Annotated in this window: 47 protein-coding genes and 1 tRNA gene (2 of these 48 only partly in view); 17 read left to right on the top strand and 31 right to left on the bottom strand. The window is 69.7% G+C overall.

Annotated features, from left to right (window positions below; genetic code table 11):
* From ACZ5C2_RS17165 to ACZ5C2_RS17185, 5 genes are all read right to left on the bottom strand, one after another.
* Positions 1-363, bottom strand: the 5' portion of a protein-coding gene (locus ACZ5C2_RS17165) for a PadR family transcriptional regulator (protein ID WP_468791189.1). Its footprint begins 279 nt before the window's first position; 363 of the gene's 642 nt are visible here — the first part of the coding sequence; its start codon is at positions 361-363; the stop codon falls past the left edge of the window.
* An 81-nt stretch (positions 364-444) separates the two neighbouring features.
* A complete protein-coding gene (locus ACZ5C2_RS17170; RefSeq protein WP_468791191.1) occupies positions 445-696 on the bottom strand; it encodes a type II toxin-antitoxin system RelE family toxin in 252 nt (83 codons plus the stop codon).
* The gene (locus ACZ5C2_RS17175) at positions 693-956 is read right to left on the bottom strand and encodes a type II toxin-antitoxin system prevent-host-death family antitoxin (RefSeq protein ID WP_468791193.1); all 264 of its coding nucleotides are present in this window, start codon (positions 954-956) and stop codon (positions 693-695) included. The genes ACZ5C2_RS17170 and ACZ5C2_RS17175 overlap by 4 nt, the downstream gene beginning before the upstream one ends.
* 69 nt (positions 957-1,025) lie before the next feature.
* Positions 1,026-2,486 (bottom strand): aldehyde dehydrogenase family protein, encoded by a 1,461-nt coding sequence (locus ACZ5C2_RS17180; protein ID WP_468791195.1) that lies wholly within the window; start codon positions 2,484-2,486, stop codon positions 1,026-1,028.
* Positions 2,487-2,586: 100 nt separating this feature from the next.
* Complete coding sequence (locus ACZ5C2_RS17185; protein WP_468791531.1) at positions 2,587-3,411, bottom strand: helix-turn-helix domain-containing protein; 825 nt, start codon at positions 3,409-3,411, stop codon at positions 2,587-2,589.
* Between the two features lie 398 nt (positions 3,412-3,809).
* On the opposite strand from ACZ5C2_RS17185, the gene ACZ5C2_RS17190 reads away from it, so the two are divergent.
* On the top strand, positions 3,810-4,301 hold the full coding sequence (locus tag ACZ5C2_RS17190) for an ATP-binding protein (protein ID WP_468791197.1): 492 nt from the start codon (positions 3,810-3,812) through the stop codon (positions 4,299-4,301).
* 155 nt (positions 4,302-4,456) lie between these two features.
* Here ACZ5C2_RS17190 and ACZ5C2_RS17195 read toward each other — a convergent pair whose 3' ends face one another.
* Positions 4,457-4,750, bottom strand: a complete 294-nt coding sequence (locus ACZ5C2_RS17195; protein ID WP_468791199.1) for a DUF397 domain-containing protein — start codon at positions 4,748-4,750, stop codon at positions 4,457-4,459.
* A 465-nt stretch (positions 4,751-5,215) separates the two neighbouring features.
* Between ACZ5C2_RS17195 and ACZ5C2_RS17200 the strand changes: the two genes are divergently transcribed.
* Positions 5,216-5,680, top strand: coding sequence for a hypothetical protein (locus ACZ5C2_RS17200; protein WP_468791534.1), 465 nt, complete (start codon positions 5,216-5,218; stop codon positions 5,678-5,680).
* 16 nt (positions 5,681-5,696) lie between these two features.
* Here the strand turns inward: ACZ5C2_RS17200 and ACZ5C2_RS17205 are convergent, their stop codons facing one another.
* Positions 5,697-6,824, bottom strand: coding sequence for a DUF2786 domain-containing protein (locus tag ACZ5C2_RS17205; protein WP_468791201.1), 1,128 nt, complete (start codon positions 6,822-6,824; stop codon positions 5,697-5,699).
* Between the two features lie 87 nt (positions 6,825-6,911).
* Between ACZ5C2_RS17205 and ACZ5C2_RS17210 the strand changes: the two genes are divergently transcribed.
* Positions 6,912-7,661, top strand: coding sequence for a Clp protease N-terminal domain-containing protein (locus ACZ5C2_RS17210; protein ID WP_468791205.1), 750 nt, complete (start codon positions 6,912-6,914; stop codon positions 7,659-7,661).
* 213 nt (positions 7,662-7,874) lie between these two features.
* Positions 7,875-9,566, top strand: coding sequence for a bifunctional 3'-5' exonuclease/DNA polymerase (locus ACZ5C2_RS17215; protein ID WP_468791207.1), 1,692 nt, complete (start codon positions 7,875-7,877; stop codon positions 9,564-9,566).
* Positions 9,567-9,825: 259 nt separating this feature from the next.
* On the opposite strand, the gene ACZ5C2_RS17220 is transcribed toward ACZ5C2_RS17215, so the two are convergent.
* Positions 9,826-10,719 (bottom strand): glycosyltransferase family 2 protein, encoded by an 894-nt coding sequence (locus tag ACZ5C2_RS17220; protein ID WP_468791537.1) that lies wholly within the window; start codon positions 10,717-10,719, stop codon positions 9,826-9,828.
* A gap of 454 nt (positions 10,720-11,173) precedes the next feature.
* Here ACZ5C2_RS17220 and ACZ5C2_RS17225 point away from each other — a divergent pair, with 454 nt between their 5' ends.
* From ACZ5C2_RS17225 to ACZ5C2_RS17235, 3 genes are read left to right on the top strand one after another with little or no spacing between them, the layout of a single operon-like run.
* Positions 11,174-12,232, top strand: coding sequence for an iron ABC transporter substrate-binding protein (locus tag ACZ5C2_RS17225; protein WP_468791209.1), 1,059 nt, complete (start codon positions 11,174-11,176; stop codon positions 12,230-12,232).
* Positions 12,233-12,251: 19 nt separating this feature from the next.
* Positions 12,252-13,850, top strand: a complete 1,599-nt coding sequence (locus ACZ5C2_RS17230; protein WP_468791211.1) for an ABC transporter permease — start codon at positions 12,252-12,254, stop codon at positions 13,848-13,850.
* The gene (locus ACZ5C2_RS17235; protein WP_468791213.1) at positions 13,847-14,875 is read left to right on the top strand and encodes an ABC transporter ATP-binding protein; all 1,029 of its coding nucleotides are present in this window, start codon (positions 13,847-13,849) and stop codon (positions 14,873-14,875) included. Before ACZ5C2_RS17230 ends, ACZ5C2_RS17235 begins: the two co-directional genes overlap by 4 nt.
* A 614-nt stretch (positions 14,876-15,489) precedes the next feature.
* On the opposite strand, the gene ACZ5C2_RS17240 is transcribed toward ACZ5C2_RS17235, so the two are convergent.
* Complete coding sequence (locus tag ACZ5C2_RS17240; RefSeq protein WP_468791215.1) at positions 15,490-16,929, bottom strand: glycosyltransferase family 39 protein; 1,440 nt, start codon at positions 16,927-16,929, stop codon at positions 15,490-15,492.
* Positions 16,930-17,371: 442 nt separating this feature from the next.
* On the opposite strand from ACZ5C2_RS17240, the gene ACZ5C2_RS17245 reads away from it, so the two are divergent.
* The 4 genes from ACZ5C2_RS17245 to gltX all read left to right on the top strand — a co-directional run bounded on the left by ACZ5C2_RS17245 (position 17,372) and on the right by gltX (position 22,327).
* Positions 17,372-17,665 carry a lactococcin 972 family bacteriocin gene (locus ACZ5C2_RS17245; protein WP_468791217.1) on the top strand — a complete coding sequence of 98 codons (294 nt, stop codon included), beginning with the start codon at positions 17,372-17,374 and terminating at the stop codon, positions 17,663-17,665.
* Between the two features lie 147 nt (positions 17,666-17,812).
* Positions 17,813-19,915 carry a hypothetical protein gene (locus ACZ5C2_RS17250; protein WP_468791219.1) on the top strand — a complete coding sequence of 701 codons (2,103 nt, stop codon included), beginning with the start codon at positions 17,813-17,815 and terminating at the stop codon, positions 19,913-19,915.
* Positions 19,916-19,958: 43 nt separating this feature from the next.
* Positions 19,959-20,651, top strand: a complete 693-nt coding sequence (locus tag ACZ5C2_RS17255; protein ID WP_468791221.1) for an ABC transporter ATP-binding protein — start codon at positions 19,959-19,961, stop codon at positions 20,649-20,651.
* Positions 20,652-20,950: 299 nt separating this feature from the next.
* Positions 20,951-22,327: a glutamate--tRNA ligase gene (gltX, locus tag ACZ5C2_RS17260; protein WP_468791540.1), complete on the top strand. Its 1,377-nt coding sequence runs from the start codon at positions 20,951-20,953 to the stop codon at positions 22,325-22,327.
* Positions 22,328-22,334: 7 nt separating this feature from the next.
* Here gltX and ACZ5C2_RS17265 read toward each other — a convergent pair whose 3' ends face one another.
* Genes ACZ5C2_RS17265 through ACZ5C2_RS17305 form a run of 9 tightly spaced genes read right to left on the bottom strand, consistent with a single transcriptional unit; the run spans position 22,335 to position 31,570 of the window.
* On the bottom strand, positions 22,335-23,321 hold the full coding sequence (locus tag ACZ5C2_RS17265) for a glycosyltransferase (RefSeq protein WP_468791223.1): 987 nt from the start codon (positions 23,319-23,321) through the stop codon (positions 22,335-22,337).
* Positions 23,318-23,932 (bottom strand): HD domain-containing protein, encoded by a 615-nt coding sequence (locus tag ACZ5C2_RS17270; RefSeq protein ID WP_468791225.1) that lies wholly within the window; start codon positions 23,930-23,932, stop codon positions 23,318-23,320. The genes ACZ5C2_RS17265 and ACZ5C2_RS17270 overlap by 4 nt, the downstream gene beginning before the upstream one ends.
* 5 nt (positions 23,933-23,937) lie before the next feature.
* Positions 23,938-25,653: a carbamoyltransferase C-terminal domain-containing protein gene (locus ACZ5C2_RS17275; RefSeq protein WP_468791227.1), complete on the bottom strand. Its 1,716-nt coding sequence runs from the start codon at positions 25,651-25,653 to the stop codon at positions 23,938-23,940.
* Between the two features lie 23 nt (positions 25,654-25,676).
* Positions 25,677-26,474 carry a radical SAM protein gene (locus ACZ5C2_RS17280; protein ID WP_468791229.1) on the bottom strand — a complete coding sequence of 266 codons (798 nt, stop codon included), beginning with the start codon at positions 26,472-26,474 and terminating at the stop codon, positions 25,677-25,679.
* A 15-nt stretch (positions 26,475-26,489) separates the two neighbouring features.
* Positions 26,490-27,599: a hypothetical protein gene (locus ACZ5C2_RS17285; protein WP_468791231.1), complete on the bottom strand. Its 1,110-nt coding sequence runs from the start codon at positions 27,597-27,599 to the stop codon at positions 26,490-26,492.
* A 5-nt stretch (positions 27,600-27,604) separates the two neighbouring features.
* Entirely contained in the window at positions 27,605-28,714 is a 1,110-nt protein-coding gene (locus ACZ5C2_RS17290; RefSeq protein ID WP_468791233.1) for a radical SAM protein, read from the bottom strand.
* A 3-nt stretch (positions 28,715-28,717) separates the two neighbouring features.
* Entirely contained in the window at positions 28,718-29,716 is a 999-nt protein-coding gene (locus ACZ5C2_RS17295; protein ID WP_450327744.1) for a D-2-hydroxyacid dehydrogenase, read from the bottom strand.
* Positions 29,713-31,023: a glycosyltransferase family 4 protein gene (locus ACZ5C2_RS17300; RefSeq protein ID WP_468791235.1), complete on the bottom strand. Its 1,311-nt coding sequence runs from the start codon at positions 31,021-31,023 to the stop codon at positions 29,713-29,715. Before ACZ5C2_RS17300 ends, ACZ5C2_RS17295 begins: the two co-directional genes overlap by 4 nt.
* A 43-nt stretch (positions 31,024-31,066) precedes the next feature.
* Positions 31,067-31,570 (bottom strand): ATP-binding protein, encoded by a 504-nt coding sequence (locus ACZ5C2_RS17305; RefSeq protein ID WP_468791237.1) that lies wholly within the window; start codon positions 31,568-31,570, stop codon positions 31,067-31,069.
* A 225-nt stretch (positions 31,571-31,795) separates the two neighbouring features.
* On the opposite strand from ACZ5C2_RS17305, the gene ACZ5C2_RS17310 reads away from it, so the two are divergent.
* From ACZ5C2_RS17310 to ACZ5C2_RS17325, 4 genes are all read left to right on the top strand, one after another.
* Positions 31,796-33,241 carry a carph-isopro domain-containing protein gene (locus ACZ5C2_RS17310; protein ID WP_468791239.1) on the top strand — a complete coding sequence of 482 codons (1,446 nt, stop codon included), beginning with the start codon at positions 31,796-31,798 and terminating at the stop codon, positions 33,239-33,241.
* A gap of 10 nt (positions 33,242-33,251) precedes the next feature.
* Complete coding sequence (locus ACZ5C2_RS17315) at positions 33,252-34,205, top strand: FAD-dependent oxidoreductase (protein WP_468791241.1); 954 nt, start codon at positions 33,252-33,254, stop codon at positions 34,203-34,205.
* Between the two features lie 303 nt (positions 34,206-34,508).
* Positions 34,509-35,837 (top strand): outer membrane protein assembly factor BamB family protein, encoded by a 1,329-nt coding sequence (locus ACZ5C2_RS17320; RefSeq protein ID WP_468791543.1) that lies wholly within the window; start codon positions 34,509-34,511, stop codon positions 35,835-35,837.
* Positions 35,838-36,009: 172 nt separating this feature from the next.
* The gene (locus ACZ5C2_RS17325) at positions 36,010-36,759 is read left to right on the top strand and encodes a hypothetical protein (RefSeq protein ID WP_468791243.1); all 750 of its coding nucleotides are present in this window, start codon (positions 36,010-36,012) and stop codon (positions 36,757-36,759) included.
* A gap of 293 nt (positions 36,760-37,052) precedes the next feature.
* Here the strand turns inward: ACZ5C2_RS17325 and ACZ5C2_RS17330 are convergent, their stop codons facing one another.
* The 5 genes from ACZ5C2_RS17330 to ACZ5C2_RS17350 form a co-directional block, all read right to left on the bottom strand.
* A complete protein-coding gene (locus tag ACZ5C2_RS17330; protein ID WP_468791245.1) occupies positions 37,053-38,765 on the bottom strand; it encodes a relaxase/mobilization nuclease domain-containing protein in 1,713 nt (570 codons plus the stop codon).
* Positions 38,762-39,322, bottom strand: coding sequence for a MobC family plasmid mobilization relaxosome protein (locus ACZ5C2_RS17335; protein WP_468791247.1), 561 nt, complete (start codon positions 39,320-39,322; stop codon positions 38,762-38,764). Before ACZ5C2_RS17335 ends, ACZ5C2_RS17330 begins: the two co-directional genes overlap by 4 nt.
* A 323-nt stretch (positions 39,323-39,645) precedes the next feature.
* Positions 39,646-40,497 carry a DUF2637 domain-containing protein gene (locus tag ACZ5C2_RS17340; protein ID WP_468791249.1) on the bottom strand — a complete coding sequence of 284 codons (852 nt, stop codon included), beginning with the start codon at positions 40,495-40,497 and terminating at the stop codon, positions 39,646-39,648.
* Between the two features lie 448 nt (positions 40,498-40,945).
* Entirely contained in the window at positions 40,946-42,247 is a 1,302-nt protein-coding gene (locus ACZ5C2_RS17345; RefSeq protein WP_386902765.1) for a DUF3631 domain-containing protein, read from the bottom strand.
* A gap of 233 nt (positions 42,248-42,480) precedes the next feature.
* Positions 42,481-42,711 carry a hypothetical protein gene (locus ACZ5C2_RS17350; protein ID WP_030404206.1) on the bottom strand — a complete coding sequence of 77 codons (231 nt, stop codon included), beginning with the start codon at positions 42,709-42,711 and terminating at the stop codon, positions 42,481-42,483.
* A 94-nt stretch (positions 42,712-42,805) separates the two neighbouring features.
* On the opposite strand from ACZ5C2_RS17350, the gene ACZ5C2_RS17355 reads away from it, so the two are divergent.
* Both ACZ5C2_RS17355 and ACZ5C2_RS17360 read left to right on the top strand, forming a co-directional pair.
* The gene (locus ACZ5C2_RS17355; protein ID WP_468791251.1) at positions 42,806-43,507 is read left to right on the top strand and encodes a helix-turn-helix domain-containing protein; all 702 of its coding nucleotides are present in this window, start codon (positions 42,806-42,808) and stop codon (positions 43,505-43,507) included.
* The gene (locus ACZ5C2_RS17360) at positions 43,504-45,156 is read left to right on the top strand and encodes a tyrosine-type recombinase/integrase (RefSeq protein ID WP_468791253.1); all 1,653 of its coding nucleotides are present in this window, start codon (positions 43,504-43,506) and stop codon (positions 45,154-45,156) included. Before ACZ5C2_RS17355 ends, ACZ5C2_RS17360 begins: the two co-directional genes overlap by 4 nt.
* A gap of 124 nt (positions 45,157-45,280) precedes the next feature.
* Here the strand turns inward: ACZ5C2_RS17360 and ACZ5C2_RS17365 are convergent.
* From ACZ5C2_RS17365 to ACZ5C2_RS17400, 8 genes are all read right to left on the bottom strand, one after another.
* A tRNA-Thr gene (locus ACZ5C2_RS17365) sits at positions 45,281-45,357 on the bottom strand.
* Positions 45,358-45,474: 117 nt separating this feature from the next.
* On the bottom strand, positions 45,475-47,064 hold the full coding sequence (locus ACZ5C2_RS17370) for an alpha/beta hydrolase (RefSeq protein ID WP_468791255.1): 1,590 nt from the start codon (positions 47,062-47,064) through the stop codon (positions 45,475-45,477).
* A gap of 103 nt (positions 47,065-47,167) precedes the next feature.
* Positions 47,168-48,373, bottom strand: a complete 1,206-nt coding sequence (locus ACZ5C2_RS17375) for a DNA polymerase III subunit delta' (RefSeq protein WP_468791257.1) — start codon at positions 48,371-48,373, stop codon at positions 47,168-47,170.
* Between the two features lie 114 nt (positions 48,374-48,487).
* Positions 48,488-51,712 carry a dTMP kinase gene (tmk, locus tag ACZ5C2_RS17380; RefSeq protein ID WP_468791259.1) on the bottom strand — a complete coding sequence of 1,075 codons (3,225 nt, stop codon included), beginning with the start codon at positions 51,710-51,712 and terminating at the stop codon, positions 48,488-48,490.
* Positions 51,713-51,848: 136 nt separating this feature from the next.
* The gene (gene topA, locus ACZ5C2_RS17385; RefSeq protein ID WP_468791261.1) at positions 51,849-54,698 is read right to left on the bottom strand and encodes a type I DNA topoisomerase; all 2,850 of its coding nucleotides are present in this window, start codon (positions 54,696-54,698) and stop codon (positions 51,849-51,851) included.
* A gap of 245 nt (positions 54,699-54,943) precedes the next feature.
* Entirely contained in the window at positions 54,944-55,141 is a 198-nt protein-coding gene (locus tag ACZ5C2_RS17390; protein WP_468791263.1) for a hypothetical protein, read from the bottom strand.
* 310 nt (positions 55,142-55,451) lie between these two features.
* Entirely contained in the window at positions 55,452-56,981 is a 1,530-nt protein-coding gene (locus ACZ5C2_RS17395) for a DUF7059 domain-containing protein (RefSeq protein ID WP_468791265.1), read from the bottom strand.
* Positions 56,982-57,050: 69 nt separating this feature from the next.
* Positions 57,051-57,413, bottom strand: the 3' portion of a protein-coding gene (locus ACZ5C2_RS17400) for a small secreted protein (RefSeq protein ID WP_468791267.1). 228 nt of this gene lie beyond the right edge of the window; 363 of the gene's 591 nt are visible here — the last part of the coding sequence; its start codon lies off the right edge, out of view; the stop codon is at positions 57,051-57,053.

Here is a 57,413-nt window from a genome sequence, read left to right on the forward strand (position 1 = left end):
CAGGAGGACGAGGGCCTCCTCGCGCTCCAGGTCGACGATGAGACCGAGCCCGGCCGAGAGCACGTCCGGCTTCTGGTCGTAGGAGGTGAGCGCCTTCCGCAGCAGCCGGAAGTACTCCTCGGTGCCCTGCCCGGTCACCTCGTACTCCGTGCGCGGCGGGCCGCCGGCCGTGGACGGGGCGATCTCGTGCGCGTGCAGCAGCCCTTGCTTGGCCATCTGCTTCAGCGCGTGGTAGATCGAACCGGGCTTGGCGTTGGACCACTCGTGCGCGCCCCAGTACTCCAGGTCGTTGCGCACCTGGTAGCCGTGGGCCCGCCCGTGCTGGCGCACCGCGCCCAGCACGAGGAGACGGATCACTGACATGCCGTCCAGAGTAGGCCGCGCGCACTCGCTCCCAGAAGTTGCCCCGCGTGCCGGCCCACCGGCCCCGAACTCCGGGCCGGCTCACGCGCCGGTGCGACCGACATGCTCGATGTGGAGCGTGCGGGTGTCATGGTCGACGCGATAGAGCACGCGCCAGGGACCGTGGTGAAGACGGCGGTGCCCGGTCCCCCAGGCTCTCGACCCCTCGGGGCGCTCCTTCTCGGCGAGTTGGTCAGTGACCCTCAGGAGCGCGTCCACGCTGCGGGGATCAGCCTTGAGGTGACCGACGGCGGCATTGAGCGCCGCCGGCTCCCATACGACCTGCCAGGTCACTCGCCCCTCCCCGCCGCGTCGAGCAGCGCGCGGCGGGCTTCATCGTGCGGTATGGGCGTCTCGGCCCGCCCCAGGGCGCGGTCGCGCTCCAGGCGGGCGAGCGCGAGGGCATCCTCCAGATCCTCCAACTCCGCGGGGGAGACGAGGACGGCTGCGGGAACGCCGCGGTCGGTCAACGTGATGTGCTCGTGCTGGGCAGCGCGGCGCGCGAGCTCACCGAGCTTGCCCCTCGCCTCCGCGATGGGATACGTAGCAGACATACTCCTAGTGTACAGCTGGATGCATGTCAGCTGGATGCGTGTCTGCTCGTTGCTCCCGGCCGAAGGCACTCAGAACGGAAAGCCGCTGCGCCCGTGCTGGACGGAGATCCACTTCATCGTGGTGAAGGCGTCCAGCATGGTGTCTCCGTTCAGGCGGCCGATGCCCGAGTGCTTCTCGCCCCCGAAGGGCACGATCGGCTCGTCGTGCACCGTGCCGTCGTTCACGTGGAACATGCCGGTGTCGATCTGCTTGGCGAAGTTCACGCCCCGCTCGATGTCACCGGTGTGCACGGCGCCGCTCAGCCCGTACGGGGTGTCGTTGACGAGGCGTACGGCCTCCTCCTCGCCGTCGAACGTTCCGAGGAAGGCGACAGGACCGAAGACTTCCCGCCGGAGCAGGGCCGAGTCCGCGGGCAGGCCGGACAGGACGGACGGCTCGACCAGGTTGTCGGTGCGGTTGCCGCGCACCAGAGCGGTGGCGCCCTCGGCGAGGGCCTGCTCGACGACGGCGGAGAGGGCGTCGGCCTGCTGGGAGTTGATCACCGGGCCGATGACGGTCTCCGGGTCGCGCGGGTCACCGGCCTTGAGGGACTTCACCTTGGCGACGAACTTCTCGGTGAACTCCTCGGCCACCGAGCGGTCGACCAGGACGCGGTTGGCGGCCATGCAGACCTGGCCCTGGTGGACGTACCGGCTGAACACGGCCGCGTCGACGGCGTAGTCGAGGTCCGCGTCGTCGAGGACCACCAGCGCGCTGTTGCCGCCGAGTTCGAGCACCGAACGCTTGAAGAGGGAGGCGCAGACGGTGGCCACATGGCGGCCGACCGCGTCCGAACCGGTGAAGGAGATGACCTTCGGGACCGGGTGCTCGAGGAAGGCGTCGCCGATCTCCGCGATGTCGGTGATGAGCACGTTCAGCAGACCGCCGGGCAGGCCGGCGTCCTCGAAGATCTTCGCGACCAGGGCGCCGCCGACGATCGGTGTGTTCTGGTGCGGCTTGAGCACCACGCCGTTGCCGAGCGCCAGCGCGGGGGCCACCGACTTCAGCGACAGCAGGAACGGGAAGTTGAAGGGGCTGATCACGCCCACGACACCGACGGGCACGCGGTAGACGCGGTTCTCCTTGCCGTCCACCGGCGAGGGAATGATCCGGCCCTCGGGACGCAGCGCCAGATGGACCGCCTCGCGCAGGAACTCCTTGGCGAGGTGCAGCTCGAAGGCAGCCTTCAGACGCGTACCGCCGAGCTCGGCGACGATCGCCTCGGCGATCTCCTCCTCGCGCTCCTCGACCAGCCTGAGCGCCTTCTCGAACACCGCGCGGCGGGCGTACGGGTTGGTCGCCGCCCACTCCTTCTGAGCGCGGGCGGCCGCCCGGTACGCCTGATCGACCTCGTCGACCGTCGCTATGGTGATCGACGCGAGCTTCTCGTCGTCGTACGGGTTGAAGTCGATGATGTCCCAGGAGCCTGTACCCGGGCGCCACTCACCGTCGATGTACTGCTGAGCCAGGTCGGTGAAGTACGACGACATGTGATCCCTCGATCCCTTGCTGCATCAGCAGAGTACTGATCAACTTCACGGTCTGATCACACGTCATCGTACGTGTGTCTCACGTCAGTTGGGGGCCGCCTCAGGAGAGTTGCAGCAGCCCCCGGAGCAGATCCCGGCTCTCCGACGCGCCCGGGCTGTCGTGCTGGAGCTCCTTGAGCGCCTTCTCGTACTGGGCCACGTCCTCGGCCTTGTCGAGATACAGGGCGCTGGTGAGCTGCTCCATGTACACGACGTCCGACAGATCGGACTCGGGAAAGCTGAGGATGGTGAAGGAGCCCGACTCACCGGAGTGGCCGCCGAGACTGAACGGCATGACCTGCAGCCGGACGTTGGGCCGCTCGGAGACGTCGATGAGGTGCTGGAGCTGGCCGCGCATCACCGCGCGGTCGCCGTACGGCCGGCGCAGAGCGGCCTCGTCGAGGACGACGTGGAACTCGGGGGCCCGCTCGGAGACCAGGTACTTCTGGCGCTCCAGGCGCAGGGCCACCCGGCGCTCGACGTCGGCGTCGCTCGCGCTCCTCATGCCGCGCCGCACCACCGCGCGGGCGTACTCCTCGGTCTGCAGCAGACCGTGCACGAACTGCACCTCGTACGCGCGCAGCAGCGAGGCCGCGCCCTCCAGGCCCACATAGGTGGGGAACCAGCTGGGCAGCACGTCCGAGTAACTGTGCCACCAGCCCGCGACGTTGGCCTCCCTGGCGAGGGCGATCAACGAGGTGCGCTCCTGCTCGTCCGTGATGCCGTACAGCGTCAGCAGGTCCTCGACGTCCCTGGTCTTGAAGCTCACCCGGCCCAACTCCATCCGGCTGATCTTCGATTCGGAGGCGCGGATCGAGTAGCCCGCCGCCTCGCGCGTGATCCCCCGCGCCTCACGCAGTCGCCTGAGTTGTGATCCGAGCAGCATGCGCCGCACCACCGATCCCGGCTCTCCCGCGCTCACGTTCGCCAGCCTCCCCTACGTCTTCAGGGCCCGCAGTCTGCCACTAAAACACTTCGAGCAGTACTCGCCCGGTTACGGAAACGGAATCCAGTCGAGGGATCCGATCGGGAAGCGGCACGGAACGGGCAGCGAGGGGGCGGGGAGACAACAAGGAGGAGGTAAGAGAACAGCCAGAGAGGGACACGGAGATGACGGAAAAATTGCCCAACAAACCTGTACGGGCGGGTTGAATTCGGTCAGCTGCACGTGCATCTGCCCTTGCATCTGCTGTACGCATCCGAAACCATGGTCCCCGCACCACCGCCGCTCGCTACGACCGCGAATTCCCGGGAGTGCCTCGCATGGGGACGAATGGATCGACCATGCTCGAGCCGTTACGGCAGGGCCTTCCGCCGCTGAACCTCGCGGCCGCCTCCGACGCCGCCTCCTGCGCTCTGCCCGCCCGTTACGAAGCGGTGCGCGAGGCACGGCAGTTCACCCGCAAGACACTCGACCAGTGGGACCTGAGCGACCGTTTCGACGACGTGTGCCTGGTGGTCTCCGAACTGGTCACCAACGCCCTGCGGCACGCGCTGCCGGCCGGCGCCCCGCGGCTGACGCCACAGGAACCGCCGGTACGGCTGCATCTGCTGCGGTGGCCCGGACGGCTGGTGTGCGCGGTGCGCGACCCCAGTGACGACAGCCCCGTCGCCTGCGACACCGACGACTTCTCCGCGGAATCCGGCCGCGGGCTGTTCCTGGTCGACTCCTTCAGCGACGGCTGGGGCTGGCACCCGATGGTGGGGGCGCTCCGCGGAAAGGTGGTCTGGGCGCTGTTCCGGCTCGTGCCCGCGGAAAAGGGCCCCGGCGCATGACGGGCCGCGGCGCACACGGGCGCCGCGGCCCTACGCGCGTCGCCGCCTCCTGAGCGCCTCCGGCCCCTTCCCGCACACCCAGGGGCACGGGCGTCCCAGCCCCTTGGCGCGGGTCTCCCGCCGCACGGCGGGGCGTGCTCCCGCCCCGTGGCGCGTCAGCCGGCGACCAGGTGGTCGAACTCGCCGTCCTTCACGCCCAGCAGCATGGCCTCGATCTCCGCGCGGGTGTAGACGAGTGCGGGACCGTCGGGGAAGCGGGAGTTGCGCACGGCCACCTCTCCGCCGGGCAGCCGGGCGAACTCGACACAGGAACCCTGCGAGTTGCTGTGCCGGCTCTTCTGCCAGGCCACACCGTCCAGCCCGGTGGCCGCCATGCCGTTGTACGCGCCGGGCACGCCGGACGCGCCGGCACCGTCGTACACGTCACCGTCGTACACGTCGTGGTCCACAGGTCGCTCCCCGCTGGTGCACTGGCTGGTGTGGCCATTTGATGCAGTGGTCAACTGACCGGGATCATAGCTTTGTTCAAGTGCAGATGCATGGGCAGATGCACGTGCACGGGGGGTGCTCCCGCGATTACAGTGCCGGCGGTCGCCTTGTGTCCGCTTTGACGGACGCTTTACCGAAACCCCGCTGTCTTAGAGACGCATGCGCGGGCTTTTGTGTTCCCTCGTGTGCCGTTCTGGTGAGGTGAGTGGGCAAGGGTGCGAGGTGTGTCACGGAGGGCTGGCCGGGCGGTGGGCAGTTCCTGTTAGCTGACTGCGGTCGTCCGGCCATCGGGGCCGGCAGCAGCTAGGGGGCTTGCAGTGACGTCCGACGCAACGGTGAGTTCGGTGGCGTACCCGCCCGCAACTCCGGCGCCCTGCGGGGGGCACGGGTCACGCTCCCTGCGCGCGCGGGTGGCGGCCGCGGCCGTGGGGCTGGCCGGTGCGCTCGCGCTGACGGCGTGCAGTGGGGACGCCTCCGACGACTCGGGCGGCTCGGCCGCCCCCACTCCGTCCGCCACGGCGACCGCGGACTCCGGTGGCGGCACGGGAGATTCCGGTGCGAGCGGCGCCCCGGCGGGCGAGCTGGAGGGCAGCTGGCTCACCACGGCCGGGGGCAAGGCCGTGGCCCTGGTGATCACCGGCGAGGACGCGGCGCTGTTCGCCACGGGTGGCTCCGTGTGCAGCGGCACCGCGCGGGCGGACGGCGGGAGCCCGTCGATCAGCCTGAAGTGCACCGACGGGACCGAAGACCGGGCCGAGGGCACGGTCGGGTCCGTCGACGGGGACTCCCTGGAGGTCACCTGGGAGGGCGGCCTCGGGACCGAGACGTACACCAAGGCCGAGGGCGGCAAGCTCCCGACGGGATTCCCGACGGCCGGTCTGGGCTCCTAGGGAGGGCGGCACCGCCTCAGGGAAGGCGCGGGCGCGGCCGGACCTGCGCGTCGTCCGCCGCGCGGGCGCCTTCCTCCCAGCCCGCCGCGTCACTCACGCCGCGCAGCCGCGTGGTGGTCGTCTCCGGGAACAGACGGTCCGTCCGGTCGGCGACCGCCGCCGCTCTGGAGGCCAGGACCGGAAGCAGGTCGTCGTTCACCGGGGCCTCGGCCGCGGTCGCGAGCCGGGTCCCCACGCGGTGGGCGTAGGCCGCCAGGAAGGACTGCCGGAAGGTCTTGGTCCGCTTCCGTCCGCCCGCCCGCTGCGCGGCCTCGGCCTGCGCCATCGCGGTGGTGGCCTGCACCAGGAGCGAGGTGTGGAGGAGCTCGACCGCCTCCAGGTCGGAGGCGAAGCCGACCACGGTGGAGAAGCCGAGTGGTTCGTTCCACACGGCCCGGCAGCGGTTCGCTCCGGCGACCGCGTCGAGCAGTACCGCCTTGGCCTGCTCGTACGGCGGCTCCACCCCGATCCGGCAGGCACCCGGCGTCCGGGCCGACGGCGCCCGCGCGGCGAGCAGCGCCTCGTCGACGCTGTGCCGCGCCATCAGCTCCTGCGCCTTCGCGCTGAGCGCCTCCGCCTCCTCCGGAAACCCCGTCGCCTCCGCCTTGGCCAGCAGCGCCCGGATGCGGCCGAGCATGCGGGACTCCGGCCGGCGGTCCCGGGGATCGGGGTCAGCCGCCGTGTCGTCGAGGGGCTCGAGGGTGGGCAGGCGCAGCAGCAGGCGGTACAGCTCCAGTACGGCCGTGGCGTACGAGAAGCGGTCACCGCGGGGAGCGGGGGCGTCGATCAGTTCGTCGAGCTGCGCCAGCTGGGTCTTCCAGCGCGACCCCCGGGGCCGGTCGTCGCGCGGGGCCTGGGCGCGGATCAGCACCGAGACGAGCCGGACGTGGGTGTCCTCCAGCTCGCGCCGCACGATCCGTACGACATCGGCGGGCTGCCAGCCACGCCGCCAGGCGGTCGCCACGAACTCCTCGCCCCTTCGTGCCAGTTCGGCGTCGGCGGCCGGATCGGCGGCGAGCAGGGACGCGCCGCTGTCGAGGGCGGTCTCGCCGGTGTCGTAGAGGGCGGCCCGGAAGGCCCGGTCGACGGTGCTGGACGTACTCACGGCCCGATCGTGCCATGCCCTGAGCACTCACCCGAAGGTGTCAACTACGGGTTGACACTCCCTGGGTGTCAACTTACGGTTGACAGCATGACGACGAACCCCACCATCAAGTCATCCGTGCGCCTCGACGACCTCATCGCGGCCATCAAGACGGTTCACGAGGAGCCTCTGGAGCAACTCCAGGACGCGGTGCTCGCCGGTGAGCACCTCGGCGACGTGGCCGACCATCTGATCGGCCACTTCGTCGACCAGGCCCGGCGTTCGGGCGCCTCCTGGACGGACATCGGCAGGAGCATGGGCGTCACCCGGCAGGCGGCCCAGAAGCGCTTCGTGCCGAAGGAGGGCAACGACCTCGACCCGAGCCAGGGCTTCAACCGCTACACGCCCCGCGCACGCAACACGGTCATGGCCGCACACAACGAGGCCCAGGCCGCGCACAACGCGGAGGGCCTCCCCGCGCACCTGGTCCTGGGTCTGCTGGCCGAGCCCCAGGGCCTCGCCGTGAAGGCGATCACCGAGCAGGGCGTCACCGTGGACACGGTCCGCGAGGCCGCCCGCGCGGCGCTCCCCCCGGCCGTCGAGGACGCCCCCGAGCTGGTGCCGTACGGCCCGGCGGCCAAGAAGGTCCTGGAACTCACCTTCCGCGAGGCTCTCCGCCTCGGCCACAACTACATCGGCACCGAGCACATCCTGCTCGCCCTGCTCGAGCACGAGAACGGCGAGGGCCTCCTCAACGGCCTCGGTGTCGGCAAGGAGGCCACCGAGCGATACGTCACCGAGATGCTGGCACAGTACGTCGAGACCCGGACGGAGAACGAAGACCCGCAGGAGGGCTGACCTGCCGGAAGGCTCACCTGCCGGAAGGCTCACCTGCCGGAAGGCTCACCTGCCGGAAGGCTCACCTGCCGGAAGGCTCACCTGCCGGAAGGCTCACCTGCCGGAGGGCTGACCCGCAGCGGGACCGCCCGGCAGCAGTGCCGGTCGCACCGGGGCCGGGCTGCGGAACCGGGTGTCGGCATCAATGTCAGACCCCCCTGCCACACTCACGGCATGACCGACCGGTGGGCACTCGCTCCGGCCGAGGAAGGCGGCGTGGACGTCGCCCCCCTCGGTCCGGACGGGCTGCCCGCCGGTCCGGTGCGGCGGGAGCCGGACCTCGCCGAGGCCGTGCGGAGCCGTCCCGGTGTCACGCGGTGGGTGTGGCGGTCCACCGCCGAGGTCTACCCGCGCCTGCTCGCCACGGGGGTGCGAGTCGAGCGCGCGTACGACATCGAGGCAGCCGAGACGCTCCTGCTCGGTCACGAAGGGCGGTACGGGGAACCCCGTTCGGCGGCGGCCGCGCTGGCCCGGCTGCGCGGCGGCCCCGTACCGCCCGATCCGCCGCAGCGCCAGGCCGAACCGGGCGCGCAGTCGTCCCTCTTCGAACCCCGGGGCGTCCCGCTGCCGCCGGCCGATCTCTTCGCGGTCTACGCCGAGCAGCAGCGGCGCACGGACGCAACCGCACACCCGGACCGGATGCGGCTGCTGACCGCTGCCGAGTCGGCGGGGATGCTGGTGGCCGCCGAGATGAACCGCGCGGGGCTGCCCTGGCGGGCCGACGTGCACCGCACGGTGCTGCACGACCTGCTCGGCGAGCGGTACGCCGGCGGCGAGCCCCGCCGGCTCGCCGAACTCGCCGCCGAGGTGTCCGCCGCCTTCGGCCGCCGGGTCCGGCCCGATCTGCCCGCCGACGTGGTCAGGGCGTTCGCGGGGGCAGGTATCAAGGTCTCCTCGACCCGCCGCTGGGAGCTCGAGTCCATCGACCACCCGGCCGTCGAACCGCTCATCGAGTACAAGAAGCTGTACCGGATCTGGGTCGCCCACGGCTGGTCCTGGCTCCAGGACTGGGTGCGCGACGGCCGCTTCCGGCCCGAGTTCCTCGCGGGCGGGACGGTGACCGGCCGCTGGGTGACCAACGGCGGGGGCGCCCTGCAGATCCCCAAGGTGATCCGCCGCGCGGCCGTCGCCGACCCGGGCTGGCGGCTCGTGGTCGCCGACGCCGACCAGATGGAGCCGAGGGTGCTGGCGGCGATCTCCCGCGACCCCGGGCTGATGGAGGTGGCCGGCCGGGATACCGATCTGTACCAGGCGGTGTCCGACCGGGCCTTCTCCGGCGACCGCGCGCAGGCCAAGCTCGCCGTCCTCGGCGCGGTCTACGGCCAGACCTCCGGCGACGGCCTGAAGAACCTCGCCGCGCTCCGACGCCGCTTCCCCAAGGCGGTGGCCTACGTCGACGAGGCCGCCCACGCGGGCGAGGAGGGCCGGCTCGTGCGGACCTGGCTGGGCCGCACCTGCCCGCCGGCCGCCCGTACGACGGACGACGCCGTGGAGGAGGCGGGCATCCCGCTCCCGGAGGAGGAGGAGCAGGTCTCCGACGCCCGCCCGTGGGCCCCGGGCTACGCCTCGACCGACGCCCGCGCCCGGGGCCGCTTCGCCCGCAACTTCGTGGTCCAGGGCAGCGCCGCCGACTGGGCGCTGCTGCTGCTCGCCGCGCTGCGGCGGACCCTCGGCGGCATGGCGGCCGAACTGGTCTTCTTCCAGCACGACGAGGTGATCGTGCACTGCCCTGCGGAGGAGGCGACGACGGTGGCGGAAGCGATCCGGCAGGCCGCGGACCTGGCCGGCCGGCTCACCTTCGGGGAGACCCCCGTGCGGTTCCCGTTCACGACGGCGGTGGTGGAGTGCTATGCCGACGCCAAATGATCAGCCCATGCGTCCGGCATCGGGCAGTCGCCTCGCTGAGGCGAGGGATTCCCGGCTCAGACCGCCACCCGGAGCAGCGCACGGGAGTTCTATGGCCTCGGCACAGCGGGTCCGGACCGGCCCGGACCGGCATCGCGCGCTCGGAGTTCCCCTCCCCGAGGAAGACGGCTCCGTTCGCGGTGCGGGTGGAGCGACCGGGTGAACGACGACCGGGCCGCCCTCGACCCCCCTGCGCCCGGCGGCTCGGACGACCCGCTGCTCAGATGACCGGCGGCCGCCCGAGCCGGGTGAGCCGCCACACCGTCCCCCAGCGCATGGCCCGGCGCTCCCCCGCCGGCTCCCGCAGCCCTTCCATGAACCCGCCGAACCAGGCACGCAGCCCAGGGAGCGACCGGTTCCGCAACAGGGTGAGCAGTACCCACACCCCGAGATGGACGGGCACAAGCGCGAGCGGCAGCCGCCGCCGGGCCAGCCACACCCGGTTGCGGGCGTTCACCCGGAAGTAGATGGCGTGCCGGGCGGGCGAGGTCTTCGGGTGCTGGAGCAGCAGTTCGGGTGCGTAGAGAATCCGCCACCCGGCGTCGACGGCACGCCAGGCGAGGTCGGTCTCCTCGTGCGCGAAGAAGAACGCGCCGGGCCAGTCGCCGGTCTCGTCCAGCATCGTCATCCGCAGCGCGTGCCCGCCCCCGAGGAACCCGGTGACGTACCCGCCCTTCATCGGGTCGGCCTTCCCGAGCCGGGGCACATGGCGCTGCTGCGTCTCGCCCAGCTCGTCGGCAATCCGGAATCCGACGATCCCGAGCCGATCGTCGGCGGCGTACAACTCCTGTACGCGCCGCAGCACATCGGCGTCGACCAGCAGGCCGTCGTCGTCCAGCTCGACGACGACGTCCACGTCCCCGAACTCCCGCAGCCGCTCGATCCCCGCGTTCCGACCGCCGGGGCAGCCGAGGTTCTCCTCCAGCTCGACGGTGGTGACCTCACCGGGCAGTGACAGCCGCCGGGCGAACTCGGGCAGCGGGCAGCCGTTCCCCACGATCACGATCCGCGCGGGCGGCACATCCTGCTTCGCCACGGACTCCAGAAGCGCGTCCACTTCGGCCGGCCGGTTCCCCATGGTCACCACGGCGACGGCAATCCTCGGCGTCTCGATGTCCCTCACCTCACTGCAACTGGCGCTCCGCTGACGGGCGATGCTAACCGTTCACAGTAAGGACGCCTAAAGTACGCCGCCCGGAGGTGGACCACGGCCGGCTCCCCGTGCGCGTCACCCCCACGACCACCGCCGTTGCCAGGATCCAGCCGGTGACGATCAGGGCGTACGACAGCCACTGGTGTGCACCGATGAGGGCCTGCCGCGGCCCGGAACACGCCTCGACGTCCCGCGGCCACAGCTGCGGCGCCACCACGGTCGCTCCACTGTCCTCCGCCACGCCGACGGACCGGCCCGTCCTCCGCCTCCGGGCACCGCGCGAGCCGCGTTCCGCCGGTGTCCGACCTGCGGCGAAGGGTCTCGGCTTGGGCACGCTCGGGCGTCCCGATTGACTCTTAGGTTAGGCATACCTTATCTATTAGGTGCTCAGAGAGAAGAAAGGCAAGGCACCCCCATGGGACGCATCACCATGCGCCGACTCAGCACACTCGCCGCGGTGGCCCTCGTGGCTCCGCTCATGGCCGCGTGCGGCAGCGAGGACGAGGACAAGGGAACCGGTACGGGGGCCACGGCCGCGGAGCAGAGCGGCACGCTCGTCGTCTACTCCGGCCGCAACGAGGAGCTGATCGATCCGCTGCTGAAGAAGCTGGAGAAGGCCACCGGCACCAAGGTCGAGGTCCGTTACGGCGACAGCGCCGAGCTCGCCTCGCAGCTGCTCGAGGAGGGCGACGGGACGAAGGCCGGCCTGTTCCTCGCCCAGGACGCGGGCGCGCTCGGTGCCCTCGCCAAGGAGGGACGTCTTCAGGCTCTGCCGCAGAAGTCCCTGGACAAGGTCGACGACGCCTACCGTGCCGAGGACGGCACGTGGGTCGGCGTGTCGGGGCGGGCCCGGGTCATCGCCTACAACCCGGAGAAGACCGACAAGGCCCCGGACAGCGTGCACGACCTGACCAAGGCCGAGTGGAAGGGCAAGGTCGGCTACGCGCCCACGAACGCCTCCTTCCAGGCGTTCGTCACCGGCATGCGCGTTCTGGAGGGTGACGACGCCACCCGTGAGTGGCTGAAGGACTTCAAGGCCAACGACCCCCAGGTGTACGAGAAGAACGGGGCCATCCTCGACGCCGTCGACTCCGGCGAGGTGACCCTCGGTCTGATCAACCACTACTACTGGTTCGAGAAGGCCGCCGAGGTCGGGGCGGACAAGATGACCGCCGAACTGCACTTCCCGGTCAAGGGTGATCCCGGCGCGCTGGTCAACGTCGCCGGTGTGGGCGTCCTCAAGGGCGGCGACCAGAGCGCGGCCGCGCAGAAGGCCGTCGACTACCTGCTCTCCGCCGAGGCGCAGACCTACTTCGCCGACACGACCAAGGAGTACCCGCTGGCCGCCGGTGTCACCAGTGAGGTCGAGGGCCTGCCGCCGCTGGACTCCATCGACGCGCCCGAGATCGACCTGAGCAAGCTGGAGTCGCTCCAGGAGACCCTGGTGATGCTCCAGGAAGCCGGAATGGTCTGACGGAACCGGTGCACCGCACATGAACATCACCGGCCGGCCGGCCCCTGCCGCCCCCCGCCCGGATGCCGCGCCCGCGCCGTCCGGGCGCGGGCGCGCCGGACGCACCCGTGCGGGGCGCCGGCCGCCGCTGCTCCTGGTCGCCGGGGCCTGCGCGGCGGCGGCCCTCGCGCTGCTGCCGCTGGTCTATCTGGGCGTCCGGGCCCTGGAACGCGGTCCCGGCTTCGCCTGGGACATCGTCACCACCGACCGCACCCTCGAACTGCTCACCCGCAGCCTGGGACTCGCCGTCGTCGTCGTCGCGGCCTGTCTGGTCCTGGGCATCTCGCTGGCCTGGCTGACCGTGCGGACCGCGCTGCCCGGCGCCCGCGTCTGGTCGGTGCTCGCCGCGCTGCCGCTCGCCGTGCCCAGCTACGTCGCGGCCTTCGCCTGGCTCTCCGCCGAGCCCCGCCTCGCCGGATTCACCGGCAGCGCCCTCGCGCTGACACTGGTCAGCTACCCGTACGTGCACCTGCCGGTGGCCGCCGCGCTGCGCGGCATGGACCCGGCGCAGGAGGAGGCCGCCCGCTCACTCGGCCACGGTCCGCTGCGAACCTTCTGGCGCGTCACCCTGCCGCAGCTGCGCCCCGCGGCGGCCGGTGGCGGCCTGCTCGTCGCGCTGTACGTCCTCTCCGATTTCGGGGCCGTCTCGATCATGCGGTACGAGACCTTCACCCGGGCCATCCACACCTCGTACCGGGCGAGCTTCGACCGCACCCCGGCCGCCGCGCTCAGCTGCGTCCTGGTGCTGATGACGGTGTTGCTCGTCGCCGCCGAGGCCCGTACCCGCGGCCGTGCCGGGCATGCCCGTACCGGCGGCGGCACCGCACGGCCCGTTCCCCCGATCCGGCTCGGCGCCCTGAAGTGGCCCGCACTGGGCTGGTGTTCGGCCGCCGCCGCAGCCGGCGTGGCCTTCCCGCTCGCCACCCTGGGCTACTGGCTGTCCGTGGGCAACTCCCGCACCTGGGAACCGGACCGGCTGCTGCAGACCGCGGGCACCACGCTGACCGTCGCCGCCCTGGGCGCCGCGCTCACCACCGTCCTCGCGCTGCCCGTCGGCATCCTCGCCGCCCGCCACCGCTCACGCACCGCACACCTGCTGGAGCAGGCCGCCTACGCCGGACACGCGGTACCCGGCATCACCGTCGCCCTCGCCATGGTCTTCCTCGCGGTCCGCTACGCCCCCCAGCTCTACCAGGAACTCCCCCTGCTCATCGCCGCCTACGCGGTGCTCTTCCTGCCCGTCGCCGTCGCCGCGACCCGTGCCGCCGTCCTGCAGTCGCCGCCTTTGCTCGAGGACGTCGCACGCTCGCTCGGCCGCGGACCGCTGCGGGTACTGCGCGAGGTCACCGTGCCGCTCGCCGCCCCCGGTATCGCGGCCGGCGCCGCCCTCACCTTCGTGGTCTGCATGAAGGAACTCCCCGCCACGCTGCTGCTGCACCCCACCGGCATGGACACCCTCGCCACCCGGCTGTGGGCCGAGACCACCACCGCCTCCTATGCCGCCGCCGCGCCGTACGCCGCCACGCTGATCCTGATCGCGGCGATCCCGTCGTACCTCCTCGGAAGGCACCGCACATGACCGATCTGCGGATCACCGGGCTCGTCAAGTCCTACGGCGCCTCGGCCCACGTGCTCGACGGCCTGGACCTGAGTGTCCCGGCGGGGCGGCTGGCCGCCGTGCTCGGGCCCTCCGGCTGCGGCAAGACCACCCTGCTGCGCATCGTCGCGGGGTTCCTGCGCGCCGACGCGGGCACCGTGGAACTCGGCGGACGCGTCGTGTGCGGGCCCGGTGTCCACCTGCCGCCCGAGCGCCGTCACATCGGCATCGTGCCCCAGGAGGGCGCGCTCTTCCCTCACCTCACCATCGCCCGCAACGTGGCGTTCGGCCTGAGCGCCACACCGCGTACCCAGCGCCGCCGGCGCACCGAGGAGATGCTGGACCTGGTCGGACTGCCCGGCCTCGGCGACCGCATGCCGCACGAGTTGTCCGGCGGCCAGCAGCAACGCGTCGCCCTCGCCCGGGCGCTGGCCCCCGCGCCCGCCCTCGTGCTGCTCGACGAACCGTTCAACGCGCTCGACAGCGCCCTGCGCGCGGGACTGCGGGCCGATGTCCGCTCCGCGCTCCTCGCCACCGGTGCCACCGGTGTGCTGGTCACTCACGACCAGCAGGAAGCCCTGTCCACCGCCGACCTGGTAGCGGTCGTACGGGAGGGCAGGGTCGCCCAGTGCGGTACGCCCGAGGAGATCTACCGTCACCCCGCCGACCTGTGGGTGGCCCGATTCGTCGGCGACGCCGTGCTCCTTCCCGCCACCGTCACGGGCGGTTCCACGGCCGACACCCCCCTCGGGCCGGTCCCGCTGGCCGCCGCCGGCGGTGCCACCACCGGGACGGTGGTGCTGCGCCCGGAACAGCTGGCTCTGACCGAGGACGGCGCGCGCGGCAAGGTCGTGGACGTCCGCTTCTACGGCCACGACGCGATGGTCGCCGTCGAGGTCGGGGACCTGGACGCCCCCGTCTTCGTCAGGGTGCCGGGACCGGTCGCGGTACGACCGGGGGACGGGACCGGCATCGTGGTCCGGGGCGAAGCGACCCTGCACACCTGACCGCGGAGGGTCCGGTCGACCCGGGCATCGCCGTGGTCGGGCGGGCCGCGGAGCGCCACCGCCGGCCAGCCGACGGGTTCGTCACCGGGGTTGGGGGGGCGGGCCGATGCTCCCGGGTGCGCGGGAGCCGCAGGCGCCGCGCCCCGGCGCCTTGGCCGGCACACCGCCCGTCGTGCCCTGCCCACCCGCCGTCGCCGCATCCGCTGAACGGCAAAACCCCAGGTCGGAGTGCTTCCATCCTGGGGTTCAGGTGGAGCCGCCTTCGGGATTCGAACCCGAGACCTACGCATGACGAGGGCCTGCATGATCATCTCGGGTGATGACGAACGGTGCCACCGAATCCCGTTTCCGCAGATCAGAGGCTCGCGGGCTGACCGGGATCTTACTTGGTCCGCACTGGTGTCACCCAGTCCGCTCACGCAGCGCTCACGCAAGCAGGACGTCTGACGCCCGCATATCCGCACCCGCGATACGCCGCGCGATGCCGACGACGACCGGCTGTCCGTCCGCCTACGCCGACAGGCAGACAGGCAGAACAGAGATCAAAGTGAACTGCCTGCAGCGCATGCGTGGCCAGCGGCGGGGTCAACTCAAACCCGGTGGGTCGTCCCGGCTCAGGGCCGGGCGGGCCCGAGCCTCCGGTACACCGTTACCCGCCGGCCGCGGTCCTGCTCGTTCGTCACCGCCCTGAAGTATTCATCCAGCACCGAGAGCTTTGCCTTGTCCCGGGCGGACGTCACGGTCGACGCGGCCTCCGGGGCATCAGTCACCAGCAATATCTCCGTCTGCGCAAGCATCGCGGCGCGGATCCGCACCGGGTCCGCCTCCACCCCCTTGAGCGTTCCGGACACCTCAGGACTCTCCGCCAGTGCGATGTCCCTGAGGCCGGTGAAGGCGTCGGGGGAGACTGACTTGGTGTCGCGCCGTGCGGCCGGGACGAAGAGCACGCCGTCGCCGGGCCGCTTGAGTCGCCGCACGTCCGAAGCGATCGCAAGGACGTCATCCACTCGGCTCGCCGGGGACCTCTTGGCCAGCGACTGCGGCAGCAGCCCCACCGTCGCCACGGTCAGCACCGCGGGTAGCACGTACACATGTGCTCTGGGAAACCTCGGCGTCGCCGCTCGCACCGCGGCGCCCAGCGCGGTACCGATCAGCAGGGCCAAGCCCAAGTAGCTGAAGAGTATGTAGCGCTCCAGGAACATCGGGCGGATTAGCGAGATGCCGAGCAGGACGATCTGCGGCACTGCCAGAAGGGGGAACCCGACGGTCGCGACGGACGGGCCGCTCTCCCGCCGCCGGTCCGTCAGCGCTCCGAGGCCGCCGATCGCCAGCAGAACTGCCGGGCCGATCATCATGTGCCACGACAACGGCGGTATCCAGGAAATTTGCTGTGACTGGCTTCGAGTGAAGAAGATTAGGGGCATTACGCACGCTGTGCCGACCGCGGAGGCCACCGCCCAGCGTTTCCACAGTCTGCGCCCGGAGCGCCTCCACATCAGGGTCACCAAGTGAGCAGGCAGGAGCAGTAGCGACAACCAGTTCAGCAGTCCGCATACCAACACAATGCCCCCGTACGCCACCCATAGGCTCGGCCGTTGACGCCGGGCGGTGAGGGCAGTCACGAGCAGGAGTGTTGAGATCCCTGCTCCGGCCGTGACGAGTGCGTACGGGCGGCCTTCCTGCAACTGGAACTGCACGGCCGGTAGGAGCCCGAACGCAAGGCCGCCTCCCAGCCCGGCCCAGCCACCAGCCAGTCGGCGGCCGATGACGGCCACACACCCCGCCGCTACCGCCATGGCAAGGACGGACGGCAGCCTCAGCGTCGTAGTACTGGGACCGAAACATGCGAAAAGGCCGTGCATGAGCAGGTAGTACAGCCCGTGGACGGCGTCGACCTGCCCAAGCATGTGCCATATCTGGGCAGTTGAACGCTCGGCCACCTGCCAGGTCGCAGCCTCGTCCCGCCACACGCTGTGCTGGCGGGACAAACCCCACGAACCGAGGGCGAGGGTCCACAGAACAGGTATCAGCCAGATGGCCAGACGGTCCCGCATGGCGGCTATGGGGGGATTCATTGAGATCTTCAGGACCCGAGGTTAGAAGCGCGAACCACAGTCAGCGATGGGTGGACGTCAGCGGGAGAGTCGTCGGGCCGACGATCGTGGGGGCCGGCTGCGAGTCGACGAACGATCACACTGACGGGGTGGCCGGGCCAGTCTGTGCGGTTCTCGAAGGGGCGACAACCCTGTTCCGGGGAGATCAAGGCCACTTCTACACGTGGCACTTGGAACGTATCGAAAGGCATGCGACCTGGGCGGATGATCGGACAGGCGAAACCGTTGCGGATGTCCCTTTTCAGTTTGGCCGGAGATCATCTCTGTGACCCGCGTCACGTGACCAGCCGTTGTCAAAGATCATTCCGCGTAGTCAAACTCTTGTTCTGTTCGCATCAAGGGGTGCAGGCCGTGCACTCCCCTAGGGACTAGGAGTCCAGCTTTGAGACCGAAGAACGTGCTCAAGGTCGTGTTCGCGACTGTCGCCCTCACCGTGGCTGCAGGCGCTCCGGCGATGGCCTCCGTCAATGTGGGCGGCGGTCAGTGGTCGTACGGCACCGGCTGTTGCAGCGTCTGGTCGAACTACAAGCACGCCTCCGTGAACCACTCGTCCTCGGCGGACGGCGACTACTGGGCCTACAGCGGCTGCACCGCACCGGGGCCGTGGGCCCTGGCGTCGGCCGAGCTCGGCGGCGGTACGGGCAAGGCGTACTGGGACAAGGGCTGCACGCGCTGATCCTGAGTACTACCGTGAGCCCCGGTGTCGACGTCACCGGGGCTCACTGTGGTCCGTCCCTCGCCGTCCACCGCCCCTCTCCCACCACATCTCACCGGCCCAGCGCGGTCTCACAAGCCCGACCCAGTGATCCGACATAGGAAGCCGATGCTGCACCGAGGTATCAAGTTCGTCCACGTCGCCGTATTGTTCTTCGCTGCGGTGCTGGCCTTCCTGTTCGTCCGGGAACTGGACGAGGACGAGGTGCTGGGCAATTCGGCCGTGATCTTCGTCTTCGACTCCGATGATTCGACGAGTGGCGCCCAGGTTGCCCAGTCGATCGCGTCGTTTGCCGAGGACCACGGCGTCACGGTGGCTCGTGAGGTGCCCGACTTGAGGGAACCTGATGGCCGTCGCCACCTGTACATGGCCGCAGGAGATGACCCGGCCGGAGCCGGCGCGTGGCTGAACGAGGGTTATCCGGCGTTCAGTTCGAACCTGGCCACGGACGTGCATCCGATCGCCGACATCGGGCAGCGTGATCCGCGCGGCCACTACTACGTGTTCGGACCGCCGGAGGCCGCGGACTCACTGGTCGCAGAGTTCTCCGACCTGGGCCTGCGGGCAGACGTGTCCCACCCGCTCTCCTATAGCGAACTGGCCACCACCTACACCAATAGCGTCATGTACTGGTCGTTCTGGGTAATCGCTCTCGCCGCGGTAACCCTCACCGGCGCGAGCGTGCTGCTGTCCGCGAGGACTTATGGGATTCTGCGGTTGCAGGGCTTCTCCCTGGTGGATCTCGTAGTGCGTGACCTGAGGCAACTGCTGGTGCCCTGGGCGGTGGCGCTCGGTGCCGTGACTGCGGTAGCACTCACTTTCCTCGGCCTCTACAACGGCTTTGCCTGGCTCACCCTCTTCGCCGCCCTGGCCGCCGTCTTGGCCGGACTGCTCCTTCTTCTAGTACTGACCGCTCATGTGGCGGTGATCGCCCTGACGTTCAAGGTCGACGTGCTGCGCGCCGTGAAGGGCGCCCTGCCCGCTCGGGCAGCATCCGTCGGCGTTTACCTGGTGCGCATCCCCGCTCTGCTGCTCACACTCAGTGTGGCCACCGACGTCGCGGCGGTCGGCAGAGACATGGAGACACGTCAAGAGAACCGGGCAGCCTACGCCGATGCGGGCGACGCCGTCACCATCCGCCTCAACGGAGGTCTCTCCGGTGAGAAGGAGAGGGTGGTTGAAGAGATCGGCCCGTGGTTGCGTCGGGCCGACGGTAACGGGAAGGTCATTCTCGCCGGGCGCCGAGACCTCCAGAGCCTGGTGCCGGGTTCACACCTTCCGCCAGGCGAAGTGCTCGTCGTGAACGAGACCTTCCTTACTCAACAGCCCGTCCTCGACCCGGCGGGACAGCGCTACATGCCCGCGGCTCGGAAGGGCGAGACGGCAAAAGAGGACAGGGTACGGCTCATCGTTCCCGAAGCTCTCCGCGGACACGAGGCGGCTCTCCGCAAGGCGGTCGTCGGAGTACTGGCTTCGGACTTCGACCCTCGGAGCCAACTGGAAGCACTCCCGGGCAAGAGCGGCCAGAGCGTCTTCACATACAACCCCGGAAGCCAGGTCTACAACGCGGCCCACAGCCAGAAGGAGGACCGTTCCCTTGTACAGGACCCGGTCCTTGTCGTGGTCCCCAACGGCTCACACTTTGTGTCCGACGACGGCTACACCGCGTTCGCCGCGCAGGAGGGGGTCGTTTTCCCCGACCCCGATGTCGTCGTTCGCGCCATTCAGGGGAACAGGCTGGGCGTCTACGTCGTGGCGCTCCGCCCTGTCGCTGAGAACTCCGCGCTGAAGATGCGAGAGGTGGTCACCGAGTTCCGGGTGCAGCTCTTCAACCTTGTGCTGACAGTCATCGTCCTCCTCATCGCCGGTGTCGGCATCTGCGTCATCTACGCGCGCAAGAACTCCCAGTCCATCTTCGCCCAGCACATCAATGGGTGGAGATACGTGGCCACCCACCGGTTCATCCTCGGCGTGGAGGTGGCCATCGCCTTCCTCCTGGCCACCCGGGTACCTTTCGAAACGTGGATGCGCAACAAGGATCTGGAACGGATCGCCGCGTCCGGTGCCCCCCTCCCCCGGCCGCTCGTCGAGCTCACCGGACTTGATCTGAGCATCATCGCCGGGCTCGTGGTCATCGAACTCGGTGCTGTGCTCCTTGCCCTCGCCGTCTTCCACCGTCGCATCGTTAGGGAAGGGGCGACCCAGGCGTGAGGCCCGCCCGTGCGATCCCCTTCCCCTCAGCAGGAGTACTGTCGTGATCGATATCGAGAATCTCTCGAAGTCCTACGGTTCTCGGACTCTGTGGTCCGATGTCACCTTCACCGTTGCCCGTGGCGAGATGCTCGCCCTCGTCGGGCCCAGTGGTTCGGGCAAGTCGACGCTCCTCAACTGTCTCGGCCTGCTGGACAAGCCGAGCGCGGGGGTGATCCGCCATGAGGACAAGGACATCACTCGATTCAGCCGGCGCGAGATCCGTGGGTTCCGCCGTGACGTGCTCGGCTACCTGTTCCAGAACTACGCCCTGATCGAAAACGCGACCGTTGCCGAGAACCTCAAGGTGGCCGTGAAACCGCGCCGGCCCTTGCCGGACCAGCCGGGCAAGACCATCGCCGAGGCGTTGAACCGCGTGGGCCTGGGCGGCCGGGAGAACGAGACGATCCACTATCTCAGCGGTGGGGAACAGCAGCGTGTGGCCCTTGCCCGTCTCATGGTCAAGCGGCCTGCGCTGGTGCTGGCGGACGAGCCGACCGGTGCCCTCGACGACGCCAACGCGAGCACGGTAGTCGATATTCTCCGCGAAATGAGCGAGTCGGGATGCGCTGTCGTCATCGCCACCCATAGCGCCTCAGTTCGCGAGCAGTGCGACAGAGTATTCGCACTGGGTGAAAGAGAACGTGACCCGTCTCATAAACCGCAGCGACTGACCGTCCCCCTCAGTACCACTTGACCGTCAGCCCGCCGTGATGAGATGCCCATGCCGCCAACCGCGCTGCGGCGGGACGCGGCTCGCGATCACCTCGGGCTGTGGGACAACACTCCTGTCGCTCACCACGGTGAACGGCCTGGGGCAAGGGGCCGGCGGCACTGGGAACGGTGAAAGGCAAGGTACGAATAGGAGGCGAAGACGGCCAGAAAGCGCGGATGCGGAGTCGGCGCAGTGGTCCGAAAACGGTGCCCGGCGTCGGTACCCTGGAGTGCATGTCTACTGCCCCGGTTCGTGTCCGTTTCGCCCCGTCTCCGACCGGCATGTTCCATGTCGGTGGTGCACGGTCCGCTCTCTACAACTGGGCCGTGGCGCGACAGTCCGGCGGTACGTTCATCCTGCGGATCGAGGACACAGACGCGGCCCGGAACAAGCCGGAGTGGATCGACGGGATCATCAGCGCTCTCGCAGCGATCGGCATCCACGAAGAGGACGCCGCCTTCGAGGGGCCGTACTTCCAGTCGCACAACGCCGATCGGCACCGGGAAGCGGGTCTGCAGCTCTTCGCGGCCGGTCGGGCGTACTACTGCGACTGCAGCCGGGAGCAGCTGAAGGAGCGCACGGGCTCGGATCACCTGGGTTACGACGGGTTCTGCCGGGACCGGGGACTGGCTTTCGAGGAGGGACGGGCGCTGCGGTTCCGGACGCCTGACGAGGGCGAGACCGTCGTGGTCGACCTGGTCCGCGGGGAGCCGGCGTTCCCGAACAACGCGATCGAGGACTTCGTCATTGCCCGGGGTGACGGGTCCCCGGTCTTCCTGATCGCCAACGTGGTCGACGACCTGGACGAGGGCATCACGCAGGTCATCCGCGGTGAGGAGCACCTGTCGAACACGCCGAAGCAGCAGCTGCTGTGGGAGGCGCTCGGTGCGAAGCCGCCGGTGTGGGCGCACCTGCCGGTGATCGTGAACGAGAAGCGGCAGAAGCTCTCGAAGCGCCGTGACAAGGTCGCGCTGGAGGACTACCTCGCCGAGGGCTTCCTGCCCGAGGCGATGGTGAACTACCTGATGCTCCTGGGCTGGGGCCCTGGCGACGACCGGGAGATCATGCCGCACGAGGAGCTGGAGCAGCTCTTCCGGATCGAGGACGTCAACACGGCGCCTGCCTTCTTCGACGTGAAGAAGCTGACGGCGTTCAACGGCGACTACATCCGCGCGCTCTCGCCGGAGCAGTTCGCCAACGCCTGTGCGCGATGGCTCGTCGCCCCGTACGCGCCGTGGGCCCCGGAGGCGTTCGACAGGAACCTCTTCGAGGCGGCGGCCCCGCTGGCCCAGACCCGACTGGCGCTTCTGTCGGAGATCACCAGCTACGTGGACTTCCTGTTCCTCGACGAGCCGGTCGAGGACGAGGCGTCGTGGAACAAGGCGATGAAGGCCGGCGCCGGCGACATCCTGTCCGACACCCGTGCCGAACTGGCCACTGTCGCGGACTGGAAAGCGGACGACCTGAAGGCCGTCCTGTTCGCCGTCGGCGAGAAGCACGGCCTCAAGCTGGGCAAGGCCCAGGCGCCCATCCGGGTAGCGGTCACCGGCCGGACGATCGGACTCCCTCTGTTCGAGTCCATGGAGCTGCTCGGCCGGGACCGCGTGCTCGCCCGTCTGGACGCCGCGGCCAAGAAGCTGGCCGCTACGCAGGCATAGTCGTTGGTCAGGCGACCTGCGCCAGCAGGTCGCCCCAGGCGTTGCCGAAGTAGTTCAGATCGAACCGGGCCAGAGCCTCGTATGCGGCCTTGGCCTCGGCCTGACGCGTTGCCGCGCGTTCCCGGACCTGCGTCGGCAGGCGGTCGAGGTCGGGGGCCGGCTGACCGGTCAGGGTAGCGAGGTCGCCCAGGCCGGCCACCGGGCGGATCAGGCACGGCAGGCCGAGCAGCAGGGCCTCGGCCGCACAGCGGCTCCAGCCCTCCCGCATCCGGGGGAGGAAGACGCCGACATCACACGCGAAGAGAAGCCGCAGGTAATGCTCGCGTTCCACGTCGTAGTGGGCACCGTCGAAGCCGATGGTGTTGCTGCCGCTGGTGATCACCCGCAGCCTTCGGTCGCCGGCCAGAGCCGCTGAGACCTCCTCGATGCCCTTCCAGTGCACAGCCTTGCCCGCGTACACGCCTATCGCGTCCGGGGGCAGGTCAAACTCGGCGCGGCATTCGGCGCGGTCGAAGCCGCGTGCCCTCTCGACCTCCGTCATGTCGAAGGCGTTGTAGATCACCTGCACGTTGCGGACGCCTCGGGCCCGGAGGAAGTCCGCCCAGTACGGGGCGACGCAGACCACGGCAGCACATTGCGGCAGCATCCTGAACAGGTGCTCCCAGAGCATGGCCTCGACGGGTGCGGAGTCGTGCTGCAGCGGCTCGTAGTGGTGGAGGAGGAACACCGTGCGGGCCCTCATCTCCGGGGTGAAGAGCAGCAGGCTCAGGTCGTCCCACACGAAGGTGCCGGTGGTGCCGTGCAGCGTCCGTATGGAAGGGGCCAGGCGGGCAAGGTGGCGGAGCTTGCGCCAGCGGCGGACGCGGTAGGTGCGCTTGTGGTCCGGGACCGTGCGCCACTCCACGTCGTCGGCCGTCGCCTCGTGGAGCATCCGCAGGTAGACCCGGCCGCCGGTCCGGCCGACCGGCTCCATCGAGTAGACGATCCGCTTCACGGACGTACCTCCTGTTGGTGTCGGTCGTACTCGGCGTGGAGCAGCGCGTGCATGGCCGCCAGGTGGGGGCTGAGGCTGCGGGCGGCGTCGGCAATCGGGAGGTAGAAGTCCTCCAGGCTCCGGAGGAACCGCCGGCGCCGGTCAAGGTTGGGCGAGAGGGCAAGGTCGCGCAGGTTGTGAAGGCGGTCGGCGAACCGGACGAGGAGGTCCTCGGATGGGAGCGCGGCCTGCTTGAAGCGCCAGTTGGTTTCGTCGCCAGCGGCCTTGGGACGCTGTTCGAGGCGGTGGTCGGCGGTCATGGCACGCAGGCGGGCGGTGAACCGGGCTCCGAGGTGCTGGACGAGCAGCGCCTCCGCTTCGGGAGCCACTTCCAGGGCGTCGTGGAGAAGGGCGAGGACGAGGGTCTCAGGGTGCCTGACCCTGATTTCGGTGCGCAAGAGCGTGACGACGGCCAACGGGTGCTCCAGGTACGGGGTGCCCTGGTCGCGGGTGTGGCCGTCGTAGACGGTGAGGGCCAGGGGGCCGGCGACTTCGGCGAAGGACTGCTCGTCTGTGCTCCACAGAGCGGTGCCGAGCACGGTGAGGATGTGGTCCAGGTCGGTGGGGTTCATCCGCCTCACCTCGTGAGGAGAGCCGTGGCACGGGGGTCGGACACGTGGTCGGCGAGCAGGAGAGTGTCCCCGACAGCCAGGGCGTCGAGGCCGAGGTCAGCCGCCGCTGCCACGGCCTGCTCGGCGGTCCGCAGGATCGGGGTGCCCTTTCGGTTGAACGAGGTATTCAGCAGTAGCGGTAGTCCGGTGCGCTCGTGGAACTGCTCCAGGAGTTCTCTCAGGCCCTGATGGTGGGGGGCGACGGCCTGGACGCGAGCGGTGCCGTCATGGTGGGTGACTGCGGGGATGCGGGCGGCCTGGCACCGTCGGACGTGAGCGACCCGGTTCATGAAAGGGTCGCCTTCCGACATGAACCACTCCGTGGCGTGTTCGGCCAGGACAGCCGGGGCGAAGGGACGGTACGTCGCTCGCTTCTTGATCGCGTTGAGTCGATCACGCGTGGCGGTGTGGCCGGGGTGGGCAAGGATCGAGCGATGACCGAGGGCACGCGGTCCAAATTCGAGCGCCCCCCGCACCCAGCCGACGACGTGTTGCTCCGCGAGCAGCGCGGCCACGGTTGGCTCCAGTCCCCGTCCGAGGCCGGTCAGGGCGCGGTACCCAGTCGGCACCGCCAGCGTTGGCACGGCACCCGGGTGCGGGCCCCAGGCCGCGTCTGTCGGCACTGGGAGGCGCTCCTGCCCGAGCTGGTAGTGCCAGCCGTAGAGCGCGGCGCCCACGGCGGTGCCCGCGTCGTGCGGGGCCGGTGCCACGAAGAGGGTGTCGAAGCCGCTGTCGGCGGCCAGCTGACCGTTGAGGTGGGAGTTCAGGGCGCACCCGCCCGAGAACACCAACGTCGAGGATCCGGTGAGACGTTGCAGGTGTCGGGCGACGTGGACGACCGTTTCGGCGAAGACCTCTTGAACGGCGGCGGCCAGGTCGGCCCGTACGTGTTCTGGCTGCTCCGCGACATTGTCGGCGGTCCAGGCCCGGCTACCGAGCAGCAGCGGGGTGCCGCTGTCCGCCGTGCCCCACGGGTACTCGATGCGCACCTCGCCGTCGTCTCCGAGCCGTACGAGATCCCGGAGCTGAGCTGCGTAGCGCTGGGGGTCGCCGAAGGCCGCGAGCGCCATCATGCTGCCCTCGGGCTCGTCGCCGGGCGGGATCACTCGTCGGGCGAGGTTCCGGTAGAAGTGGCCAAGGGAGGAGTGGACGCGCCGGGGCCCGGCCGGGCTGGGGACAACGGTCGGCATGCCCTGGTGGAGGCGGTCGATGCCATCGGGGCGCAGGTCGTACCCGGTGATGCGCTCCCGCCCCGGACCGAAGTCGGACCCGAGGGAGGAGCCGCCGGCGTCGATGACGAGGCCCGCTGCGTGCTCGGGGCCGGAGAGCAGATAGCCGGAGAGCACGTGGGCCGTGTGGTGGGAGAGGAGGCGGAGGTGTTCGCCGAGCGGGACGGGCAGGAGGGCGGCGAGTTCGTCGCGCTCCTCGGCCAGCCACCAGCCGGCGGCGGGGTTGGGGCGCATGGAGGCGGCCCAGACGACGTCGATGTCCTGCGGTTCGAGGCCGGCGGCCTCCAGGCACCACTGGAGCGCGCGGGTCGGGATGGTGAGAGTGCCCTTGCGGGTGGGGTGGTTGTGCTTGACGCCGCTCCAGCGTTCCTCTTCGGCCGCGTAGAGGAAGCCGTCGACGACTAAGGCGGCGCTGGTGTCGTGGTGGAAGTTCAGTCCGAGGGCTGCGGGCATGGTCGTGTACCTCCGGTCTGGGGTCAGACGGTGAGGGCCGGGGCGGGGAGGAGGGCGGCGCCGGAGTCGGTGTACTCGTGGCAGCGCAGACAGAAGCGGAAGTGGTGGCCTCGGGGCGCGAAGACCTTCGCCGCGAAGTCCTCGTCCCAGATGCTGAACTCGCTGTCGTCCTTCGCCATGGCGTTGAAGCAGCGGTAACAGGACCCGTCCATCTCGATCATCAGGTGCTGGTCGAGATAGCGGTCGCAGAGGCCACGCAGCTCGTTCGCCGGCTGGCCGACGTCGACGTGGTGCACGTGGTTGGTGACGTGGATGGCGCCGTACGTGTCGCACAGCCTCGCGAGCTGCGTGAGGCGGGCGGCGCTGATGCCTTCCAAGACGCTGTTGATGACCACGGTCTTGCCGGCCTCGCGGAGGCGGGGCACTACAGCGTGGACCTCGTCGTAGTTCTCGTGCTCGTCGTCGCAGCCGATGAGGACCTGGTCGTACGAGCGGAGAGTGGCATCCATGATCCGCTTGTTGCGGGCCAGAGTGATGGCGTTCGTGCCGAGGACCATGACTTTGTCGGGCAGGCGGGCGCGGGCCGCGTCGCTGAGGGCGGGGAAGTCCCGGTGCACCGTGGGCTCGCCACCGTTGATGTGCAGCTGCTGGAACGGGATGGTCTCCAGCCTGGCCAGGATGGTGGAGAACAGCTCCATGGGCATGTTCTCGCCCTGGGCGCCGTCGGCGAAGATGCAGAAGTCGCAGGACCGGTTGCACTTGGTCGTGATCTTGACCTTGGCCGTCTTGAGGGTGCGGGGCAGGGGTGCACGCGCGGGCATGGCGGGACTCCTGTGTCAGGGGTGGATGTCACCGGGGGCGTGGCTGAGGAAGTTCTGCACGGTGGACCTCTGCTGGTGCCAGAGCGCGAGGGTCGCGCGCAGGGTGCCGGCGGTGGTCGGGCCGGTGGGGACCAGCCTCGCCATTCGGGCGGCCAGCCGCTGGGCGGGAGTGGTCTCGTCGGCCGCGAGCGCGTTCAAGGTCCCTGCGGCGGATCGGAGTTCCTTCGCTTCGCGACGGATCAGATACTCGGTCGCGACACCGGGCGGCGGGTCGAGGTAGTACAGCCAGCGGGCGACGCGTACGCGGAGCATCCCGGCTGTCATCACCCAGTCGGTGTCGGCGTGAAAGCCGCACTCGCCGACAGTGCTGGGCGCGTCGGGAACGCGGCGCATCGCCGCCTCCAGAGCGACATGGGCCGTGCGAAGCAGGTGACGCGGGCCCCGAGGGCGAGCGTCGGACCGGTCGTCGGCATGCCCGAGAAACAGTTCGGCGTACCCATCCAGCCCGTCCGGCCGCCACTGCGTGAGGGCGGCCGTCTTGCCGGGGCAGCGGGTCCGTGTCGCGAGAGCGGCTGCGGCGAACCAGCACGGGGCGAGGTAGTGCCAGGCCACGCAGTGGCGCCGGTACGCGACGACGTCCTCCACCACGTTGTCGATGCTGTCCGCCGCCAGCTGGTACCGGCCGCCCAACCGGGCTTGGAGGATTCCCCGGTAGAACCGCTCGTCGACCTCGCGCCACGGCGCCATCTGGGCCCGTGACTTCCAGCGTTGGAAGTCACGGACGCTCCCACTGATCAGCGACCAGGTCGCCAGCTCGGGCGCGGAGACAAATCGTCCGTCGGCCTCGACCATGGTGAACGCGAAGCCGGGCGGGTGCTCCAAGAGACGCTTGTGAGAGATGTCCCTGCCGACCGCGGCCGTGTGAGCGGCGGCCAGGCGGTGGTTCCACTCCTCCCAGTCCGTCGGTGCCTCTGGGATGAGGATCCGTACGTCGATGTCGGAGTGGGGCGCCAGCAGGTCGGCCGGCTGCCACTTGTGGGTGAGCATCGCCGCGCCGACGCCGTGAGCATCCAGCTCGCGCTCGTACAGCGCCCCGAGCCCTGGGTACAGGGGCGCCTCAACCATGACCATCACCGCTCCTCGGTGGATGCGCGGGCGCAGGAGGGCCGGGCCGTTTCCGTGGTCAAGAGAGGGAGAAGCGGCAGGACCGGGGTGCCTTCGGGACGCTCCATCCGGTCCCAGCGCAGGTCGTAGTCGACGTAGTGGAAGCCCTGCCAGGCGTCGTTGGCGTTGCGGTCGAGCATGGCCTGGAAGAGGTGGGCGAAGGCGTTGCCGAGGGTGCCGTCGGCGAGATGGGGCTTCAGAGGGATGTCGCGGTTGTGGAGGATGCAGGGGCGAGCCACGCCCGTGGGCGTGATCTTGATGCGGTTGGCGTCGGAGCAGGTGGCGCAGCTGGAGTTCGAGATGAAGCCGATCGAGCCCGCCCAGCCGTCCGGGCGAAGATACTGCCCGGGACTGCGGACCCCGAGCTCGTCCCTGCGCACCTCGCCGGCGTTCACGAACCACTCGTGGAGACGGTCTCGAACCTCCGCCTCGCTGATGAACTCGGTGTCGAAGAGCGCTTGGGCGGGGCCAATGTTCTGGAGCTCGATCAGCCGGACGGCGATGGGCAGGTCGCGGGCCAGCTCGGCGACGGCGAAGGCGTCAACCAGATAGGTGCGCTGCAGAACGCAGTTGATCTTCACGCGCAGGCCGAGGGCGAGGGCGGTGTCGAGGGTGCGCCGGGTGACGCGCGGGTCGCCGCCGCCCATGATCTCGGCGGACCGGTCGGGGTCGAGGCTGTGGAGGCTGAGATTGAGGTACGTCAGACCGGCGCGGTGGAGTTTCTCAACGCTCAGGCCGCGGCGCAGGTTGCCGTGGCTGGTCATGCCGATCGCGGCGTCGGACCCGAGGCCGTTCGCCAGGCCCGCGATCACGTCGACGATGTCCGCTCGGAGGGTCGGCTCGCCGCCGGAGCAGTGCGCTTTCTTGATCTTCCAGGCGCCGGCCTCGGCGGCGATGGCCGCGTAGTCGGAGGCGGTCAGGGGTCGGTCCTTGTGCCCGTAGTCCGGCATGCAGCGCGGCTTGCAGAACACGCAGTCCAGGTTGCAGAGCGAGTTCAGGGTGAAGGCCAGGTAGGGGTGGTTGCGGCCGGTCGCCGTGAAAGCGGCAACCAGGTCGCGGTGGCGTGTGGTCGGCATTGGTCAGCCTCCTACGAGGGGAGAGCGAGCAGCGGGCACCTCGGCCAGGCCGTTGAGCGGCTGGTCGGTGAGGTAGCGGCGCAGGTTGACGGCGAAGAACGCGACCGCCTCGTCCATGTACGTGCGGCTGAGCGTGGAGCTCTTCGGCGTGAGGACGACCCGCGGGTGGAGACGCAGTGGATGGCGGACCGGCAGCGGTTTGGGGGCGAAGACGTCCAAGGCTGTGCCGCGAAGGTGGTCAGCGTTGAGAGCGGCCAGCAGAGCCGACTGGTCGACGGTCGTCGCACGGCCGAGATTGAGGAAGAGGGACTTCGGCTTGAACGCCGTGAAGAGGTCGTGGTCGAAGAAACGGTCAGTGGCCCGGGTGGCGGGCAGCAGATCGACCACCACGTCGGCGACGGCGACCGCCTGGTGCACTGCCGACGCGTGCATCCACGTGATCCCGCCCTCGACGGCCACCGGCGGCGTGCGCCGTACGCCGACGACGTCCATCCCAAAGGAGCGGGCTGCACGAGCGAGGTGCTCGCCGATGCTGCCACAGCCGACGATGGTCATCGTCGCCCCCGCCAGGTCGAAGAACTCCTCAGCCAGGTCGTCCTTCCACCAGGACCGGTTCCGCTGGACCCGCTGACTCATGAACAGGCCACGTGAGAATCCCAGGACCATCCCCATGGCGTGCTCCGCCATGGGCCTGCCGTGGAACCCGTACGAGCGGGTCAGAGCGACTCCGACGGAGTGGGCCTCGGCGACGGGCAGATGGTCGGTGCCGGCTGCCGGGGAGGCGATCCACCTCAGGTGAGGGGCGCCGAACAACCACGACGGCTTGAACGTCCAGCCGAAATAGACGTGCGCTTCGGCCAGCTGGTGCGGCACGGTCTCCTCGGTCGCCGTACGGAACTCGACTCCGGGGAAGGCGGCCGACAGCGCCCGCTCGTGCTCGGCGGACAGCCGCCAGAAGCAGTGCGGGGACTCCAGGCTGATCAACACGACCGGCCGGTTCATCGCGATCGTCCTTCCGCGCTTGACGCGGGCTCCAGGGCCCAAGGGGCGATGCGCCCGATGATGGAAGCGATGCTGGACTCGTAGTCGTGACGCGAGCGCACCAAGGCCGCCCCGGCGCTCCGGAGCCGGTCACGTTCCCTGGGCAGGACGGTCAAGGCGCGATGGAGCGCGGAGGCCAGAGACTTGGCGTCCCGTGGTGCGGCGGTGAAGCCGGTCTCGCCTTCGATGACCGTCTGGGCGAGTCCGCCGGCCGTGGTCGCCACCACTGGGCCGGCTCCGGCCGCGAACGCCTCCAGGGGGATGCGCCCGAAGGGCTCCTCGCGTGAGGGAACGATGACTGCGCGCAGGGCCGGGTTGTACAGCCATGCGCGGATCGCCGGGGTGAAGCGCGTGATCAGGGTCGCGTCCAGGCCGTATGCGTGGATGTGCGCCGCCAGGTCCTCCTGGTATGAGGTGGGGCGCTCGTGTTCGTCCGAGGTCACGGCCGCCAGGACCAAGTGCGGAGCGCGAACCCCACGCTGCTTGAGGAGGAGCAGCGCCTCCAGAAGGTCATCGAAGCCCTTCGACGGCACGGCGCGGCCCATGGCGAGAAGGAATCCGGCGCGGGCCTTGAAGGGCAGGGGCAGCACGATGGCCGGCCTGGCCAGCTCCTCCTGTATCAGCCCGTTCGGGATGCTCACGATGCTTCCTCGAGGGACGGCGTAGTTGACGAGGAGATGGCCCCGCATGTGGGAGGAGATGGCGCCGATGCGCCCGCCACGGATCGTTGCCGCCCGCAGGGCATCCCGCTCCCAGCGAACGCGGGACACATCCTTGGGCCGCGTCAGCGCCGTCGTGGAACGGGGAACGAGCAGCAGGTCCATGGTCGGCGACGTGTAGGGCGCCAGCCCGAGGAACGGGATGTCGAGGCCGATGAGGAGACACCGGTTCGCTCGCTCAGCGATGCGTACGGCCGCCTCGCCCGCCAAGTCGCACAGTTGTACGGAACCGTGGATCGACAACGGCGCCGCCTGGACCTCCGGGGTCGTGATGACGTCGGCCTCGGCCTGACGAAGCATCTGCTGGACCTCGTCGGCCCACCGCTGGTCGTGCGCTCCCGCTGTCTCCGGCACGTGCGGGGTGATGACGGAGAGGCGGCCCGGCGGCAGGAGGCGGGCGAGCGACGTAAGGAAGGCGCGGTTGCTGAATCCCGTGCCCGACGCTGCGCCGTAGAAGCCCTCGTGGAGGGCGACGATGATACGGGGCCGCCGGACCGCCTCCGGTACGGCCGTGGGCGGGGGCGGTGAAGTTGCATGGTGGATGCGCACCGGGTGGTGCCTCCTTCGAAGAGGGGAGTCGCAGGCGTGGGCATCAGGTGCCGGGGGTCGAGGGCCGGGCCTCGCGGGTGAGCCGACACCAGGCGCGGGTGCCGTGGGCGCCGGTCGTCAACGACCAGGCGTCGGCCAGGGCCTCGACGATGACCAGACCTCGTCCCGATTCGGCCTCCTCGCCCGGAGCCTGAGGGGAAGACGGCGCCCGTTGAGAGCAGCCGCCGTCGGTGACAGTGATCTCGACCTTCAGACCGCCAGTGGTCGGGTCTGTGCGATCGACGCACAGGATCAGAGGCGGGCTGCCCGAGGAGAACGCGTTCGTCGCGAGCTCCGACGTGATGAGGCGGGCGTCATCGAGGAGGGCCTCCTCGGCTCCGTGGAGCGCGACGGCCACAGCCTTCCGGGCGATTTCGGCCGCCTTCGGCCCGTACGGCAGATCTGTGATCAGCGTCGTCGCGCCGGCACCGTCGGTGTGCTCGGACGCCGGGCCGCAGGCCGGACGCTCGGTGTCGTGGTCCAACACACTGCCGAGACGGCTTCGCACGGTGCTCGTGCGGTATCTCAAGGCCCACCTCTTTCCGTCGGCACCGAGGGCGGCGCCTTCCGCCGGGATCCAAGAACACCGGAGGAGGGGGGTCGCGCAGGACCCGATCAACGGGTCAACTCGGTCAACTTCGTTGAGAAGCAGGTGAACCAGCGGCCCGAGGACGTCACCATGAGGGAGCGCGAGAAGTGATGGACGAACCACTGGGGCAAGAGGTGGTCGCACGTGGCACCGCAGGCAGGGGAACCCAACGCCGTACTGGCGGGGTGCCTCGATGAACTCGGGTGGAGCCCGAAGGCGCTCGCTCGCAAGCTCAACAGGGTCTTCGGAGCTGGGACGGTTGCTGAGTCGGCGCCTTACCACTGGCGGGACGCCGGCTCGCTGCCGCGCTCGCCGTTACCGATGATGGCCGCCTACGTGCTCTCCCAGGAACTGGGTAGACCTGTGTCGGTGGCCGAACTCTGGCAGGGCCGCGTGGGCGACTCCTCGACGCTCGTTCCGGCCGACACGGATCTCGCACGGCCCTGGACCGTGCAGGGCATGGAGGCGACCGTGGAGGATTGGGTGATGGGAGGGCTCGTCGACCGACGCCGGTTCCTCGCGATCTCGGGCGCGGGGCTCCTCGCGATCGTCGCCCAGTACCTCGACGGCACCGCGGGGCGCGGCCAGTACACGCATCGGATCACGCCGTCCGTGGGCGCCGATCCACTCGTGGACCAAGTCGAACAGCACCTGCCCATGCTTTCCGCACTCGATGACGAGCACGGTGGAGCACGGCATCTCCCCTATGTAGGCGCCCAGTTCCGTGCGGTCGGCCTTCTGATCCGCGAGGGCGGTCACGCTCCAGCCGTCGCGAGCCGTCTCATTCGCGCGCTCGCGGAGATCGGTCAGCTGGCCGGCTGGATGGCCTTCGACGCTGCCGATCACGGTCTGGCGCAGCGCTACTTCGCCACGGCGCTACGCGCGGCGCATCAGGTCAACGACCTGCCCCTGTGCGCCCACATCCTCGGCGACCTCTCGTTCCAGGCCGCGAGTCGGGGCCACCCGGCGGACGCCATCGCTCTCGGCGAGGCTGCTCGCCGCGCCAGCGACGCCGCACCGCCGGCCGTACGGGCATCCGTCCTGTCCCGGCTCGCGTACGCGTACGCCACCGCCGACCGTGACAACGACTTCGCCCACACCCGTGGGGCCGCACGCGAACTGATCACCAGCCGGGACGGCGGCCAGGAGGAACCCCGCTGGATGTACTTCCTCACCGACAACCACCTCGACTGCCAGGCCGGTTATGGCCTTGTCCAGATGGGCCGCGCCCAGCTGAAGGCGGATGGCGGTACGCGGGGACGACGTTTCCTCGCCCAGGGTGCGGAGATGCTCCGGTCCGGGGCGTACGACGTCCCGCGCGGCGACCCCAGCCAGCGCAGGGCCATGTTCGAAGGGGCCTGGCTGGCCCTGGGCTACAGCGCCCATGGTGATCTGGAGGCCGCCTGCGAGGTCGGCCAGATCGTCACCGACCGCCTCGACGTCGTGCGCTCGCCACGCAGCGTGGCCCTGCTCCACCAGCTCGCCGCAGACCTGCGCCGCCGACAGCGCAACGCCCACGTTCGCAGCTTCCTGCCGACCCTGGAGCACGCCCTCGCTCAACATGCCCCGTCGACACCACCCGGCCGTTAGGGTCAGGATCATGGCCGCAGGGGAGCATGTTGTCGTTGTCGGGGCTGGGGTGGCAGGGCTCACCACCGCCGTCCTTCTCGCCGAGGCCGGCGTCTCGGTACATGTCATCGCCGAGGAGGTTCCGGGCGTCACCTCGCTGGCGGCCGGGGCGATGTGGGGTCCGTACCTGGTCGAACCGAAGGACAAGGTCGACCGGTGGGGACACCGTTCGCTGGAGATCTTCCGTAGGCTGGCCGAGGATCCGGCCACGGGCGTCCGGCTCACCAGCGGCATCGAGGCATCCCGCACAGCCGAGGCACCACCGGACTGGGCCACCACCCTGCCCGGCTTCCGGCCGTGCGGCCTGGCAGAGCTGCCGGCCGGATTCTCGGCCGGCTACCGGTTCATCGTGCCGCTGATCGACATGCCCACCTACCTCAACTACCTCCTGCATCGGCTTGATGCCGCTGGTGGAACAGTCGAGCGGCGACGCCTGGCGTCACTCCCGGACGCCGGCCCGGCCACCGTGATCGTCAACTGCACGGGCCTCGGTGCCAAGGATCTACTCCCTGACCCTGACCTGCGGCCCATCCGCGGCCAGCACGTCGTCGTCACCAACCCAGGGTTGACCGAGTTCTTTTCCGAGGACACCGGCCTCTCACCGGACCTGCTGTGCTTCTACCCACACGGCGACACCGTCGTCCTGGGCGGCACGGCCATCGACGGTGAGGGTGGCCTAGCCCTCGACGACGAGGCGGCAGTCGGCATCCTCGCTCGCTGTACCGAGGTGGAACCCCGTCTTGCCGTAGCCCGAGTTCTGGATCACCGGATCGGTGCCCGGCCCACGCGGGCCACCGTCCGGGTGGAGGCTGACCGGCGGGAGGACGACTCTGTAGTCGTGCACAACTACGGGCACGGCGGCGCTGGCGTCACGCTGTCATGGGGTTGTGCCGAGGAAGTTCGTGGCCTGCTTGCGGGCAAGTGACGCAAGGTACTCCAAGACCCGTGTGTATCGCTGCCCTGGGACACTCCGAACTGGGCCACACCCTGGAGCCCCGGTGCTGATAGCGCCCAGGGGCATGGTCTCGCCGCGCACCGCGCACTTCGACCGGGTAGGGGTAGGAGGATCTCCTGACCTTTCGAGTTGGCCCCTCAACGCCAGTTGTCTTGCCCTAAAATCTTGGGCCGTTGAGTTGGTCACGGACGATCAAGTCCGGCGGCGGCTCATGTGCCGTGATTCTCCCGGAGGAGCGCAGGGATGGACGGTCAGCCCATGGCATCCAGTTACATGACGAGGCGGTCATTCGCAGTACGGGCCGTCTCGTTGGCCAGTGTTCTCGCCGGGGCTTCTGGCTGCTCAGGCGACAGAAAAGCAGATGGAAAGTATCGCTTCCTCCACCGCTGCCCTTCCTGGCCCCAGTCGAACCCGTCGTCTGGAACGCCAGTATGGCCCGTGCCATTCTCAGGCTTGATGGCCTCACTCCATTTGTCTGGTCCATGGCTGCTCGGGGCAGAGGGCAACCACACGGCGTGGCTGAGGGAAGCACGTAGCGGCCGTCTCAAATGGCGCAGCGCCCTGAGCAAGGACAACAGCTCAGCCCCGGGAGGCCAAGTGCACTACCCACAGGTGATCCCAGCCAAGGGGCAGATTCTGGTCGGAGGGGGCGAAGGGGACACGACCGGCGAGGTCGTAGCACTATGCGCTGCTGACGGAAAACGGATGTGGCGTCAACGAATCCCCGGGAACCAGGTAGTAGAAATTGCAAGATCGGGTGCGTTTGTACTGGCCGCTACACAGGGTCACGTATTTGGATTGTCAGCGACATCGGGCAAGATCCTTTGGCAAACCGAAGTTCCTCAAGCTCGCGGGTTTGTCTCACATGGCGGAACTGTCATCTGCGCCCATACGGGCGTAGAGCCGTTCGGGGCCGTGGGATTGGATCGTGAGACCGGAGAACTGATTTGGGATAGGAAGGTTGCTAGGGCAAGCAACCTGGAAGTCAAAGTGTCGGGTGACCTAGTTCATATGATCGGCGCTCGTAACGTAGAACAGCCTCAGGTCGACGGGACTATCTTGTTTGTTACGGCTCCGGGAGATGTAAGTACGATCTCCACAGCAAATAACCAGGTCCAATGGGAGCGCACAATGCCAATTCATGGCGATTGGATCGCGGGGGGAGGCTTACTCCACGTGCAGACCGAAGGCGAGATCGTCACTTTGCGGGGCGACACAGGAAAGACGGCCTGGTCCGTCCCGGTTGCAGAGCCGGAAAATAACACGCAAATGCTACTCCATGACGACTTCCTCATCGCCACACATCCCGTTAACACTGACGGCGACGCGCCCCTTTTCGCACTTGACCCCGAAACCGGCAAGGAACAGTGGCGGGTAGAAGTCGAGTTTCCGTCTGGAATGCTCCCTGGGCCTCCGGGACTTGTGCTGGCCAACACTGCGGGGCGCAACGTGTCGGCAGTTGACACCACAGGCGGAGAAATCATCTGGTCGTCGCCGCTGAAAGGTGCGGTCCGGATGCTAACCAGTGACCTGATTTACTGCCACGACGGAGAGGAGATCTCGGTGTACGACGTTTCTACCGGCGATCTATTTTTCGGCTGAAGTTTTTTCGATTTTCCGGATAAGAAGGGTGATGTCTGTGTCTCCGCAGCCGGGCGGGAATCCTCCTACACCACCGCCGCCTCCCCCGACGGGCGGGAATCCTCCTACACCGCCACCACCTCCGCCACCAGCGCCAGCGCCAGCGCCAGCGGATGGATGGCGCTCACCGGGCGTGATAATCGCATCGGTAGCTTTGGTATTCAGCATAATCGCATTGATCCCTGCGTGGAGCCAGGCCGTAAGCAGTGACAGCCAAGCACAGACCGGGGAAAGGGAAGCTGAACGCAGAGGGCTCCTGGAAGTTACTGCGGTAAGTGCCCGATTCACCAATAAGCTAAAGGGGGTTGAGACATCAGGGGACACAGAGAAGGAGGTGACTGGGCTCAGCGGCTCTGAGATTGATATTGCCGTCCGTAATCGAGGTAGCGGTTCGGCAGTCATCACAAAGGTGAGCGCGAATGTGTCAATCTCCGAAAGTCTCGAAACGTGCTCGGGCACGGGAGGGGAACTGGGCGTTGCCGCGCACTACTCCATCGAGATCCCCATTTCAACGAAGCCACCATTCACTAAATCGACTGACGAAGAGGTACGCTTCGATGTGAAGTCCGGCGAGAACGATCGATTCTCCATCACTGTTGGACCCGATGCAAAGGAGGCCGGCATGGCTCCTTGGATAGGAGTTGTGACGATTCAGCTGCACGATGCAGACGGCACTGACGTTAGTGTTGGCCCCCTCGCCCTCGTCAGCCCCGGCGGAGACAAGGATTTCTACCCCAGTGGCATGACTTGGAAGATCTCTCCCGATCGCGCAAGCTGCATGGACAGTAACGCCCGCAGAGTGCAGGAAGTGATGGAGATCCCCAGCCTCACGCCATCCAAGGAGTTTTCCGCACTACATCGAGCACTGCGCCCTTACCGATAGCGGTTGCCGCCGATCCCTTGGCCGGGAGCGGAGAGTCGTGTCCGCCAGCGATCAAGAAATGTGCGGCTGGCCATCAGAGCCAAGACACATCATTGTGTTAGCTGCTGTGACAGGACACCGCTGCTCCGATATTTGACCTCCCTAATAGCGGGAGGCGTAGTGACGTTCTGACACACGGCCGGCAGTAGAGCCATGTCAGCCGACTACCTCGCATATTTGGATGGCGGCAGCAGCCCACGCGTGACTGCCAGGGGGAAGTGCGCGTAACAGCCTTGGTGGCTGAGCCAGCTTCCTCACAGCCGTGGACGCTTGATGGGGCGGGCAGTCACCGGAGGCGTAGCGGACTGGGTCGATTCCAATCCCGGATCAGTCGCGGATACCCGCATGGTGGTACGTCGGCGGGCGGCTTCCGCTCGGGGGTTGGGAGCGGGGTTGAGGCTGGTGTGTTGGATGCGGGTGATCAGAACGCGGGCGGGTTGGCGGGCAGTGGTGAGTTCGCGTTGCCCGGCGGCTTCCTTGAGGAGCTGGTGGGGTTTGTGGCCGCCGGCTTCGGCGTCAGCGAGGACCGTGGCAAGGGCGGGCCAGGCGGGGTCTGTGAGGATGCGGTCGGCATGCTTGGGGATGGTGGCGCGGAGGTCGTGGACGAGGGTCCGGCGGGCCTGCTCGCTCGGTTGACGGGTGGTGAGACCTTCGAGAACGGGCGTGAGTGCCTGATCGGCTGCCGTCTGAAGGTGCTGGAGGGCCTGGCGGGCGGCTTCGGTCTGGTGCGCGTGGCTCTTCGCGTCGTGCCAGTGGGCGGCGAGGACCGTAGCCCAAACGAGGGCGGCGAGCAGGGTGGCCAGGACGCTTGCGTCGGGCCCGGTGGCGGTGTGGGCAATGTCGCGGGCGGCGGTGCGCAGGGTGTGGGCCGCCTGGTTCTCGGCGCGGATCTGGGAGCGCTGGGCGCGGGCGAAAGCTCGTGATGCGGCTCGGAGTTCGGCCTGGAGGTGGGTGGGGGCTTTCTGGGCGGTGGCTTCGATGAGTTCGCCGAGCGCGGTGATGCGGGCCTGGGCATGAGTGTCGTCGGCCATGTCGGTGTGGAGGGTGTCGAGGGCGTCGGTGGCCTGGTGCCAGGGGGTGGCCGGTTGGTCGCGGCGGGCGGTGGGGTGCTCCTCCGGCGCGGTGGTTTCGAGGCGGGCCCTGAGTTTGGGGAGCGTGAGGTCGGGGGCGATCTTTCCACCGGGGTGGAAGATCTGTTCACCGTCGTTGTTGAGGTCGCCAGGTCGGCCTACGGCGTAGCCGATAAGGTCTCCGGACGGTCCACGGCGGGGTTTGACCGCGATGCCGTCTGCTTCAAGGTACGCGAGGAGTTCCTCGGCGCTTCCGGCGTGGGGAATGGCAGCGCGGATGCGCTCCTGGAGCCAGTCGCGGCTGGTCTGCTCCCAGCCGAGCCGTTCGGCCTTGTGCTTCTCGGCTTGCGTGGGCCGGCGTCCGGCGGTTCGGTCGCCCATCTTCAGCTGGCGCAGACCGTAGTCCTTCTCGATCTGGCGGCAAGCGTCGCCGACGCGGACGCCGCTGTCGTGGAGCCTGGGGCGGCGGCCGTCTTCGCGGACGGTGGTGGCGAGAATGTGGATGTGGTCGTCGGCGTGGCGTACGGCGATCCAACGGCAGCCGAGGTCGTCTCCGGCGGGGGCGATGCCGGCGGCTTCGACGATCCGCTGGGCTATCTCGGCCCACTCGGTGTCCGAGAGGCAACTGTCTTCGGGGGCTGCGCGGACGGGGCAGTGCCAGACGTGGTCGGTGACCTTCTTGCCGAACTCGCTGTTCCGGAGCTGGACAGGCTCGTCAAGGTGGCGAGCGAGCTGGGTGAGGGTGGCGTCCTCGTCGCGGCCAGGGTCGGGCATGCCGAGCATGGCAAAGCTAGCGACGATGTGCGGGTCGGTGTGCTCGTCGTGGCGACCGGGGCCGTAGAGGTAGGCGAGTAGGCCACGGGTGTTGGACCCGGCCGGTTTGATGGCGGCGATCACGCGGCCTCGTCCTTCCTGGTGCCGTCGGGTTCACGCAGGGCCTCGGCGATCAGCTCCAGCAGGCGGTCCAGCTCGCCGAGACGGTGACGGATGTCGGGCGGAGTCAGGTCGCTGTTGAGGGCACGGGCGATCTGGTTGACGTTGACGCCGATGCGGTTGAGCTCGCGCAGCACCTGGGCACGGAACATATGGGTGCGGCGGCGGTCCTCGGACAGCGGCAGATTCGCCGTGAACCGGCCGCTGATGAAGGCGAGGACGATGTCGGCGGCGAAGCCGGACTCCCCTTTGTAGCCGTGCTCGGCGGCGGCCTCCTGGAGCCTGACGTGCTCGTCGCTGGTGAACCGCATCGGACCGACACGGAGGGCCCGCTTCGTGCCGCTGAAACGACGGATCGCCGGCTGAACGCTCTGCACGTCTCCCTCAACGGCCGCCGGGGTGGCTGCGGACTCGGGGCGGAGAATCTGCTGCTGGACAGCGTGCAGAGTGTCCGGATCGGGGCTGCCCTCGGCCCCGACCTCCTGGTCCGGCGCCCCCTGGCGCCGGGCCGTCTCCGCCACCCCCGGGGCGGAGACCCCCGAAGACCGGCCTTGAGTCGGACTCGGGGTACTACTGGCTCCGCCAGGGGCCGTCCGTCCGAACGCCCGCCGCAGACGTCCCAGCAGCGTTGGGGAGTGCCACGACACAGGTGTCTCAGCGTCGGTGTCTTCAGGCGGGTGCTCGCCGTGCGTCAAGGAAGCTGCTCCAGGTACGGCCGGCAGGCGGAGCGGAGATGCCTGCCCGGCAGGGTCGTCGTGCTGTCCACAGGGTGTGGAGATCGGCTGGGCGGATGGCCGTCTGCTCGGGCGACCGGAAGGGTTCCGGTCACCCGAGCAGGCGGCGGTCAGCGCTTGGAGACCTCGATCCCGGCGGCTTCTAGTTCCGGCCGAAGCAGTTCCATCACCTCGGTCTGCCGCTCACTGCCGATCGTCAGGTTCCGGTCCTTCACTGCCGCTCGGAGCAGGCCACGCGTGAGTTTGCCGTGCTGGCGACCGGCGACCCGGCCGATATCCGCCAGCTCCGCGATGGTCGCCTTCGCCGGACGGCCACCGCTCGGTTTGCCCTCCGAAACCTGTGCCGCAGGTTCCGTCCGATCACCGCCGGCGGCTCGTGAACCGGCAGGAGCGGCGTCTGGCAGGTGGCTGTGACTGAAGTCGCCGACCGCTTGCTCCGGCGTCTGTACGGAACCGGTGTTCGGAGAGTCGTCGGACGGTGCGACGAGCTGGTGGATCTGTCGCATGAGGACGCCGAAGGCGACCATCGCGGCGGCCGGAGGGACGGCGGCGACCACGTAGTCGAGGAACGGGACAGGGTGTGCGTTGCCCGTGCCGCTGACCCCGGCGACGTTCAGCGCTATGGAGCCGACCGATCCGACGGCGGTCACGGCGATCGCCCACGGGTCCGTGACACGGCGCAGTGCCGCGCGCAGCATGAGCAGTTCGCCCGCGACAATGAACGCGTCCAGGGTGGCGGGCCAGGCCCAGCGGCGAATGGGCGACGCTCCGAGCCCGTGCTGGCCGGCGACGTCAGCCAGGTGCGCGTAGGAGAGCCAGAACGCTCCGGCGGTCAGGGCGACGATGACGATGCCGGCCGCGCCGAGCGCGAACTGCTCGGCGTCAGCCTTCCTTTTCGGTCGCCCTTCGCTGGGGACGTCATCGTGCGGCTGTGGGGCTTGCGTGAGGGGCGGAGTGGTCAAGCGGAAGGCTCCTGGGGGTAGCGGTGTGGGGCGTCTTTGCCGTCTCGGCCGTTGCACGTGCAGGTCAGGGCGGGACGGCAGCTCTCCTGATGTGCCGTCCCGGCGGGTGCTGGCGTCTTGTCCCGAGTCGGGACAGGTGTGCGGCGTTCTTGTCCCGACTCGGGACAAGAACGCGGTGCCTTCGGGACGGGCCTTGCTTGGGTCGGTGTGTCCCCTGAAGGGACGGCTGCGCAGCACCGTCCGTCCCAGTAGGCAGGGCTGTGAGCTGCGGCGATACGGCATGGACGCCTGGGACGTGGCAAGACGGATTTCGGCGGCGTCTCCGGCGGGCATCACGCCTGGAAACGCCTGCGTTGCCGTCTTGCCCCTGGCTGACGTCTTGCCGGTGTGCTGTCTGACCTGCGAGATCACGGCAGGGACGGCAAGTACGGCAACCAGGAGCCGCGGATCAGCTCTCGCCGCGGCGGGCGTCGACTGGGTGGACGGCCGGACAGTACCGCCGCCACGCGTCGAGGAACTTGTGGCGCATGTAGCCCTTGCGCTGAGACCGGTCGGCCATGCGTACATTGCCGGGCCGGATGTCGTAATCGCGCAGCATCGCGCCGAGCTCGCGGGCGGTCAGGCCGTAGCGCCCTCGCTCTCCCCACGGGGCTTCGGCGTCCGCGTTCAGGTAGTGCAGAAGATCCTCGGTGGAGAGGCTGTCTGCCTCCCTCTGGGCGAAGAAGACCCGACGGATGTCGGCGAGGATGCGCGCCCCGCTGGGGTGGTCCTCTTCTGCCGCCACCTCGGCAGCGACCATCCGCGCGCAGGCGATCCGCGCCAGCCGGGGCCAGCGACCACCCGCCAGGTCAGCGACGATCACCAAGGGCTCCCACGTGTCGGCGGCGCGGTCTTCGACCGGCATGTCCGGCTCCAGGTTCGCGGCGTCTTCCAGCAGCGGCCTGGCCAGTGCGTGGATGCGGTCGCGCAGCTCGTGCAGGGCCGGAATGTCCCGGCGGGAGCGGAAGGGCTTGACCTTCTCACCCTCGGCCCGGCGCCGCATTCGGATGACCACCGACCGGTCCATGACCGTGTCCGGCAGGTCCCCGATTCCCGCGATGGCCGCCATCGCGAAGGTGGCGAACTTGTGTGGGGTGTGGTCGTTGCCGACGACCCGGGTGACGTACCGCCCGCGCTGATGGCCGGCGTTGAGCAGGCCGCGCGTCTCCTCGTTCTTCTCCGCGACCTTGGGGCCGAAGATGGTGTCGGCCTCGTCCACCAGCAACGTCGGCGGCTCGTCCTCGTGGATCGAGCGGAAGATGGCCGCCGGTGTGGTGTTAATGGTGAGCATGGGCTCGTGGACCGTCTCGGTCAGCACATCCAGCAACCGCGACTTGCCGCAGCGCTTCGCCGGCCCCACCACTGCCAGCCGCGGGGCGTGCTGCCACGCGGGCTGGAGATGTGTCGCTGCCACCCACAGAGTGATCGCGTCGAGTGCCTCAGAGGAGGGCGGGATCACGAACCGGGCTATCTGCGAGCGCAGCTCGTCCAGAGCCTTCGAGCCGACCGTCGGCTCCGCGTCGGGCATGGCCTCCAGGCCGATCGCCGGGTCCGCCTCGTTGGCGCTGTCATCGGCCGTACCGTCGCTCGGGTCCACCCTGCCGTCGGCCTGCGCGGGACTCAGGTGGGCTCCGGGCCGGCCGGGGATGGCTGTGGCGGGCCAAGCCGCTCGTACGGGGGCGGAATAGGACTCGGGGTTCTCGGGTTGCACTGGGCGGCTCCTCGTCTGGCGGTTTCGGGTTTGCACACCCCTGCCGCCGGGTCGGTTCTCACGGGATTGCTGGGGAGTCTCGGGGCCTCCGGCGTTGCACCGCCGGAGGCTCCCCCTCTTCTCGAAGGTCTCTCGGCACCGCGAGCGACCACGGACAGTACGTCCACGCCGTGCCACAGTCCAGCGTTTCTGTGTCAGCTCAGCGCAGAACCATCTGCTACGCGTCAGGCGCTTCACGCTGCCAGCCCCAGCAGAGCCAACAAGTCCGCGGTCACCACCCGGTAGGCGTTTCCGAGACGGAGCACCTTGCACGGGTACTGGCCGCGCTTGGCCAGCTCGTACCCCTTGCTCCGGCCCAGTCCCAGCGCCCGGTTTCCCGTCTCCAGGTCAACGGCTGCGGGGAGCTCAAGGAGCTCCTCGCGGCTCATCCCCTTCGCTCGGCCGGCCTCTTCGTTCTCGCGCATGCGTGCTCCATCCATGACTGAGCCCACGGCGAACGCGCCCATCGCGTCCGTCTCCAGGTCTTGGAATCAACGCTAAGCGAGCTACTGTGTCTAAATGACACAGCACCGTAGCGATCCTGGATCCAAGAAGGTCGACGACGAGGATGACGTCCCGGAGTGGGTGGATCAGGTAATGGCCACCGTGGCCGCCGAAGTCCGCAGACGACGGAAGGAACTGGGTTGGAGTGCACAGGACTTGGCCGACAAGTGCGAGGAGATCGGCCACCCGATCCCACGCAACGTCATCGCCAACATGGAGTCCGGACGCCGCTCCAACCTGCCCTTGGTCGACGTCATCGTCTTGGGCGAAGCGCTGAACACCTCGCCCATCTGCCTCATCTATCCCGTCGGCTACGTCGATGGTGTGCAGCGACTCCCGCTCCAGCACACCACCACTTCGCTGAACGCGCTGCGCTGGTTCACCGGCGAGGAGACCGATCTCGGCACGGATGACGACATGCTCCGCTACTTCCGTGCCCATCACGCTGCCGAGGAGCAGCTACGGAAGGCGCGCCACGAGGAGGACTACGCGCGCTACCACGCCGAGACCGCCCCGAACGCCGACCGTAAAGCCGAGGCCCTCCGCTCTCAGGCCCGTGCCGCCGAGACGGCCGACGACGCCGCCAGCCGCCTGCGCAGAATCCGCGCGTTCATCCGGGAAGAGGGCATCACGCCCCCATCCCTATGGCCCGACGTGGCCACCGCGATCGACTCATCCGGGAGCGATCCCGAGACCACCGAGGAGAATGATCTTTGAAGGGCTCCACCTACCGCCGCTGCTCCTGCCGCGACCCGAAGACCGGCAAGGAACTCGGCACCTCCTGCCCCAAGCGCAACAGCAGGAACCACTGCACCTACTCCGTACGCCAGGAGCTCTCGCCCCGCGAGGACGGCAGTCGACGCTCCTTCGCCCGTGGCGGGTACGGCAGCCTGAAGGCCGCCCAGGCCGACCTCGACCACGTGCGCGCCCTCCTCGGGCTGGCCGAGTCGGACGACCCCGAGCGCACCGAGCTCATCGCCGAGATGCTGGCCGAGGTCAGCCGCGAACGGTCGCCTCTGCCCGAGGTCGAGGAGACGAGGCGGCGTCTCAACTCCGGACAGGACCTCATCGGCAGCCTGACCGTGGCCGAGTGGCTCGACCGGTGGCTGGCCGACAAGCGCATACGCAAGTCCGGCCTCAACCGCTACGAGACCGACATCCGCGTGCACCTGAAGCCTCGCATCGGGAACCGCCGCCTGGACCGGCTCCGCGTGAGCCACCTCAGCGAGATGTTCACCGACATCCGCGATGCGAACGCCCAGATCCTGGAGGACAACGCCCAACGGCGCGCCGCACTCGACGAGCTGGCGACCATACCGTGGAAGGGCGGGGAGAATCGCGCCCTTCGGAAGGCGATGAAGACCGCGATCGATGAAATGCCGCCCTTCCGCCGCATCACCGGCCCCGCCACGCGCCAGCACGTCAAGGCCACCCTCCGCGCGGCCCTGAACGACGCGATCGGGCAGCAGATCATCACCTTCAACCCCGCCGCCCACGTCGAGATCGATCCGGTACGCAAGCCGAAGGCGCTCGTGTGGACGGACGAGCGAGTCGCCAAGTGGGAGCAGACGGGCGAGAAGCCGTCGCCGGTGATGGTCTGGACACCGCAGCAGACCGGAGCGTTCCTCGACTTTGTCGCCGAAGACCGGCTGTACGCGATGTGGCACCTGATCGCCTTCCGTGGCCTTCGCCGTGGCGAGGCGTGCGGGCAGCCGTGGTCGGAGACGAACCTCGACACGCACGCCCTGACCGTCTCGTCCCAACTCGTGCAGGACGGCTGGGAGGTCGAGGCGTCCGACCCCAAGACGGACAGCGGGTATCGCGTGGTCGCGCTCGACGACGACACCGTCGACGTCCTGAAGCGGCACCGTGAGCGGCAGGACGCGGACCGCAAGGAGTGGGGCACCGCCTGGGTCGAGACGGGGCACGTCTTCACCCAGGAGGACGGCTCCTGGCTCCACCCGGGCAAGGTGACCGATCTCTTCAAGCGTCTCGTCGCCGCATCCGGACTCCCGCCGATCCGTCTGCACGACCTCCGTCACGGCGCTGCCACCCTCATGCTCGCCGCCGACATCGACATCAAGATCGTGTCGGACACCCTCGGTCACAGTGATACCCGGATCACCCGGGACATCTACCAGAGCGTCCTGCCCCAGGTCGGCAGGAGCGCCGCCGAGGCGACCGCGAAGCTGGTCCCCCTTCAGCGGAAGGCCGAGGCCGAGAAGGCGGCACGCAAAGCCGCGAAGAAGGAGAAGAAGGCTGCGGCCAAGAACGCCGGCAAGGCGAAGGGCGGCAAGCCGAAGACCCAGGGGAACGCCCCGGCCAAGGGCGCCAAGAAGGCCAAGCGCGGCAAGTCCCAGAAGTAGGTCCCCGGCGGCTCCGCTCACGCATCGCTCACGCAGGCAAAGTCACGGCAACCCGGCCGTGGGACCCGTCATGCCCTGAGCAACAGAAAACCCCAGGTCACGTAGCCCGTGACCTGGGGATCAATGGAGCCGCCTTCGGGATTCGAACCCGAGACCTACGCATTACGAGTGCGTTGCTCTGGCCATCTGAGCTAAGGCGGCGTGCTGTGTGCACCATGGTGCGATCAGCGACGTCGGTAAGTCTACACAGTTTCCGAGGGTGCTTCGTACGGGCCCCGGAGGCGGGCCGGAAGGCTGCCTCCGGGGGTGGTCCACCGGCTATGAGCAGCGTTTTCCGTCCTTGGGCGGGGTGCCCTCGAGCAGGTAGGTGTTGATCGCGGCGTCGATGCAGGCGCTGCCGCGGCCGTAGGCGGTGTGGCCGTCACCCTCGTAGGTGAGGAGGCGGGCCGAGGAGAGCTGACCGGCCAGGGCCTCGGCCCAGCGGTAGGGGGTCGCCGGGTCCCGGGTGGTGCCGACCACGACGATCGGGGCGGCCCCCTTCGCCTCGATGCGCTGAGCCTCGCCGGTGGCCTGCACCGGCCAGTACGCGCAGTTCAGCGAGGCCCATGCGAGGCCCTCGCCGAAGACCGGCGACGCCTTCTCGAAGTCGGGGAGCGCCCGCCGCACTTCGTCCGGGGAGTCGAAGGCGGGCGGGAGGTCCAGGCAGTTCACGGCCGCGTTGGCGAACATCAGATTGCTGTACTCACCGTCGGCGTCGCGTTCGTAGTAGCTGTCGGCGAGAACGAGGAGTCCGGCGCCGTCGTTCTCGCGCATGGCCGCCGTCAGCGCCTCGCGCAGTTGCTGCCAGGCGCCCTCGTCGTACATGGCGGCGATCACGCCGATCGTCGCGAGCGACTCGGTGAGCCTGCGGCCGTCGGCGTCCCCGGTGGGGACGGGACGGGTGTCGAGCTCGTCGAAGAAGGCCTTCAGGTTCTTGCCCGCCTGCCCGGGGCTGGTGCCCGCGTCGCCGAGAGGACAGTCGCTCTGCCGGACGCAGTCCTCGGCGAAGGCGGTGAACGCCGTGTCGAAGCCCTCCGTCTGTTCGAGGTTGAGCCGCCGCGCGGGCAGCGAGGGGTCCATCGCGCCGTCCAGGACGAGACGGCCCACACGGTCCGGGAACAGTCCGGCGTACGTCGCCCCGAGGAACGTGCCGTACGAGGCGCCGACGTAGTTCAGCTTCTCGTCGCCCAGCGCGGCCCGCACGATGTCCATGTCCCGTGCCGCCTCGGCGGTGGACACGTGGCGCAGCAGTTTCGGCGCGTCCGCCCCGCAGCCCTCGGCGAACTTCTCGTACGACGCGACCAGGGTGTCGGTCTCCTTCGCGTCGTCCGGTGTGATGTCCGTCCGCGTGTACGCGTCCATCTCCGGTCCGTCCAGGCACTCGACGGGCTCACTGCGGGCGACGCCGCGCGGGTCCACGGCCACCATGTCGTAGCGGGCGCGCACATCGGCCGGGTAGCCGATTCCGGCGTAGGACTGGAGGTAGCCGATGGCCGAGCCGCCCGGGCCGCCGGGGTTGACCAGCAGTGAGCCCAGCCGCTTCCCCGGGCCCGTGGCCTTCTTGCGGGCGACGGCGAGGCGGACGTCACCGGTGGTCGGTTCGGCGTAGTCGAGCGGGGCCTTCAGTGTGGCGCACTGGAAGTCGGGGACGCCGCAGTCGCGCCAGGCCGGTTTCTGTTCGTAGTACCGCGTGAGCGCCGCGGGCGTGGAGCGGGGCAGGGGGGTGAGGGCTGCCGCCGCCTCCCCCTCGGCCGCCGAGCTCGCCGTACTCGTCGTACTCCCGGAGGAACAGCCCGAGATCAGCAGCGCGGCGGCGGCGAACAGGGCGGCTCCGGCACGGGGCCTGCGATGGGTGCGCCTTGTGTACATGCTGCGAGCGTAACCGTGTGCAACGGATTGAGTGCTCTGCGCGCACGCCGTGCCTCGTACGAGTTGCCGTGCCGACGCGACGGAGCGGTGGGACGGGCTCCCGTCAGCCCGATCTGAGGGCCATCGTCATCGCCTCCACCGCGAGCAGCGGGGCCACATTGCGGTCCAGTGCCTCGCCGCATGCCGCGACCGCCTCGATACGGCGGAGGGTGGACTCCGGGGAACTGCCGCGGGCCAGGCGCTCCAGCGCGTCCCCGGCGTCCGCGTTGGCGATGGCGGTGCGGGAGCCGAACTGGAGGGCGAGGACGTCGCGGTAGAAGCTGGTCAGGTCGGTCAGCGCGACGTCGAGGCTGTCGCGCTGGGTGCGCGTTCTGCGGCGCTTCTGCATGTCCTCGAGGTCCTTGACCACGCCCGCCGTGCCACGCGGCAGGCGTCCGCCCTGCGCCGCGCCGAGCGCCGCCTTCAGCTCCTCGGTCTCCTTGCCGTCCGTCTCCTCGGCGAGCTGCCTGGCGTCCTCGGCGGCGGCGTCGACGAGTTCCTGGGCGGCCCTCAGCGCACCGCCGATGTCCTCGACGCGCAGGGGCAGTTTCAGCACGGCGGCCCGGCGGGCGCGGGCGGCGGGGTCGGTGGCCAGGCGGCGGGCCCGGTCGACGTGGCCCTGGGTGGCGCGGGCGACGGCGGCGGCGACGTCCGGCTCGATGCCCTCACGCCGTACGAGCATGTCGGCGACGGCGGCCACCGACGGCGTACTCAGGTTGAGGTGGCGGCAGCGGGAGCGGATCGTCGGCAGGACGTCCTCGACGGAGGGCGCGCACAGCAGCCAGACCGTGCGGGGGGCGGGTTCCTCGACGGCCTTGAGGACGGCGTTGGCGGACTTCTCGTTCAGGCGCTCGGCGTCCTCGACGAGGATCACCTGCCAGCGGCCGTTCGCCGGGGCGGTGAAGGACTTGCGGACGGTGTCGCGCATGGCTTCGACGAGGATCTGGGCGCCAACGGCGGCGATCGAGCTGACGTCGGCGTGGGTGCCGACCAGCGCGGTGTGGCAGCCGTCGCAGAAGCCACAGCCGGGGACCCCGCCGAGAGCGCGGTCGGGACTGACGCACTGCAGCGCGGCGGCGAAGGCACGCGCCGCCTGGTTGCGTCCCGCGCCGGGCGGGCCGGTGAACAGCCAGGCGTGCGTCATCTTCGACGCCTCGGGCGGAGGCGCGTCGGCCGAGGCGGCGGTGACGAGCGCGTCGGCGTCGCGGGCGGCGGCAGCGAGCTGCTCGCTCACCCGCGCCTGCCCGACGAGGTCGTCCCACACGGTCATGGGTCAGCCTGCCCTTCCTTCGCGTCCGTCACGGCCTGCCTGCGGGTTGCCCGCACGATCCATTGTGCGGGCGGGCACTGACAACGGCCGTACCCGCCCGGGATCGGTGGCCGCTCAGCGCCGGCGTCCCCGGCCGCCCCGGCCGTCGTCGTCGCCGTGCTCCTCGTCGTGCGGGCCCAGCAGTTCGTCGGCCAGGCTCGGCAGGTCGTCCAGCGGGGTCTCCTCGGCCCAGTCGGAGCGCTTGCGGCGTCGGCGCGGGGCGCGCTCGGGGTCGACCTGCGGCAGCTCGCGCGTACGGTCCGCCGGGCCGTCGGAGCCATCGGATCCGCTCTCCGGGCGTTCGTCCCGGGAGGAGCCGGGCCGGACCCGGTCCGCGGGCCCCTGCTCGTCGCCGCGCACCGGAGGCAGCACCGCGGTCTCGTCCGCGGCGCCCGGGGGTACGGCAGGCAGCACCGCCGTCTCGTCCGTGGCGCCCGGCGGAACCTGTGGCTTCGGAAGCTCGGTCGTCACCTCGGCGTCGGACACCCCGGAACGGCCGGACCGCTGCCCGGCGTCCTCGTCCGGCACCCGCGGCAGCACGGCCGTCTCGTCCACCGGGCCACCCGACGCGTTCGTCGGCGTCACCATCGGCGTCGGTACGGTCACCGCTTCACCGGCCCGCGGCCCGGACGTCTCAGGGCCGGAGGACCGCGAGGCACCGGGGCCCCGCGTCGCCTTCGGGCCCGCCTCCGCCGCGGCCGCCGCCTGCTCGGCCAACCGCCGGGCCTCCTCCGCGCGCAGCAGCGCCTCCTCGGCCTTGCGCTGCTTCTCCAGGCGCAGTGCCTCGGCCTCGGCACGCAGCCGCTCCTCTTCCTCGGCCTGCCTGCGGCGGCGCTCCTCCTCGGCCTTGCGGCGGGCCTCCTCCTCGGCGCGCGCCTTCTCCTCGGCGAGCAGCCGCTGCCGCTCCTCCTCGGCACGCCGGCGTGCTTCCTCGGCGCGCCGCTGCGCCTCCTCCGCCTGCCGTTCGGCCTCGCGCCGCTGCGCCTCCTCCAGCTCGCGCTGCTTGCGCTCCTCCTCCTCGGCGCGCAGCCGCGCCAGCTGCTCCTGGCGCTCACGCTCCAGGCGCTCCTCCTCGGCCTTGCGGGCCGCTTCCTCCTCCGCCTTGCGGCGGGCCTCCTCCTCGGCCTTGCGACGGGCTTCCTCGCGGGCCCGGATCTCGGCCTCGGACAGCGGCAGCACCTGGTCGAGCCGGTGCCGGATCACCGTGGTGACCGACTCCGGTTCCTGACCGGCGTCGACCACCAGGTAGCGGCCGGGGTCGGCGGCGGCGAGCGTGAGGAAACCGGACCGCACGCGCGCGTGGAACTCGGCGGGCTCCGACTCCAGCCGGTCCGGCGCCTCGGTGAAGCGTTCCCGCGCGGCCTCCGGCGCCACGTCCAGAAGCACCGTCAGGTGCGGGACCAGGCCGGCGGTCGCCCAGCGGTTGATGCGGGCGATCTCCGTCGGCGACAGATCGCGTCCGGCGCCCTGGTAGGCGACGGAGGAGTCGATGTACCGGTCGGAGATGACGACCGCGCCGCGCTCCAGGGCGGGCCGTACGACGGTGTCGATGTGCTCCGCGCGGTCGGCGGCGTACAGCAGTGCCTCCGCGCGGTGCGAGAGACCGGCGCTGGAGACGTCCAGCAGGATCGACCGCAGTCGCTTGCCGACGGGGGTCGCGCCGGGTTCACGGGTGAGGACCACCTCGTGGCCCTTGGCCCGGACCCAGTCGGCGAGGGCCTCGGCCTGGGTGGACTTGCCGGCCCCGTCGCCGCCCTCCAGCGCGATGAAGAAGCCGGCGGTGGCGGGCGTCTGCTCGGGGTCGTCGCCGCCGAGCAGCGCGTCGCGCAGGTCCTGACGGAGCGGCACCCCGGAACGGTCGTCGGCCTTGGCGAGTACCAGCGCGGCCAGCGGCAGCAGCAGCGCGCCGACCAGCATCAGCGTGAACGCGGCACCGCCGTGCGCGAAGACGAACCGGCCGTTCTCCAGCCGGTGCGGTCCGACGGCCGCGGCGACGAGCGGGGCGGTCACCGCGCCGAGCGCCACCAGGACCCGTACCACCGCGTGCAGATGCTCGGTCGTGCGGACCCTGCGCCGGTCCTCGGCCTCCTGATCGAGCAGGGTGTGCCCGGTGTTGGCGGCGATGCCCGCACCGGTGCCGGCCAGCCCCATGATCAGCAGCACGCTGGTCACGTCCGGCACGAGCCCGGCGGCCAGCAGTGCGACACCGGTGGAGGCGAGGGCGAGCGCGAGCAGCCGGCGCCGCGACAGGGCCGGGAGCAGGGCGGGTGCCGTACGGATCCCGATGACGACACCGCCGGTCAGCGCGCCCACCAGCAGGCCGAAGAGCACGGGGCCGCCGCCGAGGTCCTTGGCGTGCAGCACCGACACGGCGACGGCGGCCGACACCGCGGCGGCGACGGACGCGGACGCGAGTACCAGCAGCGGCATCGCACCGGTGCGGCCCTTGTCGGAGCCGCCGGCGCTCTTCGGACGCCGCAGACCCTCCAGCGGCGACCGCGCGCGCGGGGTGCGCGTGCCGGGCAGTTCCAGGAAGGTGACGACGGACAGCGAGGCGGCGAACAGACCGGCCGCGACATACGAGGCGAGGGCGGCCTGGTGTTCGCCGAACCACTCGATGCCCGTGCCCAGCAGGTTGTTGAGGAGGGCCGCGAGGACGAGCGCGACGCCCGCGAGCGGTATCGCCACGAAACTCGTACGCAGCGACAGGCGCCGCAGTGCCTCCATGTGGTCGGGCAGCGGCCGGACGGTCGCGCCCTCCGGTGGCGGGGCGGGCAGCAGGGCGGGCGCGGCGCTCTCGCGGCACACCGTCCAGAAGCGCTCGGCGACTCCGGTCACGAAGACGGTGACGAGCAGAACCGCCGGCGCGTTCTCGGATGTCCAGTCGATCCACAGGGGCGCCACGATGAGCAGAGCGGCCCGCAGGCCGTCGGCGCCGACCATGGTCCAGCGGCGGTCCAGCGGCCCGTCCTGCGAGGTGAGCGAGGTGAGCGGGCCGAGAAGTACGGCGCCGAACAGCAGCGTCGCGAGGATGCGCACCCCGAAAACGGTCGCCACTGCGAATGCCGCACCCCGGTAGCCACCACCGAACGACTGTTCGGCGACGGCCGCCTGAAGAGTCAGGAGGATCAGCACCAGAAGGGCGAGGACATCACCGACCCCACCCACCAGTTGCGCGCTCCACAGCCGTTTCAGCTGAGGTCGGCGCAGCAGGGCGCGGACGGCACGCTCGCGTGAGTCCGCGACCAGGGCGTCGTCGGGGGCCGGTTGAGGGGCCGTTGGCTGCTCGGCTCGCGTCATGCGTTCAGCCTATCGGCCCACGCCGACAGCCCGGCACGACGCGCCTGACATGCACACACCCCGACACCAAAGTGTTGCCGAGGCGTTCGCATTCCGAACGCCGGGCGAAGATCGCCCGGCGGTGCCGGAGAAGAGGTCAGTCCTCCGCGCCGTTCGACGCGGTCGCCTTCCTTGCGGCTGTCTTCTTCGCCGTCGTCTTCTTCGCGGTCGTGGTCTTCGCCGCGGTCTTCTTGGCGGCCGTCGCCTTCTTGGCCGGTGCCTTCTTGGCCGCGGTCTTCTTGACGGCCTTCTTCGCGGTCTTCTTGGCAGGCCCCTTCGCCCGCTTCTCGGCGAGCAGCTCGAAACCGCGCTCCGGGGTGATCTCCTCGACGCTGTCGCCGGAGCGCAGCGTCGCGTTGGTCTCCCCGTCGGTGACGTACGGTCCGAAGCGGCCGTCCTTCACCACGACCGGCTTCTCGCTGACCGGGTCGGTGCCCAGCTCCTTCAGCGGCGGCTTGGCCGCCGCCCGGCCACGCTGCTTGGGCTGCGCGTAGATCGCCAGCGCCTCCTCCAGCGTGATCGTGAACAGCTGCTCCTCGGCCTGCAGCGACCGCGAGTCGGTGCCCTTCTTCAGATACGGCCCGTAACGGCCGTTCTGGGCGGTGATCTCCTGGCCCTCGGCGTCCTCGCCGACCACCCGCGGCAGCGACATCAGCTTCAGCGCCTCGTCGAGGGTCACCGTGTCCAGGGACATCGTCTTGAAGAGGGAGGCGGTGCGCGGCTTGACCGCGTTCTTGCCGGTCCTCGGCGTGCCCTCGGGCAGGATCTCCGTGACGTACGGACCGTAGCGGCCGTCCTTGGCGACGATCGCGTGCCCGGTCGCCGGGTCGGTGCCCAGCTCGAAGTCGCCGCTCGGCTTGGCGAGCAGTTCCTCGGCGAGCTCGACGGTCAGCTCGTCGGGTGCCATGTCGTCCGGGATGTCCGCGCGCTGGTGCTCCTCGGTGTCCTTCTCTCCGCGCTCGACGTACGGGCCGTAGCGCCCGACCCGCAGCACGATGCCGTCACCCACGGGGAACGACGACACCTCGCGCGCGTCGATCGCGCCCAGGTCGGTCACCAGTTCCTTGAGACCGCCGAGGTGGTCCCCGTCGCCGTTGCCCGCCTCGGCGGCGCCGCCGTTGTCCCCCGCGGCGAAGCCGCTGTCGGGCACGGTTTCGCCGAAGTAGAACCGCTTCAGCCACGGCACGGCACGCGCCTCACCCCGCGCGATGCGGTCGAGGTCGTCCTCCATCCGGGCCGTGAAGTCGTAGTCGACGAGCCGGCCGAAGTGCTTCTCCAGCAGGTTGACCACGGCGAAGGAGAGGAAGGACGGCACCAGGGCCGTGCCCTTCTTGAAGACATAGCCGCGGTCGAGGATCGTGCCGATGATCGACGCGTACGTCGACGGGCGGCCGATCTCGCGCTCTTCCAGCTCCTTGACCAGCGACGCCTCGGTGTAACGGGCCGGGGGCTTGGTGGCATGCCCGTCGACCGTGATCTCCTCGGCGGTCAGGGCGTCGCCCTCACCGACCTGCGGCAGTCGGCGCTCACGGTCGTCGAGTTCGGCGTTCGGGTCGTCCGCGCCCTCGACGTACGCCTTCAGGAACCCGTGGAACGTGATCGTCTTGCCGGACGCGCTGAACTCGACGTCCCGGCCGTCGGCCGCCGTGCCGCCGATCTTCACAGTGACGGAGTTGCCGGTGGCGTCCTTCATCTGCGAGGCGACGGTCCGCTTCCAGATCAGCTCGTACAGCTTGAACTGATCGCCGGTCAGCCCGGCCTCGGCGGGCGTACGGAAGCGGTCCCCCGAAGGACGGATCGCCTCGTGCGCCTCCTGCGCGTTCTTGACCTTGCCCGCGTAGGTGCGCGGCTGCGGGGGCAGGTAGTCGGCGCCGTACAGCTGCGTGACCTGGGCACGGGCGGCGGCGATCGCCGTCTCGCTCAGGGTCGTCGAGTCCGTACGCATGTAGGTGATGTAGCCGTTCTCGTACAGCTTCTGCGCGATCTGCATGGTGGCCTTCGCACCGAAGCCGAGCTTGCGGCTCGCCTCCTGCTGCAGCGTCGTCGTACGGAACGGGGCGTACGGCGAGCGGCGGTACGGCTTGGACTCGACGGAACGCACGGCGAACCGCGTGTTCTCCACAGCGGCGGCGAGCGCGCGGGCGTTCGCCTCGTCGAGGTGGAGGGTGTTCGCGCTCTTCAGTTGTCCCAGGGAGTCGAAGTCACGGCCCTGCGCGACCCGCCGCCCGTCGACGGTCTGCAGCCGGGCGACCAGCGACGAAGGGTCCGACTGGTCACCCGCGCGGCCGGTCGCGAAGGTGCCCGTCAGGTCCCAGTACTCGGCGGAACGGAAAGCCATGCGATCGCGTTCCCGCTCCACCACGAGCCGGGTGGCGACGGACTGGACACGGCCGGCGGACAGCCGGGGCATGACCTTCTTCCACAGGACCGGCGAGACCTCGTAACCGTAGAGACGGTCGAGGATGCGGCGGGTCTCCTGGGCGTCGACCAGCTTCTGGTTGAGCTCGCGCGGGTTGGCCACGGCCGCGCGGATCGCGTCCTTGGTGATCTCATGGAAGACCATCCGCTTGACCGGGATCTTCGGCTTGAGCACTTCCTGCAGGTGCCAGGCGATGGCCTCGCCCTCGCGGTCCTCATCGGTGGCGAGGAAGAGTTCGTCGGACTCCTTCAGCAGGTCCTTGAGCTTCTTGACCTGGGCACGCTTGTCCGCGTTGACCACATAGATCGGCTGGAAGTCGTGGTCGACGTCCACACCGAGGCGGCGGACTTCGCCGGTGTACTTCTCGGGCACCTCCGCGGCGCCGTTGGGAAGGTCACGAATGTGCCCGACGCTCGCCTCGACGATGTAGCCAGGGCCGAGATAACCCTTGATCGTCTTCGCCTTGGCAGGCGACTCGACGATAACGAGTCGGCGGCCGCCGTTCGCGGTCTCGCTGGTCGGGGACAACTTCGCTCTTCTCTCCGGTCGACGCTGGGGCCTCCCCAGGCGGTCTCCCCGGGGTCGGGTCATGGTGACGCTGCGGAGTGTGACGGTACATCCCGCCCCCGTGTCAAACGGGAAAAGCCCGCAACGGCCACTCGAACGGTAACCCGACTACCGCCGTTCCTGCCGCCCGGAGTGTCCAGACCGCGCCCGTACTCATGCGGAGCGCCGCCTACCGGTTACCGGGAGCGGCCAGGGCGCCGAACCCCTCACAGGCGGGTGAAGCACCATGCGCCGAGGGTCAGAGCGGTCACCGCGACGACTGCGGCGACGGTGACCGATGCGACGGGGCTCACACCGTGCGCGACCGGACGGTGCTGCCGTGCGCAGGTCACGGTCCAGGCCAGCAATGCGGCCCCGAACAGGCAGAACACCATTCCCGCGAAGATCGCCGGTCCGCTCTCCATGATCGCTCGTGCCCTTCTTTCCCGTCCGCCGGCACCGGCCCGGAGATGACGCTGCCACCCCCGGGCGGCGCGCAGACGAACCGGAGGTGAACGCGCGGGCTACGGCCAGGAGCGAACGGGCCGGAAAGTGCCCCGGGAACCCCTCACCGAAAATTTCCGGATCGATGTGAAAGGGGTGGGCTGGCCCTCGGTACCGGCGTGAAGGATGTGACTCAGGACAGCGATGTGACGTCTGGGACCCGCCGGCCGGCCGGGCGCCCGCCCGCCCGGCCGGCTCGGCTCGGCTCGGCCCGGCTCCAGGAAGCCCGACTCAGTCGGCCGGCTCCAGGAAGCCCTGCTCCACCAGCAGCCGGATCTGAGCCGGCGTACGGTCGCGCAGCAGCACGGGGTCCTCGCCGAGAAGCTGGGCGATGGCGTCCAGGATCCGGCCCGCGCTCATCGTGCCGTCGCACACGCCCGCGAAGCCCGCGCCGATCGTGTCCACCCTGGTGGCCCGGCGCATCCCGCGGTTCTGCCGCAGGACGACATGCTCCGGGTCCTCGGCGCCGGGCAGCCCCACCTGCTCCTGCACGACCTCCGCGGCCAGCTCGAAGCACGCTTCGAGAAGCGCCGCGTCGTCGTGCGCACGCAGATGGTCGAGCCGGTCGAAGTGCGCCCGGACCGTCTCGCCGAGCGGCTGCTCCACCGGGTGCGGCCACTCCTCCACCGTGACGGACGGCACGGCGGCGCCCGACTTGCGCAGGGTGATCCAGCCGAAGCCGACCGCCTTCACCTTGCGCGCCTCGAACTCGTCCAGCCATGCGTCATAGCGCGCCCGGTACTCGGTCTCGTCCCCGCGGTGGTCACCCGCGTCCCGCAGCCACAGTTCGGTGTACTGGGTGATGTCCTGCACCTCGCGCTGCACGATCCAGGCGTCGCACCCGCGGGGCACCCATGACCTGAGCCTGTCCTGCCAGTCCTCCCCTTCGACGTGCTGCCAGTTGGCGAGGAACTGCGCGAACCCGCCCTGGTTCAGCCGTTCCCCCGCCTCCTGAACGAGCGTGCGGCACAGATCGTCCCCGCCCATCCCGCCGTCGCGGTAGGTGAGCCGCGCCCCCGGCGAGATGACGAAGGGCGGGTTGGACACGATCAGGTCGTACGTCTCGTCGCCGCGAACCGGTGTGAACAGCGATCCCTCGCGCAGGTCGACGGCCGGGGCGCCGGACAGCGCCAGGGTGAGCGCGGCGATGTGCAGCGCGCGCGGGTTCACGTCGGTGGCGGTCACGCGCGTGGCGTGCCGCGCGGCGTGCAGCGCTTGGATTCCGGAGCCGGTGCCGAGATCGAGCGCGGAGGCCACGGGCGTACGGACGGTGATGCCGGCCAGGGTCATGGAGGCCCCGCCGACGCCGAGCACCACGCCTTCGTCCCGGCTGCCGATGCCGCCGGCGCCCCCGACCGCGCATCCGAGGTCGGACACGATGAACCAGTCCTCACCGTCCGGCCCGCCGTACGGCCGTACGTCCACGGTCGCGGTGAGCGCGTCCGTTCCGGCGCGCGTCAGCCACCCGCTCTCCAGACAGGCGTCGACGGGCAGTACGCCCGCCACCCGCGCGTACGGTGCGGGCTGCTGGAGCAGGAACAGCCGTACGAGCGTCTCCAGCGGGGTGTCCCCGCGGGTGGCCCGGAGGGCGGGCACGGTCTCGCTGCGGGCCAGCGCCGCATAAGCGGGAGCGCCGAGCAGTTCGAGCAGTCCGTCGGCGGTGAAGGAGGCTCCGAGCAGTGCGTCCCGCAGCCGGGCGGCGGCTTCGGGACGGTCGGACGAGGGCAGGGGCGGCAGGCTGGCGTCACTCACGCCCTCCATTGTGGCCGCCGCCCCCGCCCGGCGCGCCCCGCGGCCCATCCGCGGGGCGCTGCGACCTCTGCCGTGGCGTCAGCTCTTGGTGGCCCCCGCCGACGCGGTGGCCGTCTGGCAGCTGGGCTGCCGGGACATCGCCTCGCCGACCTCGCCCTCTTCCAGGGCGCTGAGAGCGTTGTTGCCGCTCTTGCTCAGCTTGTCCAGCTCGGCGGCGATGTCCTTCAGACCGTCGGCGAACTCGGCCTGGTCATCGGTGTCGAGGCCGTCGACCTGCTTCTTCAGCGAGGCGTACGACGCGGAGATGCCGTTGAGCTCCTTGACCGCGTCCGTCTGCTTCTTCTCGCCGTTCTCGACGTCCGGCGGGCCGGCCTTGTTCACGGCGGAACCGATCGCCTTGTAGGCGTCGGACATGTCCTGGAAGGCCTTCGAGTCGGCCTT

This window comes from Streptomyces sp. NPDC031365 (assembly GCF_055569765.1).

Bases quoted from the DNA above. Each gene is read 5' to 3' on its own strand.
- ACZ5C2_RS17355 (WP_468791251.1), top strand. From the start codon at position 42,806: ATGACACAGCACCGTAGCGATCCTGGATCCAAGAAGGTCGACGACGAG.
- ACZ5C2_RS17270 (WP_468791225.1), bottom strand. From the start codon at position 23,932: ATGAACCCCACCGACCTGGACCACATCCTCACCGTGCTCGGCACCGCT.
- ACZ5C2_RS17275 (WP_468791227.1), bottom strand. From the start codon at position 25,653: ATGCCCGCAGCCCTCGGACTGAACTTCCACCACGACACCAGCGCCGCC.
- ACZ5C2_RS17235 (WP_468791213.1), top strand. From the start codon at position 13,847: ATGACCGATCTGCGGATCACCGGGCTCGTCAAGTCCTACGGCGCCTCG.
- ACZ5C2_RS17390 (WP_468791263.1), bottom strand. From the start codon at position 55,141: ATGGAGAGCGGACCGGCGATCTTCGCGGGAATGGTGTTCTGCCTGTTC.
- ACZ5C2_RS17295 (WP_450327744.1), bottom strand. From the start codon at position 29,716: ATGAACCGGCCGGTCGTGTTGATCAGCCTGGAGTCCCCGCACTGCTTC.
- ACZ5C2_RS17315 (WP_468791241.1), top strand. From the start codon at position 33,252: ATGGCCGCAGGGGAGCATGTTGTCGTTGTCGGGGCTGGGGTGGCAGGG.
- ACZ5C2_RS17240 (WP_468791215.1), bottom strand. From the start codon at position 16,929: ATGCGGGACCGTCTGGCCATCTGGCTGATACCTGTTCTGTGGACCCTC.
- ACZ5C2_RS17370 (WP_468791255.1), bottom strand. From the start codon at position 47,064: ATGTACACAAGGCGCACCCATCGCAGGCCCCGTGCCGGAGCCGCCCTG.
- ACZ5C2_RS17175 (WP_468791193.1), bottom strand. From the start codon at position 956: ATGTCTGCTACGTATCCCATCGCGGAGGCGAGGGGCAAGCTCGGTGAG.
- ACZ5C2_RS17395 (WP_468791265.1), bottom strand. From the start codon at position 56,981: ATGGAGGGCGTGAGTGACGCCAGCCTGCCGCCCCTGCCCTCGTCCGAC.
- ACZ5C2_RS17230 (WP_468791211.1), top strand. From the start codon at position 12,252: ATGAACATCACCGGCCGGCCGGCCCCTGCCGCCCCCCGCCCGGATGCC.
- ACZ5C2_RS17285 (WP_468791231.1), bottom strand. From the start codon at position 27,599: ATGGTTGAGGCGCCCCTGTACCCAGGGCTCGGGGCGCTGTACGAGCGC.
- ACZ5C2_RS17180 (WP_468791195.1), bottom strand. From the start codon at position 2,486: ATGTCGTCGTACTTCACCGACCTGGCTCAGCAGTACATCGACGGTGAG.
- ACZ5C2_RS17250 (WP_468791219.1), top strand. From the start codon at position 17,813: ATGCTGCACCGAGGTATCAAGTTCGTCCACGTCGCCGTATTGTTCTTC.
- ACZ5C2_RS17185 (WP_468791531.1), bottom strand. From the start codon at position 3,411: ATGCTGCTCGGATCACAACTCAGGCGACTGCGTGAGGCGCGGGGGATC.
- ACZ5C2_RS17215 (WP_468791207.1), top strand. From the start codon at position 7,875: ATGACCGACCGGTGGGCACTCGCTCCGGCCGAGGAAGGCGGCGTGGAC.
- ACZ5C2_RS17375 (WP_468791257.1), bottom strand. From the start codon at position 48,373: ATGACCGTGTGGGACGACCTCGTCGGGCAGGCGCGGGTGAGCGAGCAG.
- tmk (WP_468791259.1), bottom strand. From the start codon at position 51,712: ATGACGCGAGCCGAGCAGCCAACGGCCCCTCAACCGGCCCCCGACGAC.
- ACZ5C2_RS17190 (WP_468791197.1), top strand. From the start codon at position 3,810: ATGCTCGAGCCGTTACGGCAGGGCCTTCCGCCGCTGAACCTCGCGGCC.
- ACZ5C2_RS17350 (WP_030404206.1), bottom strand. From the start codon at position 42,711: ATGCGCGAGAACGAAGAGGCCGGCCGAGCGAAGGGGATGAGCCGCGAG.
- gltX (WP_468791540.1), top strand. From the start codon at position 20,951: ATGTTCCATGTCGGTGGTGCACGGTCCGCTCTCTACAACTGGGCCGTG.
- ACZ5C2_RS17280 (WP_468791229.1), bottom strand. From the start codon at position 26,474: ATGCCCGCGCGTGCACCCCTGCCCCGCACCCTCAAGACGGCCAAGGTC.
- ACZ5C2_RS17210 (WP_468791205.1), top strand. From the start codon at position 6,912: ATGACGACGAACCCCACCATCAAGTCATCCGTGCGCCTCGACGACCTC.
- ACZ5C2_RS17290 (WP_468791233.1), bottom strand. From the start codon at position 28,714: ATGCCGACCACACGCCACCGCGACCTGGTTGCCGCTTTCACGGCGACC.
- ACZ5C2_RS17320 (WP_468791543.1), top strand. From the start codon at position 34,509: ATGACGAGGCGGTCATTCGCAGTACGGGCCGTCTCGTTGGCCAGTGTT.
- ACZ5C2_RS17225 (WP_468791209.1), top strand. From the start codon at position 11,174: ATGGGACGCATCACCATGCGCCGACTCAGCACACTCGCCGCGGTGGCC.